Below are 57,671 nucleotides of genomic sequence, written 5' to 3'. Positions count from 1 at the left end.
GCTGTATTTGTCAGTTCAATAACAACATTATGAAGCTCAGATTCAACTAAAGAATCTTTCACTGTAAAGCTAACTGATACTGGCTCAACCGAGTCACCACTTGGTGAAAAGGTCACACTACCTAAAGCAGAGTCCATTAACTGAATTTGCCCATGAGCAGGCGAATTTTTAATTTGAAATACTAATGGCTCTGCGTCTTCATCCACACCTTCTAAATTAAAGTTAAGCGGTGTATTCCAATGAGTTTGCAGTGTCATATTATTTGCTGTTGGTGCTGTATTTTTTAGCTCTAACGTTAAGCTTGATAACGCTGAACGTGAACGATCTTTTACTGTGTAGTAACTAAGCTCGTCAATGCCTACAGCGCCCGATGGTATATAAGTTAATAGACCCGTCTGTCTGTCGGTAAACTCGACCCTACCCAGAGTTGGTCTCTTATTTAAAACTACATAATCAATATCATCTGATACAGGTAAATCTATTTGTATGCTTTTTAAAACATGATCAGAGTAGCTTACAGCTTCAGGCTTAGCTAAAGGCTCAGCAACTTGATTAGAAAACACCTCCAATGACTGACCTGCCAACAAGGTATAATCAACATTATTATACGTAGAAGTTGCTAACCAACTGTCATTATTCTTACGCTTAGCAGTGTATGAAACCACATTGCTATCTAGGTTATATTCACCAAACTGATCAGAACACGAATACTGCACAAACCCAGCTCTTACAGACACAATGTTATTTAAAGTGTTTTGGCACACTTCACTAATTAATGTTGTCTGCCCATTTAAAGCCACTTTATAAAGTGAGCCATTATAGGTAGAGGCAACTAAAGTTTCTTCTCCATTAATAACAGTGTTAACCAAACCGTTAAAGCTTTGCTCTAAAGCAACTTTAGAAATAGTGTTTTCAGAGTAGTCATAACTAATGAGGTAATCACTAACGAGACTAACCACATCTATATTTTCGTTATTAAGAAAGCTTCCAGTTACTATTGAACTCATGCCGCCCCAATAAAATCCTAAGCGAGGCGATGTTTTTAATAACTCTCCAGTTTGCCCATTTAATACTTTAAAAAAGGTACCTTCACTTCCGGTATGCTCAGCGCCATTACCTACTATTATTTCTAACTTGCCATCATTATTAATATCTAACGTTGTTAAGGTACTAATGTAGTCTCCGCCGCCAAGATATGTTTGAAATAGCTCTTCACCCGTTTCAGGTGAAAACACTTGTACATTCGCATCGTATATAGCAGAGCTGCCAGTAATAATATAATTCTTACCATCATCAAACAGCTGAGCAGTAGTGACTAAATTGTTATTATCCCAATCGTTACTAACGCTTATATTTGTAAGTATTTTTTCATTAGTTTGTGTATCTACTATGTGCAAAGCGTTACTGTCACGCTCGGAATAAAGTATATCTAAGCTTCCGTTATTATTAATATCAGCAAGTGCTAACGCTTTATTTGAGTAGTACTTAATGCCTTTAGCCCACTGCTGGGCTTTATCATCCGTGTTGTGAATATAAAAACCATCTTCACCTGACGAAGAATAACCTGAGCCCCAAGCAATATTTTGTTTGCCATCGCCGTTAAGGTCATCTACAACAATGCCCGACACACCATGCTCTGGATTATTAATACTCCAAAACTCAACGCCTGTTGTGAGTGAAAGCGCATATAAGCTCCCCCACTGACCATCGCCGTAAACTAAATCATCGGTACCATCATTATCGATGTCTGCAACTATTACTTTATCGATATCTAAGTCGCTTTGGGCTGTCCATAAAATACTTTCAGTGCTTGGGCTAAGCATTTCTATGCTGTACCAACTTTGCCCATTAATCACTTCATCTAAGCCGTCGTTATTAATATCAACAGTAATTAAATGCTCGCCATTAATACTTACACTAAGTTGTTTGTGCAGTACAAATTCTGAATTTTCAAACCTATAAACTGCACCATCACTAAATAAAACTTCTTTAGCATTAGCCTCAGTAAACGAGCCTGTCACAAAATTTTGTGGTACGTTTTCAAGTACCGCAATTTCAGATAAATCGAGCGAGTTAAGAACAAAAAGCTTACTACTTTGATAAACAAAAAGCTCATCTTGGCCATCGCTGTTTATATCAAACTTATCTGCTGCTCTTGGGTAATAAAATTCTTTGCTTAGCTCTATTTCTTGAGTGACTAAATTAACTTTATGTACTGCGTTATTGTCTAAAACATATAAGTAATATCTATCTGCCACTGTATCTTTAATTAGTGTGGTATCTTCAATATAGTCATCAAAGTCGTAGCGAGCTGTTACTTTATACGCACCTTTTACATACTCTATAATATTAAAATTGCTCTCTTGGGCAGATATTATGTGCTTGCTACCCACACCCGACAAAGGTGCAATGTACATGCCTTTGCGACCTGTTGAGTTACCTAATGAAAATTCACGAAATACGCTACTAAGCTCTATGCTTTGCTCGTCTGAGGCCGCTTGAGTAAGGCTATTATTTTTTATAATTGGCGTGAGTTGAGGCTTTTTAGATAAACTTTCAAAATGAGCTTTATCAAAATTTATTTTTTGATCGTTAATTAAAACAGCATCACCGTAAGTATTTTTTTGAGTGTTTTTTATAGGTTGTGCATGAGTATTGGCATTCACTGAATACGCGCTCATCATGAGCAACGTAAGGCAAGATAGTTTAATCAATTCCATAATCCTTTGTATTTCTTTATTTAATAACGCCACTACAACTGCAACGTTCCATTAACACGGCATTATATAGAGTAACAACCGGAAATAAAGAGGCGATTAACAAAGTTTTACAAAGACATAGAAGAAATAACGTAATAATATTTAGCTTGCAGCTAAGCTAATTTTCTAAAAAACTTAGCCGCATACTTACTAATTAAAATCGATTAATGAGTGCTTATAACATCTTCAGACAACAATTTCTCATCGTCTTTATAAACTTCAAGCCAACCTGGTGGTGATGTATCACAGCAAATAATGGTTACATGTAGTATGTAACTATAACGTCCATTTTTAAACGTATAATGGTGATTACCGCCAGTGCCACTAACCGTTACATCGCCGTTAGATAAAACCATATCAGGCTTGTCCTTTGGCCTTTTATCACTACTCCACACCGCATAACGGTAATTTCTATCACCTAAATCATCAATACGAATATGGTAATTAGCCGTTTTCCAATCGAGTACTGGTTTTTCAAAGGTATTAATACTTGCGTGCAAGGATTGCTTACCTTGTTCGATTAAGCTTTTAGCAAGTGTCTGCTCTTTAGTATTTTGTGTATTTACAGCAATAATTTTACCGTCGGTATCTACCCACATAACGCCGTTATTTAGCATAATGCCGCGCCAACCTATGCTATCCCAGTTGGTATTAATATTGGAGCTGCCAATAACAGCAACAAGTTCATCGTCAAACACTTCATCAAAGCGGTTAATAAATTCAGCTTCATTTTTAATGTCAGGTATCGGGTATCGTCGTTTCAGCGGGTAACGAACAAGTGCTGCAATTGCGGCTTTGTCATTAGCTTCAAATGCAGCAATAACAGGTGAAATGAACTCGTGATATTTTTGCTCAAGACCGAATGTGTTTGTGGTAAAAAGTAGAAATAGCCACGACATTATGTGAATAAAAAACTTCATTTATAGTCCTTTTTTGAAGCCCCCTAAAAACCAGAGCTAGATCCACGAAAAATAAAAGTATTAACTTATATTGTATTAACTTTTCCATGACTCAATTATTTTTTTCTGGCTCAACATACTGTAAACCCATTCCCTACCCTGTTTTTCTTTTTTAAATAAATTTAGCTCAACTAAACCATTTAAAACATTTGATGCAGTATTATAAGCGCATCCTAAATTTTCTTTTACATTCATTGCAGTAAATTGGTGTGCGACTCCACTTCTTGCGACTTGGAAAACAGTTTGTTGCTTATCGTTTAACTTTCTATATAAACCAGATTCCCAAAGCCATTTATTAAAAGTTTCTGCATCCTTAAGAGTATTTTTATAGGATTCTTTAAACTGACTTATTGCACGTATAACGACACTGCACTGGTAGTCTATAAAGTATGTTAGATCCATATTATCTGTTTCACTATAAAGGTAGCTTTTACCATATTTGATTGGAGCTGACTTTAAAAGTACGCTGATAGCTATATATCTAAATGCTGCAAAGTCATTTTTAAACATATACCAATAGAATAAAGCTCTGGCAACCCTCCCATTACCATCTCTGAATGGATGCTCATAACCAATAACAAAATGTAATGTGATAGCTTTTATTAATGGATGAAAATACTCTTTATTATCAACATCATGATGACATTCATTTACCCACTTTGATAATTCTTTAATACGTTTTGTTAAACCTTCTGCTGGTGGAGGGATATGGACTGTCACTCCTTCAGAATCAACAACTTCAACGTCATTCGTAACTCTAAATACACCGGGAGTGTAATTATCATTATCAATATTTTCGACACCTTCTTGGTGGATAGAAAGTATTAAATCAATCGATAAGTCTCTGTGTCTATTATCCCAAGCAAACTTCATCATCTTAAAGTTTCCAACAATCATTTTTTCGTCTGGAGATCTTGGCTTTCTTTTTCTTTTCAGCAAGTCCTTTGCTACTTTAGTTGTTGTCGCAGCTCCCTCAAGCTGGCTGCTACTTATAGCCTCATCCTCAACTAGATCATTTAGTAAATATTCTAAATGCTTTTCTTCACCAATCTTACTGCACATCCACTCTAAGGAAGCACTAGTTGTGTTTCTGTCTGTTTCTGAAAGTGCTTTTTGGATTGTAGGTGTTAAGTAAAACTTACAATTTTTTTTTGGAAAACCTACTGATATGATGTGTCTCAATTGCCTATCTCTGGCAAGCTTGACGATAGACCATGATATTTTTTGATCTAAGTTTTTTGGTAGACGATATTTAAAGTCATCAAAATGTAAATAACGACCTTTTGTATCTACGGGTGAAAATAGCTCTAAGTAATCTTCTAATTTATTAGGCTCTTTTTCTGCTATGAGTTGAAAAGGGTTTTTTATTAATTCTTGCGGTGGTTTATTTACCATTTTAATCTCAAAAAGTAGCAATATTGAAATAAGAATAAACTAATTCATTAACCTTGTCTCACTTTATGTATAAATTGAAATATAAAACACAAAAAAGCGAGCTTAATTAAGCTCGCTTTTGTTTTAACGGACAGCGGTTCTATTTACTCCGGATCATAACCCAAGTTAGGCGATAACCATCTTTCTGCCTCTGCGAGCGTCATATTAGTTCGCTTAGCATAGTCTTCTACCTGATCCTTTTGCACAGCTGCTACGGCGTAGTATTTAGCCTCAGGGTGTGAAAAGTACCAACCTGAAACAGCAGCACCTGGCCACATGGCATACGAGCTAGTTAGCTGCATACCAATGCGCTTTTCGGTATCGAGCAACTGCCAAATTTTCTTTTTCTCGGTGTGCTCTGGGCACGCTGGGTAACCTGGCGCAGGGCGAATACCTTGGTAGTTTTCGCGTATTAGCTCATCGTTTGCTAGGTTTTCGTCTGGTGCAAAACCCCAATACTCTTTACGTACTTTTTCGTGCAGGTATTCTGCAAACGCTTCGGCGAGCCTGTCGGCTACGGCTTTAACCATTATTTTGTTGTAATCGTCTTGCTGTGCGTCAAACGCATTTGCTAAATCGTCTTCTTCTAGGCCGCCCGTTACTGCAAACGCGCCAAAGTAATCAGGCGTGCCTTTTGGTGCTATGTAGTCGGCTAGGCAATAATTAGCAAAGTCGGTTTTTTCGGTTTGCTGGCGTAAATGGCACGAAGTAGTTAATACTTCTTTGCGTGTTTCGTCGGTGTATATTTCTATGTCATCACCCACGCGGTTAGCCGGGAATAAACCAATTACACCAAGTGGTTGCAAACTGCCTGCTTTTTCAAGGTCGTCTAACATATCGTTAGCGTCTTTAAATAAGCTTTGCGCTTGCTCGCCTACTACTTCATCGTCCATTATGCGCGGGTATTTACCGGCAATTGACCACGTCATAAAGTATGGCGTCCAATCTATGTATTTACGCAAAGTCGCGATTGATACATTTTTAAACTCGGTCACGCCCAGCTTTTTAGGCACTGGTGGTGTGTAGTTATCCCAATCAAGCTTTGCTGCGTTATCGCGTGCGCGCTGGATAGTAACAGGCTTAGAGCGTGGTTTTTTACGCGCTTGTTGCTCGCGTACTTTTACATATTCAGCTTTAGTTTTAGCTAAAAAGTCAGGTTTAATGTCTTTTGATAATAAGTTTGAAACCACACCAACTGCACGGCTTGCGTTATTTACATACACAACGCCTTTGTCATATTGCGGCTCAATTTTTACTGCGGTGTGCGCTTTAGAGGTAGTTGCACCACCAATGAGTAGCGGCAGTTCAAAACCACGGCGTTTCATTTCTTTTGCTACGTGTACCATTTCGTCAAGCGATGGGGTAATTAAGCCCGATAAACCAATAATATCGGCTTTTTCGTCGATGGCGGTTTGAAGTATTTTATCGGCAGGTACCATTACGCCTAAATCAATAACTTCGTAGTTATTACACTGTAGTACCACGCCTACAATATTTTTACCTATGTCGTGTACGTCGCCTTTTACGGTCGCCATCACTATTTTACCATTGGTTGAGCCTTCTTCTTTTTCGGCTTCAATAAATGGGTCTAGGTAGGCTACGGCTCGTTTCATTACGCGCGCCGATTTAACCACTTGTGGTAAAAACATTTTACCTGCGCCAAATAAATCACCTACCACGTTCATGCCATCCATTAACGGCCCTTCAATTACGTGAATAGGTTTATCGGCAGCAGCGCGGCACTCTTCGGTATCTTCATCTATAAAGGTAGTAATGCCTTTTACAAGCGCGTGCTCAAGGCGTTTTTCTACAGGCCATGTGCGCCATTCTAAATCTTCTACTCGCTCGGCTTGTGCCATACCAGAGTATTTTGGTGCAAGCTCTACTAAACGCTCGCCTGCACCTGGGTCTGTGTTAAGTATTACGTCTTCAACGGCTTTACGAAGCTCTTCTGGGATGTCGTCGTAAACGGCGAGTTGCCCTGCATTTACAATGCCCATATCCATACCCGCTTTTATGGCGTGGTATAAAAATACCGAGTGAATAGCTTCACGTACTGGGTTATTACCCCTAAATGAAAACGATACATTTGACACCCCGCCCGACACTTTGCAGTGCGGTAAGTTTTGTTTAATGCGGCGTGTGCCTTCAATAAATTCTACTGCGTAGTTGTCGTGCTCTTCTATACCGGTGGCTACGGCAAATATATTAGGGTCGAATATAATATCTTCTGGTGGAAAACCAATGTCTTCTACTAATATTTTGTAGCTGCGGGCACATATTTCATATTTGCGGTCTGCTGTATCAGCTTGCCCGTCAGTATCAAACGCCATTACAACGGCAGCTGCACCAAAACGTTTTATTATTTTAGCTTGGCGAATAAACGGCTCTTCGCCCTCTTTTAGCGATATAGAGTTAACAATGGCCTTACCTTGAATACACTTTAAGCCTGCTTCTATTACTTCCCATTTAGAGGAGTCGACCATAATGGGTACGCGTGAAATATCAGGCTCTGAGGCTATTAAGTTTAAAAACTTAACCATAGCGGCTTTTGAGTCCAACATGGCTTCGTCCATGTTTATATCAATAACCTGTGCGCCATTTTCTACTTGTTCGCGGGCCACTGTTAGCGCAGCTTCAAAGTCTTCTTCCATGATTAAACGTTTAAACATGGCAGAACCGGTTACATTGGTACGTTCGCCGACATTAGTAAATACTGCTATTTGTTGGGTCATGTTGGCTCCTTAATTTAAGTTACAGGCTTCAAGGCCTGATAAACGCATGCGTACTTCAAGCTCTGGCAGTTGGCGTGGTTTAACGCCTGCTAAACCTTTTGCAAAAGCACGAATATGCGCAGGCGTGGTGCCACAACATCCACCTACTATATTAATAAAGCCCGATTTACCCCAATCGATAATTTCGGCTGCCATTTCAGGCGCTTCTAAGTCGTATTCACCAAACTCATTAGGCAAGCCCGCATTAGGGTGTACCGATGTAAAGGTTTCGCACACGCGCGAAAGCTCTTCTACATATTGGCGCAGTAAATCAGGGCCAAGCGCGCAGTTTAAACCAATCGAAATAGGCTTAATATGGCGAATAGAGTTATAAAATGCTTCGGTTGTTTGCCCAGAAAGCGTACGGCCAGAAGCGTCGGTAATAGTGCCCGAGATCATAACTGGTAATGTGCGCCCTGCTTGCTCAAAGGCTTCTTCTACACCAAACGAGGCGGCTTTTGCATTAAGCGTGTCGAATATAGTTTCGATTAGTATTAAATCGGCGCCGCCTTCCATTAATGCAAGGGTAGACTCTACATACGCAGTAACTAGCTTATCAAAAGTAACGTTTCGGTAACCCGGATCGTTTACGTCTGGCGAAATTGAACACGTTTTAGATGTCGGCCCTAAAACACCGGCTACATAGCGCGGTTTTTCTGGCGTTTTAGCCGTAAATTCATCGCAAATTGCGCGTGCTAATTTAGCCGACTCTAGGTTTATTTCACGGCTTAGGTTTGCCATGTCGTAATCTTCCATCGAAATAGTGGTCGAGTTAAACGTGTTGGTTTCGATAATATCGGCGCCCGCTGATAAAAAACCACGATGAATATCAGTGATTAAGTCGGGCTTGGTTAGGCTTAATAAATCGTTATTACCTTTAATTAATACATGCCAGTCTTTAAAACGCTCTCCGCGATAGTCTTCTTCTTCTAGCTTATGATCTTGGATCATGGTGCCCATTGCGCCATCTAAAATTAAAATGCGTTCTTGTAATGCGGCACTTATTTCGGCTTGCTTATTATTTGTAGGCGCGTTATTCGGCATAGTTGTTAGTCCTCACGTCTTGGCTAACTAAATTAATATCATACGGTGTGGTTTGGTACACGTAGTAATTTAACCAGTTCGAAAAAAGTAAAAAAGCATGGCTTTGCCACGTTTTTGAAGGTTGTTTGGTTGCATCGTCATCCGGAAAGTAATTTTCGGGCTTTGGTGCATTAGGGCTTTTTTTACAATCGCGCTCGTATTCTGCTTTTAGCGAGTCGGCGTCGTACTCTGGGTGGCCGGTTATAAACACTTGGCTACCCGATTTATTTTTAAGTAAGTAAGCCCCTACTCGCTCAGAACCTGCCAGTACAACGAGTTCTTCACAGGCGTTTATTTTATTTATATCAATATGGCCGTAGCGTGAGTGAGGTACCAAAAAGGTATCGTCGAATCCGCGAGTCAGTGCACCGTGATCAAAATAACACTGGTGAGTAAATACGCCACACAGTTTATCGTCTTTTAAATCGCGTTTTAAATTGTAACGGTGATATAACGCTGCATGCGCTGCCCAACAAGAAAATAACGTAGAGGTAACGTGTTGCTCAGCCCAATCAATAATGACCTTTAGCTCATCCCAATACGCTACATCGTCGTATTCTAAATGGGCAAGTGGCGCACCGGTTACTATTAATGCATCGTAATTGTTGTCTTTAACCTCAGAAAAATAACGGTAGAAGGTATCAAGGTGCTCTTCTGAGTTGCTGCTACTGCGGTGAGTGTCGAGGCGCAGTAGTTCTACGTTTACTTGCAAAGGTGAGTTGGCAAGTAAGCGAATAAACTGAACTTCGGTTTCTACTTTATTAGGCATTAAGTTTAAAATAGCCAAACGCATTGGGCGTATTTCTTGCGTTTTTGCACGACTTTTTGGCATTACAAATACGTTTTCTTGACGTAAACGTGCAATTGCCGGCAACTCGTCTTTTACTGTAATTGGCATACTTTACTCCTGCTCATAAAAACCGAGGCTTAATTATGAACTGAAAGTAAAAAATATCAACCTCTAGATGTATAGATGTCCAAATGAAATTTATTCATGATTTTTTTAAGATTTACTAAAAGTTATAGATGAGAGGGAATGCATTTATATTGAAGTACTTTGTTTTAGTGAATTGAAATAGCGCTACTAAAATCAGTAGCGCTATTATAATTAAAAACGATAATTTACAGATAAATTAAGAGCGTAAATATCGCCTTCATTTGTATCAAAATATTGGTATTCAGCACTTACTTGCCAGCGTTGAGTTAGCCTAAAGTCAATGCCGGTTCCGTACGTTACGCCGCCTTCATCGTAGTTTTGCTCAGTTATTAGCGTAGAATTTGTATCTGTACCAGTTATTGATTCTGCAAGGTTTTTTAAGTCGCCTTCATTGTAACTTAATTTATTTCTACCATAGCCACCAAATAAAAACACATCAGCTCGAGATGAAATTGGATAATTAGCTTTTACAAATATACTTGTTTGCAAATCAAGGCTTGAATCGATTTCGCTCTTAATGAATTCTGAACTCAGCGAACCGTCCTGTGGGTTCTGAGTGTAAACAATTCCGTTTAGAGGCGTTGACTCATCATTTAACCCAAAACCTATACGCCCTTCTAATGCAAAGTAACGCGAAAACTGATATCCAAACCTGCCGTAAAGCGTTGTAAACTGTATGCTATCACTCTCGTATACATCAATTTGCGTAGACCCTATCCCTATTCCTTGGTAATAACCATTTACGTGGAGTATGTCTGCTTGGCTCGAAAATGAGTATAAACCTAAAAGTAATGCCCCTAACCTTGTAACTATTTTCATGTTCATTCCTTTAAACCTTTGTAATATTTAATAATGTGATGTTTAACAACAAACTAAGTGTGGCCTGCCTATATAACTTGCTTATACTTTACAGCTTGTAAATATACTGTACCACTTTTGTTAAAAATGAAATGTATTTGAACAATATAAAACAATAGATTACAGAATTTTACACAATAGAAATCCTGTAATAGTAGTGTTTTTAACGAGCAATCAAAACAAAGTACCGCTTAGGTAAGTGTATTGTTCTATACAGCATTCGTTGACTGTTTCACCCGTCAGCCACTACAATACAACATTGAAATTTTTATTATTATTTGAAGGCTTTCCTCCATGGTTTTACCTGATAAATTTATATTCTCGATGAGTCGAGTATCTAAGGTTGTGCCACCTAAGCGCACTATCTTAAAAGATATTTCGTTGCACTTTTTTCCTGGCGCTAAAATTGGTGTGCTTGGTTTAAACGGTTCTGGTAAATCTACGTTACTGCGTATTATGGCCGGTGTTGACCAAGATTTTGAAGGTGATGCACATCCTCAGCCTGGTACTAAAATTGGTTATTTACCGCAAGAACCTGTTTTAGACGAAAGTAAAACAGTACGTGAAACTGTTGAAGAAGCTGTTGGCGAAGTTAAACATGCACTTAAACGTCTTGACGAAGTGTATAACGAATACGCCATGGAAGACGCTGACTTTGACGCACTTGCAAAAGAGCAAGGCGAGCTTGAAGCTGTTATTCAGGCGCACGATGGTCATAACATCGACAACGTTTTAGAACGCGCAGCTGATGCACTTCGCCTGCCAGAGTGGGATGCTAAAATTGAGCACCTTTCAGGTGGTGAGCGTCGCCGTGTTGCTATATGTCGATTATTACTTGAAAAACCAGACATGCTTATTCTTGATGAGCCTACTAACCACTTGGATGCTGAGTCGGTTGCATGGTTAGAGCGCTTCTTGCACGATTACGAAGGCACTGTTGTGGCAGTAACGCATGACCGTTACTTCCTTGATAATGTAGCTGGTTGGATATTGGAGCTTGACCGTGGTGAAGGTATTCCATGGGAAGGTAACTACTCTTCTTGGCTTGAACAAAAAGATGCGCGCTTACAGCAAGAACAAAAATCTGAAAAAGCACGTCAAAAATCAATTGCGCAAGAACTTGAATGGGTTCGTTCAAACCCTAAAGGTCGTCAAGCTAAGTCAAAAGCACGTATGGCTCAGTTTACTGAAATGCAGCAGTCTGATTACCAAAAACGTAACGAAACTAACGAGATGTTTATTCCACCTGGCCCACGTTTAGGTGACCAAGTACTTGAAGTAACTAATCTTCGTAAGAGTTTTGGCGATCGCGTTTTAATTGATGACTTAAGCTTTAGCATGCCAAAAGGTGCCATTGTGGGCATTATTGGCGCGAATGGCGCAGGTAAATCAACGCTGTTTAAAATGATAAGCGGTGAGCAAACGCAAGACAGCGGTAACATCAGCGTTGGCGAAACAGTACACCTAGCTACTGTTGATCAGTTCCGCGACGGTATGGACGAAAGCAAAACTGTTTTCCAAGAAATATCAGACGGACAAGACGTACTGAAAATTGGTAACTTTGAGTTCCCAAGCCGAGCATATGTAAGTCGCTTTAACTTTAAAGGTAACGATCAGCAAAAGTTTGTTAAAGACCTATCAGGTGGTGAGCGTAACCGTTTACACCTTGCTAAGTTATTAAAAGCTGGCGGCAATGTGTTACTACTCGATGAGCCAACCAATGACTTGGACGTTGAAACACTACGTGCACTGGAGAACGCTATTTTAGAGTTCCCAGGTTGTGTAATGTGTATCTCGCATGACCGTTGGTTCCTTGACCGTATCGCTACACATATTTTAGATTACCGCGACGAAGGTCAAATTAACTTCTTTGATGGTAACTACACTGAATATGAAGAGTGGCTTAAAAAGACCCTAGGCGCTGAGGCAACTCAACCTAAACGTATTAAGTACAAAAAAATTGGCTAAAAATATTGGTTAATTTTATGTTTGTATAACTTAAGCCCTGCACTTTGCAGGGCTTTTTTATGTCACCAGCATTACAGGAGCACATCTTGCTAGCATGTAGAGAATTACCCGCTATGCTTAATTTATTATAAAAACAGTAAGGCTAAATTAGGTTATGCAAAATCGTCGACAGTTTTCTCGTGTGCTATTTTCAACTAACGCTCTGTTATGTTTTGATAGCCAACAGTATCCGTGTAAATTACTCGATCTATCGTTACATGGCGCGTTGGTTACTAATTGTGATGCATTTATTGGCAGCCACAATACGCAAGCAATACTGCGTTTTACATTACCTCAAAGCGATATAGAAATAAAAATGGAAGTAGTGATTTGCCATATTGAAGCCGATCATATTGGTTTAAAATGCCATCACATTGATATAGACAGTATTACTTATTTAAAGCGTTTAATAGAGCTAAACTTAGCCGATGATGAGCTACTGCATCGCGAATTAGCGTCACTTATTAATGACTCACAATAGACTCATTCTCTTAAGTTGATTACCATAGCGCAAACTTTATAAAGCTTGTAAATATGCGCTTAAATCCTCATTTGCCTTTGGTATACCATCCTAACTACTCGTTTAGCTTTGATCCTAAGCATCGCTTTGTAATGAGTAAATTTGCACATTTATATCAACATGTTGCAGAGCTTGGTTTAATCGGCAGTAACCTAGTTGAGCCAATATTAGGCACGCCAGAGCCGCTTGAGCTTGTGCATTGCGATAATTATATCCAAGATTTATGGCACAACCGCTTAGATGAAAAAGCCATGCGTCGCATTGGTCTACCTTGGTCAAAAGAGCTTATGGCACGTACATTTACAGCCCCTCAAGGAACGCTACAGACAGCCCGCTTAGCACTTAAACACGGTATAGCGTGTCATCTTGCTGGTGGTACACATCACGCACATAATGACTTTGGTTCAGGTTTTTGTATGGTTAACGATTTGGCCTTTACCACGCAAACTTTAATTAAATCGGGTGAGGTAACTAACGTACTTATTTTTGATTTAGACGTGCACCAAGGTGATGGCACAGCTGCAATGTTACAGCATCAACCCTATGCGTATACTTGCTCTATCCATTGTGAAAAAAACTTCCCCTTTAGAAAGTCCGCTAGCGATTTAGACATTGGCCTGGCAAATAATATGAAGGACGACGAATACCTTGCCATAGTTAACGAAACACTATGTTATTTACTTAAAGAGCTAAACCCAAGCTTAGTACTTTACGATGCTGGCGTTGATATTTGGCAAGGTGATGGCTTGGGTAAGTTAGATATTAGCTGGGATGGCATAGCTAAACGTGACCATTTAGTGCTAAAACGCTGCCTTGAACACAATACACCTGTAGCTACTGTGATAGGTGGAGGTTACGATAGAGATCACCTACGCCTCGCTAAACGCCACGCTATTGTTGTTGAACAAGCTGCTGGCTTTTAGTTTGAAATGAAAATGTTAAATTATCGTTCTTGTTTAATATGTAAAATAAAAAAGAGCATATTATGAAACAGCTATTTATTACCATCACGCTAATTTTATTAAGCTTTACAGCTTACGCACAAGATACAAGCTCAGAAGCAACATATCCTAAATTGCCAACATTAAATTTACAAATGGCTGATGGGTCGCCACTCAATACTCAAGATTTATTAGGTCAACCTTACGTATTACACTTTTGGGCAACATGGTGTCCGTACTGTAAAAAGCTGCAGCCAGCACTTCAAAAAATTGATGATATGGGATTAAAAGTTATTGCCGTGAGCTTTGAAGAAGATGACGATGCTACTCCCGCTAAAGCACTTAGCGAAAGAGGTTATACTTTTAAAACAGCTGTAAAAGCCGATGCAATAGCACAGCAATTAGGTATACGAGGCACACCTACTACATTATTTGTAAATAAAGAAGGCAATGTAATTTGGCTGACTAATACGTCAAACCCAGAAGATCCAAATCTTCATTTAAATGCACGAACATTGTTGCACTCCATAGACATGGCAACTGAGTAACTTATTGCGCTTTTAACTGATTAGGTGTTAAGCCTGTCCAGCGTTTAAAGGCGCGCCGAAAGTTAGGTATATCGTAAAAAGCTAAATGTTCAGCGACTTGTTCGTTATGTTTGGCGCACAGAGTAAGTAGGTAAATAGCTTTGTGCTTATTTTGCTCATCTATTAACGCTGAAAAGCGTACCCCATTGAGTTTGAGTCTGCGCTTAAATGTAGCTGAGCTCATAGCAAAGTGCTTTGCGGTGCACTCTAAATTAGCACTTGGGTGAGAGTATAAGTATCTGCAGACGGCTTCAATAAAAGTCATGCTAACTACGCTTTTATTATGTAGCTGCGACTGCGCTTGCATAAATCGTAATTGACTCGCATGCGGGTTTTTAGCCCTTAACATGGTTTTATTTAATACCCAGCGAGTACATGGCTTATCAAAACTTACCTTTAGCCCTAAATTTTGCTCATATTCTTGAATATGCCGAGGGCGTTTAAAAGCAAAGTCGAACTGACAATGCGGGTAACTTTCGCTCACTCGTTTAAGTAAACTATAAAATGCAGTGCTGTATATCTCTAGCACATAGTGGTAAAGGCTTTCATCAAACCCATGTGCTGGCTGAATATAAATATAAACATTATCGTTTTTAATATACGTTTGGCTAAACAGCAAAGGCGCTAATTGCATTCTTAAAAGTGATAATTGCTTTAATACTTGAGCTAAATTATCGCTATATTTTAATGCCTGAGCTTCGGCTCGAGTGTCGTTAATAAGTTGGCTACCGAGTAAAAAACCACTGTCAGTACTTTTCATCAACAACTTAAATTGAGCTAATAAACGCACCTGCTGAGACACACTAAATGTATGCTGAAAATTAAGTAAGTCTTGTTCAAAAATACCGGTACCGCGTAGCAGCTTATGTAAATTTATGTTTCGGCTTTGAGCAAGCTCTACAGCTGACGTAATAAGCCCTTGAGCGCTTAAATATTTGTCGTCTTGGCTAACAAACATGTGCACGGTGCGCTACTTTTAGTTGATGCTTTTTTTGTTGTAATTGACTATGCAGTTGGCTTGTTAGTTTACCTGTACTGCTATGCGTATTACCTTGTATTAAGGCGGTAGTGACATATTGAAACTTTGCTTTTTTAGATGCTTCAACTTTAAATGCACAATGCTTTAGAGCTCCTTTAATTTGTGCCATCAACTCTTTAGCTTGCTGCTCTGTGGTGGCTGGCATCAATACCATAAAGCAATCTCCTGCGTAGCGGCACACTACATCACTTAGTCGGCAATTCATTAACAATAGCTCGCTAATTTCACGCAGTAACCGGTCGCCCTCACTAAAGCCAAACTCACTATTAAAATGCGAAAAATCACGAATATCAATAGCCCCAAGCCAGAGTGGTTGTTTGCTCGTAAGTTGCTCTTTAATTGCAGAATCTAGGTACTGCGCCTTATAAAGACCTGTAACTGAGCACACCTTATCGTGCTCACGTAAATGCGCTTCACGGCGGCGTAGCTGACGATTTAATACGTACTGCTCTTGATGCCAATAATACAAACCCACACTCGTTAACAACATACCTAAAGGTGCTGGCAGAGATTCAATCCAACTGAGCCATTGATGGGCGGGATGCATTAGCCATTCATCAAGTAAATCGAGGGTTGCCGAGAACATAAATAACCCAACACCTATCACTAAGTAAGTGGTTACTTTACCCGGTGGTCTTGAAATTAATAACGCGGCAATCCATACGAGAGTCATTAATACAATACCGCCCTCCCCCATAATATCGAGCCACTGAATACTGGCGTAAGTTTTTAATACACCTAAATAACTACTTAAAAACACAGCGCTAAAAAACATCGCAATAATAGCGTTTATTAATAATCGGTGGCTGATAAAGGGGTTAAATCGCATGTGCGGTATCTCGTTTATAAATGAGTTTTAAAGTTAGTTCATACAAGTTTTTGTTAGCAGGGTCATATTAGCTCAGCTATATGACAACTAAATGATACCTACTTTAAAAACAGCCCTGCACGGTACATAACACCTGACTTTACGAGGAGTGATAAAAGCTCAATACGCTCTAGATATTGCTCAAACACCTCTAAATACATGTATTTAAACTAAACACTGTCACATTTACGTAATCAAATATCTTTAGCTTGCTCGCCATATCAAGAAACAACCCAGCAATAACCAAGAGCAAATACAATGAAAGACTTTAAAATAAAAGCACTGGTAGCCGCATTAGCCTTATGTAATTTAACGGCTTATGCAGAAGATGATGCAAAAGAAACCACAAAAAAAGATATCGAAGTTTCTGACAAAATTGTTGTATACGGTGAAATTGGCTACAGAAACCGCTCAGACGAACTCGCACCAACCTTAGAATATTCACAAGAGTACTTTCAACGTTTTGAACCATTGACCGCAGGCGATGCATTAAAACGAGTACCCAGTGTTACATTTTTATCGGATGTGCTTGAATCGGATGGTGCACGTATGCGGGGGTTAAGCCCTGCTTATACAAAGGTGCTTATAAACGGTGAAGAAGTACCTGGCGCTGGTGCCGACCGTTCATTTTTTGTTGACCGAATTCCGGCTGAGTTAATTGAACGCGTTGAAATTATTCGCTCATCAAGTGCTAACCGCTCAGCCGATGCTATTGCGGGCACATTAAATATTGTATTGCGCGATGGTTACAGTTTAGATGGCGGTTACTTGCGTGCTGGTGGCTTGCTTTATGACGATGGTGAATTTAAAGAAAGCTTGGCTGCTGTGTACGGTACTGAATTTGCTGGTGGGCGCTTATTACTTGGTGCAAATTTACAAGGCAGATATAACCCAAAACAAAAAACTAGTTTGCGCTACGGCGATAGCCCTGAAAACAATATAAATTTTCAAACAGAAGAGTTTGATAACCGCGAAGACCAATCAGACACTCGCGATGGCGACGACACATCACTTAACTCCAGCTACGAAATTGTTTTTGACGACGATAGTCAGTTTAATATTAGCGCTATGTGGGTTGATACAGAGCGTACTGAGGATGAACGTTCATTTGAATACAACGACCCAACTGCAACCAATAACGATATTGTAAATGGCGGTAACTTAGAAACAGATAATGCCAATGTTAAATATATTGACCAAACTAATTACAACATCAATACCGCTTATGAATTTCCACTACTAAGCGGCACTAGTAAGTTTAAATTTGGCTTTGCTCGGTTTGAAGAGTCTGTTTATGAGCAAGAAGTAGAACTAGATACGTCTGAGCTGCCTATGGTATTTGAAGAAGAGCAAACTAAAAGTGAAATAGATGATAAAGAATGGACTCTACAGTGGCAACACAGCCAACCTTGGGGTGACAGCAAAGAAATTCAGCTTGGTGCATTTTTACAAAATAAAAAACGCGACAGTGAAATTTTAGAATCGCAAAACGAATTAGAACTTGCACTTACCAGTTGGGATCAATACGCAGCATCACCTTTAACGCTTGCTGCATTTAATAGCGAGTACGAAGCGGTTACTGGTGGTGTAAATACTTTAGAAGAAGATCGCTTTGACTTATTTGCCCTTGTTAAGCACAAAGATGATTTATTTGCTTGGGAGCTGGGCGTTCGCTGGGAGTCTACCGATTCTAAAATTAATGATAAAACAATTGGCGTGACCGAAAATAATAGTTACGACTTTATCCTCCCCTCGGCACACTTTCGTTATAACGTTAGCGAAAATGGGCGTATAAGTGCATCGATTGCGCGTAGTTTACGCCGCCCTGAGTTTGATTTTTTAACGCCGGCACTTATCGAAAAAGAGCTTGGCGATAACGACCAACTAGGGAACCCTGAATTAAAACCAGAATCAGCTTGGGGTATGGACTTAGGCTACGAGTATCGCTTAGGAAAAAGTGGCGTTGTAGGTATTAATTTATTTTATCGCAAAGTAAATGACCTAATAGAAATAGCAAATACAGGACAAGAAGGCTCTGAGGGCGAAGGTACATTTGTACTGCAACCACGCAACACCAGCGATGGTAATGTTAAAGGAGTTGAGCTTGATTTATCTACTCCACTTGGCGCATTTAGCATGCCTAATACGGGTGTATTTTTAAACTACTCATGGCTTGATAGTGAAGTAACCGATTTTTTTGGAACTCGCAAATTTAACGACCAATCAGACTACGTTTATAACATTGGGTTTATTCAAGACTTACCCGAACTCAAAGCTGCATTTGGCGTAACTTACCGTAAGCAAGGTGATGCCTATGGACGTATTGTAGGTGAAGAAATAACTACATCTTACAGTGCCGACTTTGAAGTGTTTTTAGAAAAACGTTGGGAAGATGTAACGCTACGCTTGGTGGGTTCAAACCTACTTGATGCAAGTAAAGACGAAACCTTTAATAAATTTGATACCGTTGAAGATCAGTTTAGTAGAAGCTTTGATGAGTACGAAATTGAATCTGAAGAAGCGGGACCGGTTTATCAACTTATGCTGCGTTACGCGTTTTAAATAAGTTTATAAGGTAGTGCTAATCACTTTATTTAGCGCTACCAAACATGAGAGAACTATAATGATAAAAAAAACATTACTGCTAATAACACTTGGCTTATGCAGTATACAAAGCGTATTGGCAAACGTAACGTACACCGATGTATTATACGAGCAACAAAAAATTGCCAACTTGACGGTGCTGCCTAAGAGCTTAAATTTTACGGTTATTGGTGATTGGGGACATAACGGGCACTTTTATCAAAAAGACGTAGCACACCAGTTAGAAATAGCGATGTTTCAAACGGATGGTGATTTTACTATTTCAACTGGCGATAACTTTTATCCCAATGGCGTGGCAAGTGTTAACGACCCGCTTTGGCAAAGTGCCTATGAAGATATTTACCATGGTCCACATACATTCGAGCCTTGGTATGTAGTACTGGGTAATCATGATTATTTAGGTAATGCGCAAGCACAACTTGATTACAGTAAAAAAAGTCAGCGCTGGAATTTACCTGCACGCTATTACAGCAAAACCTTTACTTTAAAAGGTGGCGAGCAGATATTAATGGTGTTTTTAGACACTAATACTTTAAATCCTGAATACAAAACACGCGAAAAATACAAAGCAACTCAAGGGCAAAACAGCCAAGCGCAATTAACATGGTTAGATAGCCAACTCTCAAATAGCCAAGCACGATGGAAAATAGTGGTTGGTCATCACCCACTTTATAGCAGTGGAAAACGTTACGGACTTACTGAAGGTTTACGTAATTTACTCGAGCCCATATTTGAGCAAAATGGTGTGCAAGCATACATAGCAGGACACGAACATGACCTGCAACATAACCAAATAGATGGCAGTAAACTCGACCACTTTGTATCTGGTGGTGGTAGCGAAGCGCGTTACGTAAAACAACGTGAATTTACGCGTTTTGCAGAAGCTACTCCAGGATTTTTGAGCTTTTCGATTAACAATGAAGCACTAAAAGCAACGGCTATTAACTATAAAGGCGAAGTGCGTTACAGCACACAAAAGCGCTTTGACCAATAAAGGGTTACAACATGAACTTTAAATTAAAAACATCTATTAGCTTAATTGTAAGTAGCTTAGTGCTTAGTACATTAAGTGCGTGTAGCAATAGTAATATGGCTACAAATACGGCAGTAAAAAACACATCCGATAAAATAGTCATTAATAGTACTGAATTTGGTCCAACAGATAACATGCAAGGCTCACAAGCGGCATGGTTAAATAATAACAATTGGTTGCTAGCAAGCGAAAGCAAAGGCTTAGTGTTAGTTGAAAGTGAAACGCAACAAAGCCGCATTATAAAAAAAGGTAACTTTGAAGCGCTTGCTGTCACTAAGCTAACAGCACACTCATTTTTGGTTGCAACTATTGATAACAATCAAGATAACGTTGTTATATTTAAGCTTGAGCACACTCAAAGTGGCTGGGATACAATTGAACTAACCCGCATTAACCCACCACAAGCACAACCCGATACGGTGTGTTTATTTGCTAATAAAGCGAGTGAATCAATATCGGCATTTGTACCTGATGTACGCGGGCTAATTACCGAAACTATTATTTTTGATACAGCGAATAATAAAGCGGTTAACGTAAATGTACGTGAATTTTCTGGCGTTAGTGAGGCGTCGGGTTGTGCTGTAAGTACAACAACAAATACCTTATATGTAAGTGAAAGCGAAGTAGGCATTTGGGCAATAAACGCGAACGCGGAATCGCAAGCAGATAAAAAACCGATTGCTTTAGTCGCCCCCTTTGGAAAGTTAGACAGTGAACTAGGAGCTATTTCAGCTTCGCAAGATGGTATTATCTGGTTTACTAGTACCAAAAACAATACTGTGTATGCTTATGATCCAATTAGTAAAATGCTTAATAACTGGATGTTAAATGGTGACTTGAGCTTGGAATCGGTAGCGGTAAATTACACAAGTAACAACGCGGCAACGGCAGTGCTGTATAACGACGAAACAGGCGCTTATATTAAAAGTACACTACCTGTAGCACCTATCATAAAATCATTAAAAACCAGCCCCCAATCAATTACTCAAATAAAGGCAAGTGCACAAACTGCCCCCGTACAAGCGTTTGGTGATGCAGCAGACGATCCGGCAATTTGGGTTAACCCTAAAGATGCAGCAAACAGCTTAATTTTAGGCACCGATAAACGCCGTGGACTAATGGTATACAGCCTAAATGGCAAGCTTGAACAGTCACTTGAAGTTGGCCGTTTAAATAACGTAGACCTGCGACAAAATAGCACGATTAAAAACAGTACCAATACATTAATAACTGCCAGTAACCGAACGCTTAACGGTATTAGTGTATTTTCAGTACAAGCTAATAATAGTGTGAAGTACATTGCTGATATTCCTACCAATCTTGATGAAATTTATGGCTTATGTATGTACTCGTCAAATACGGGGAACTATGTATTTGTAAATGATAAATCGGGGCTATATCAGCAATATAAAATCAGTGAGAATAACGAAAAAATAACAGGCAAACTTGTTCGCGAGTTTAACCTACCAAGCCAACCAGAAGGCTGTAGTGCAGATGATGAACTAGGACAATTATTTGTAGGCGAAGAAGATGCCGGTATTTGGTTTATAGGTGCAGAGCCAACGGCAGGCAGTACACCGGTTATGCTGCAAGGTATAAATGAGCAACTTGTTGATGATGTTGAAGGTATGGAAATTTACCACAGCGACAAAACACGTTATTTAGTTGTTTCGAGCCAAGGTGATAACAGCTACGTACTGTATAAAATAAAGAATGGTACTGCGGGTATTAAAACACCTAGCTTAGAGTTTGCAGGTAAGTTTAATGTAATAAGTGATTTGGTTAATGGTATTGATGGCTCATCAGAAACCGACGGGTTAACAGTAACATCTAAGTCTCTTCCGGGTTATCCTGAAGGTATTTTAGTTGTACAAGATGGTTATAACCGTATGCCACAGCAGCCTCAAAACTTTAAAATAATAGATTGGCGAGAAGTAAAAAAAGCAATTAAGTAGTGCTTATTTAGTCGCCATTATTTTAATGTCGCATTGAGATTACCTTGAAATTGTATAAAAGGCTCATTTGAGCCTTTTATACAATTCTTTGCAGTTAAGTATTAAGTGTAATTAACTCAATGTAATATATATTTTTATACTACAATTTAAGCTCATAAATTAATTGAGATTATAATGCGCCTACTACTTACTTTATTACTAGTTACTTTAAGTGGCTTTGCTGTAGCAGAAGAAGAAAAAACAGAACTACCACCGGTAGACCCCACTTACAATGCTGAGCATCCTATGGCTTTGGTTAATCAAGGCTCATCTATAATTGTGATTAACTTACCTAGTTATAATTCTCCAGATGATGTGCAAGTTGTTTATAAAATAGGAAACCCCGATGTCGCACTCTTAAACTTTGTTAGAAATGCTGAGCTAATCACGGTTAAGCCACAAGCGTTTAATATTCAACATTTAATGCGTGGTGAAGAAATTAAGATTATTGCCGACATTTACGAGGGTGATTATCAACAAGGTGGTAGTTTAATTTACTCAAAAAAAGAGCTTGAACTGAGTAAGCAACTGTATGCCAGAGAGCTAAAAGATTTAAGTGAATCATCGCAATGGCAAGATTACGACATGATTAATCTAGGCGGTACTGAGCGTATTTATATTCATAAAATTCAACAAGCGCCGAGCTATAACCATCTTATTTTTGTTGATTTAGTTAATGCATGTATGCAAAAGCTTCGTACCTCAAAACGTGTCCCAGCTGAAAATGAGCTTACCTATAAATTTATTAACTGCGGCACGCTTAAACCACTTTATTACAATGCTGATCATTTTAGAAAGTAAAAGGGTGAGAATACTGATGTTCAATTATTTTAATATTTAGGTATAAAAAAAGGCCCTTTCGAGCCTTTGGATTAACTTTGGAATAGTTAAAAATTTTTAAATTAGGTAAGCGTTAATAGCTGTGGAACAACGCTATGATAGTCAACAGCCATAGCAATACTTAACGCTGTAATATTAATAATTGAAAATGCGAACACTTTACGTGCCCAGCTACTCATATCAATATTACGACGATAACCACGTAGCGCCATTAGCAACCACCAAAAGCTGGTAATACAAGCAACAGCCATAAAAGCAGCACCTGTGTAGCCAGTAATTGGCAGTAACATCACAACTAATGCGTATACAGCAATGTAAAGTACGATATGGCGTTTTGCTTTGTCGATACCTTGCGCTACTGGTAATACAGGAATACCTGCAGCTTGATAATCTTTAAAGCGAAAAATAGCAATAGCGTAAGAGTGCGGCATTTGCCACAAACTAAACATAACTAGCAGTATTAATGCGCCCATATCGAACTGCCCTGTTACGGCGCAGTAACCAACTACTGGCGGTACAGCGCCAGAGAGACTACCTACAAAAGTGCCATATACTGAGTTGCGTTTCATGTAGAGGCTATAAACCCCTACATAAATTACGTAGCCAAAGGCTGCAAAAAATACCGCGGCTTGAGTGGTGTAGGCGATAAGTAAACCAAAGCCCACAACACCCAATAAAATACCGTGACTAAGTGCAGCAAAGGCCGACATTTCGCCCGTTACTGTAACCCGCGTACGAGTACGCGCCATGGCCACATCTATGTCTCTATCTATAACATTATTGATAGCGCAACCTGATGCAACCACTAGCGACAAACCAATTAATGTGGCAATCATTAACCATGGGTCTATATCACCGCGCGAGGCAAGTAAAAACCCGCCCGCTACGCTGATCAAATTGCCCATAATAATACCCGGCTTTGTCACTGATAAATAACGACGAAACATCTTCAACTCCTAGTACATCATCATTGCGTTAGATTCATAAATGATCCAAACAGATAACCCAACAACCATTACGATGATCAGAGCACTGAATAGGAATGAAAAAGTACTTGCACGGCCATCTTCGGTGGTAAAATTAAGGTGTAAAAAGTATTTTAAATGCACCCAAATTTGTACGATTGCTAAAGTAACAATGCTCCAAAGCGTTGTTGCTTTTGAGAAGTCACCTTCCATTACCATGTAAAACGGTATAGCAGTTAAAATTACCGATAGCACAAAGCCAATTAAGTAAGTTTTAACACTGCCATGAGATTCATCATGATGATCACTTTGCGTTTGCTTTAACGCATGCGTTTCGCTGTGGCTCATTACATTGCTCCCATTAAATAAACAACGGTAAATACACAAATCCAGACAATGTCTAAGAAGTGCCAAAATAGGCTTAAGCAGCTTAAACGCGTTACGGTTGCTTTACCTAAGCCGCGTTTAGCAACTTCAATCATCATTATGGTCATCCAAATTAGACCCGCTGTTACATGTAAACCATGTAAGCCAACTAATGAGAAAAACGATGTTAAAAAGGCACTTTGTTGTGGACCATTGCCATGCACAATTAGGTGATGAAATTCGTATACTTCCATACCAATAAACACAGCACCTAAACAAAACGTAACAAATAACCAAGTCAGTGTTAGTGCCTTTTTTTGCCCTTGAGCGGCAATCATGGCAAAACCAAAAGTAATACTACTAATCAGTAGTGCTGCAGTTTCTACTGCTACAAAGTCGAGTTCAAAAATATCTTTACCCGATACGCCACCGGCTGTGTTCATAAATAACACAGCGTAAGTGGCAAAAAACGAGGCAAACAGTAGGCAATCGGTCATTAGGTATAACCAAAAACCAAATACGGTATCACCCGAAGTATCGTGGTGATCATGCGCGTGGGCATGATCATCGTGTGATACAGAGTCTAAATTTGCAGAAAGTGTACTCACGCTTTTAACTCCTTAACGCCACTTGAATTATATGCAGCTTCAATGCGTGCAATTTCATCAGGTTGTATATAGTAATCTACATCGCTGGTGTAACAACGTTTGATAAATATGGCAATTCCGCCTACTAGTCCAACAACAGCTAACCACCAAATATGCCAAATCATTGCAAAACAAAATACTGTTAAACTTGCTGCCATTAACACGCCAGCTGATGTGTTTTTAGGCATATGAATAGGGCTGTAGTTTGCTTTATCTTGATATGCTTGACCTTTTTCTTTCATATCGGTCCATGCATCAATATCATCAATATGTGGAATTGTTGCAAAGTTATAAATTTGCGGAGGTGAACTTGTAGCCCACTCAAGTGTGTGGCCGTTCCACGGATCGCCTGTTGTATCGTCAAGCGCTTCACGGTCTCTAAAGCTCACATATAATTGAATTACTTGGCTGATAATACCAAACATAATAATTACAGCACCGCCTGCGGCAATGTATAACCACATGTTCCAATCTGGGTTGTTAGTGTGGTTTAAGCGACGTGTCATACCTAAGAAACCAAGTACGTACAGCGGCATAAATGCTACGAAGAAACCAATAATCCAACACCAAAATGATGCTTTGCCCCATTTTTCATTAAGTTTAAAGCCCATTGCTTTAGGGAACCAAAATACAAAACCGGCCAGGTAACCAAACACAGCACCACCAATAATTGTGTTATGGAAATGTGCAATTAAGAATAAGCTGTTATGCAGTACATAATCGGCGCCAGGAATGGCAAGTAATACACCGGTCATACCGCCTACGGTAAAGGTAACCATAAAGCCAAGAGTCCAAAGTACCGGTACACTTATACGTAATCGACCTCGGTAAATAGTAAATAACCAGTTAAACAACTTAACCCCAGTTGGTACGGCAATAACCATAGTCATTACCCCAAAGAACGCGTTAACGTTAGCACTTGAGCCCATAGTAAAGAAGTGATGTAACCAAACAATAAAGCCTAAAATTGAGATTGCACCGCTGGCATAAACCATCGATTTGTAACCAAACAAACGTTTACCGGCAAAGGTCGAAATAATTTCAGAAAAAATACCAAACGCTGGTAATACTAATATGTATACCTCAGGGTGACCCCATGCCCAAAACAGGTTGATGTACATCATGGCGTTACCGCCCAATTCATTGGTAAAGAAGTGGAAGTCTAGATAACGGTCAAGCGTTAGCATTGCAAGTACAGCAGTTAAAATTGGGAATGATGCTGCAATTAAGATGTTTGCCCATGTACATGCCCATGTAAAAATTGGCATTTTCATTAGGGTCATACCTGGTGCACGCATTTTAAACACGGTTGCTAAAAAGTTTACGGCTGTTAGAAGTGTACCGAGCCCGGATATTTGCAAGGCCCAAATATAATAATCGACCCCCACCCCAGGGCTAAAGGTCAGCTCCGAAAGCGGCGGATATGCCACCCAACCTGTTTTTGCAAATTCACCAAATACAAGTGATAAGTTAATTAAAATTGCACCACTGGCTGTAAACCAAAAACTTAAATTATTTAAAAATGGAAAAGCAACATCGCGAGCACCAATTTGAAGTGGTAATACAATGTTCATTAGACCAATCATAAATGGCATTGCCATAAATATGATCATGATTACGCCGTGGGCAGTAAATATTTGGTCGTAGTGTTCTGGTGGTAAATAACCTGGCGCACCACTGGTAGCAAGTGCCAACTGCGCACGCATCATTATTGCATCAGAAAAACCACGAAACAGCATTATTAGTGCTAAAAGAATATACATTACGCCTAAGCGTTTGTGATCAACAGACGTGATCCAGTCGCGCCAAAGCACGCCCCATTTTTTATACTTTGTAATAAGCCCGGCAATAATAAGCCCAGCTATCGCAATAACCGACATCGTGAACACAAGAATTGGCTCATGAAACGGAATTGCGTCGAGTGAAAGATTACCTAATAACGACATTATTATTCCTCGCCTTGGCTGTGAGATGAAGGCATTGAGTGCTCACTCATTTCATGATGCTTTTTACTCATTTGCCCATGTTCGCCCAATGCATGGTGTTTTTTGTTCATATCGCCATGCGCCTGCATATACTTCATAACAATGGTATGAAATAAGCCGTCATCAACTTTTCCGTAATATGCTACTGGGTTATTTTCACTTGCTTTTGCAAGCTCAACATAATTTGCATGAGTCAGGTTATTAGCGCTTGAATTCGCTTTCACATCACTCACCCACTTATCAAAGTCTGCTTGAGTAGGTGTAGCAATGGCATTAAATTTCATGCCAGTGAAACCTGCGCCGCTGTAATTTGCTGAAAAGCCTTTAAACGTACCTGGCTCATTTGCAATTAAGTGAAGCTTGGTTTCCATCCCAGCCATTGAGTATATTTGACTACCCAATTGCGGAATAAAAAATGAATTCATTGTGCTCTCTGAGGTGATTTTATATTCAACAGGTACATTTGCTGGGAACACTAATTCATTAACCGTAGCAATACCTTGCTCAGGATATATAAATAGCCACTTCCAGTTTAGTGAAACCACTTCAACAGTAAGATGTTCACCTTTACCTTCAATGGGTTTATAGGGGTCTAAGTCTTGGGTAGACTGCCAGGTAATAACACCTAAAATGATTACAATAACAATAGGAACAGCCCAAACAACGGCTTCAATTTTATTTGAATGAGCCCATTTTGGAGCATAAATTTCTTGGTTTTGAGTGTCTCTATATTTCCAAGCGAAATACAAAGTCATCACAATAACGGGAACGACTACAAGCAACATAAGCACGGTTGCGATGATGATTAAATTTTTCTCATCAATGCCTATTTGCCCTTTTGGATCGAGTATCCCGCCTTTACAGCCTGACAACGCCAGCACTGTACTAGCTAAAGCAATATTACAAAGGTTACGAATTAACAAGGGAGTATCCTACAAACCTAGAGTTTCAATTTGCTGCTTAAAATAAAAACCAAAGCAACGATTTTTCAATAAAAACCCAAGTTAACTAGAATTAAATTATAAAAATAAGGGGGCTATTCAAAAAAACCTAAAGCTCATGCCATTAATGACCTAGCAACAAACCCAGCTTTCTAAACGCATTTATATAACGTAATAAAAGTTAACTTGGGTGAGTGGTGGTTGGCTGAAATGTGTTTAAAAAAACACGGAGCTACTTTGTTTTAGCTAACCTTAATTATTTACAGCAAGAACAAATAATTAAAACCAGCAACAAGATGCAGCGTTACAGGCAACCTGTAAAGCTAGGTGGAGCACGACAACCATGTGAAGAGATCACAGGCTGAAGAACTTTAGCCTCGCTAAAAGCAAAGGCTGCTTTACGGAGGATTATGCCAGCACGACGCGCTGGACAAATATGGAACAATAACCAACAAAGGCCAATAAGTAACTGACTTGATATGATCGGATGAGCTAAAAATTGCGCAAGATTAAGTAACAGTGGCTCTACAATAAACCCATCACTTAATAGCGCTTCAAGCTTGAAGGCATCCTCTAGTGCACCGCTTAGCAACATTACAGTATTAAACACTAATAAAGTTATAGCTACACACACGCCCTTGCCTGCTTTATTCAAGCGTTCACACGTCTGCGGCTCGCCAGAGGCAAGTTCCGTAGCTGTATGATGCAAAGAAAGTGTGTTCAAAGACATTAACCTACTAAAATGACTATAACAAAATTAGAGTAATACAGTTTGCAATGGAAAAATTTAAAAAACATTGCTGTTGTAAACCCTAAAACCAGGTGCTAAATACAATCAAATCCAGCTAGCACATATTTACCTAGCGAAAATTGATCCGTATCAACCAAACTTTCAAAACTTACTGAAAGTTCGAACGTGAGTATAACAAAGAGAATTTTCTGTTCAACTAAAAATCAATTAATTTGAGTTAAGCTTTCGAAGCTATTTTGTTAATAAAAAATAACACGATAAAAAACATTCGGTTAGCTAAAATAAAAAACGATTTAAAAAGAAATATTTAATAGGATTATAGGTTTTTAGGAGGGAGTAATAATTGTGTGGCACAAATAAAAACAGCCCAAATTCAGTCACCACCGAACTTGAGCCGCCTTTCACACTGACAACATCTTCACACACAATATAAAGATTCTTGGTTTACACTACGTGGCAATTGTAGGGAATAAAAACAACTCAAGCTAAGTCACCACCGAACTTGAGCTGCCTTTCACACTGACAACATCTTCACACACAATATAAAGATTTTTGGTTTACATTACGTGGCAATTGTAGGGAATAAAAACAACTCAAACTCGTTCTTTATGGAAGTGAATCCACCGAACTTGAGTTGCCTTTCACACTGACAACATCTTCACACACAATATAAAGATTTTTGGTTTACACTGCGTGGCAATTGTAGGGAATAAAAACAACTCAAACTCAGTCACCACCGAACTTGAGTTGCCTTTCACACTGACAACATCTTCACACACAATATAAAGATTCTTGGCTTACACTGCGTGGCAATTGTAGGGAATAAAAACAACTCAAACTCAGTCACCACCAAACTTGAGTTGCCTTTCACACTGACAACATCTTCACACACAATATAAAGATTCTTTTAAGCGAGGCTAACTTATGCCTCAAGCTTATGACGAGAGCCTTGCTCTTTGTCTATGGTTAAACTTTAGAGTGTTAGCTCCAATTTGACAAACGAGAAAAATAAACCTAATAGGTGAAAAAAACTAAACTATATACCTTTGTCTAATACATTTAGATTGGATTGCTTTGGAAGCTATGATGCGAAGGCGTTTTACAGGCACAAAAAAAGCGCTATAAAGCGCTTTTTAATATTTAAGACAGGCTTAAATAATTTGGTTTTCTTTCCAGGCTTGCTCTTTTGCTAAACGGTTTTTGCGTTTATCACATGGATCATCGCAATCACAGGCTTTATCAATACCAACCGAACCTAAACCACCACAGCTGCTTGCCATAGATTTTTTTTGCACGATCATACCAACGGCCATAGCCGAAACTATCAAAATTAGTAAGCCAAAAGTAAGAAGAAAAAGTGACATTGCTTAGCCCCTATTGATCAGCAATAAATTAAACTCAAATATTTTTGAGCGACTGCTATTATATACCCAAATAACACGGAAATAAACAAGTCAGCACCATACTATAAATAAGGCTTAAATGCTGGGCTTGAGTAGGTAACTAAACCCTCTTTTGATTTACCTATTAAATAAACCGGTAAATCATGTTGTTCAGCATAAGCTTGCGCTTTTTGCATCCCCATTACAGTAAGTGCCGTCGCTAAACCATCTGCCGTCATAGCGCTTGGATGAAGCACAGTTACCGACACTAAGTCGTGCTTAATAGGCATACCTGTTGCTGGATCAATTAAGTGGGTATAGATCTCGCCATCCATTTTATAAAAAATACGGTAATCACCCGATGTCGCTATACCACTTGTACCTGGCGATAAAACACGGTGTACCTTACGCTCTCCAGGTTGCGCATCTGGTTGCTCAATCGCGATTTTCCAATCCTGATTATTTGGCTTTTCACCAGCTATACGTAGCTCACCACCAATCTCAACCATGTAATTAGTAATGTCGTGGTTTTCTAATAACTGGGCAACTTTATCAATACCATAGCCCTTAGCTGTTGCCGAAAAAGAAAGCTCCAGTCCATTAACTGTTTTAGCCAACCCTTGCTCATTTAAGATAAGTTTATCAATGCCTATTTTTTCAACCATACTTGCAAGCTCTTCATCACTTGGGCGATTAGTTGGTTTTTTATCAGGCCCAAAGCCCCATAAATCAATTAAAGGCCCCATTGTTACGTCGAGTGTTTTAGTCGATTCACCCAAGCGAATAGACTCGCTTATAACAGCCCTAAAATCTTCGCTAATTGGCATGACTTGATTTGCAGGTAATCTGTTAAATGTATTTATTTCAGAGTCTTCTATGTAAGTAGACATAGATTGGTTCACATCTTTTAAAACAGCGTCTATTTGCAGCTGTAGTTGTGAAGCCGATAGCTGGGCTTGCTCATCATAATATTTAATATGATAAGTGGTACCCATAGTCTTACCTTCTAAAAAGGTTTCTTTTAACTCTGGCTTTTCACCACACCCAGACAATAATACAGTCAGTGTAATTAGTAAAAAGGCCATTATGCCCTGTGAAGTACTTACTCGATTCATAACAGCTCTACTTAATAGATTGATAAAATTAAAGAATAAAAAAAGCCTCGTAACACAAGTGCTACGAGGCTGGTATTTTAACCAAAACTAAACTGTTTTGGTATTAGTGTTAGCCACCGAAGTCATCTAGTAAGATATTTTCGTCTTCAACACCTAAATCTTTAAGCATAGTAATAACTGCCGCATTCATCATTGGAGGACCACACATGTAGTACTCACAATCTTCAGGCGCTTCGTGATCTTTAAGATAGTTCTCAAATAACACGTTATGGATAAAGCCAGTATAGCCTTCCCAGTTATCTTCAGGCTGTGGATCTGAAAGTGCTGTATGCCATACGAAGTTAGGATTTTCAGCGGCTAGGCCGTCAAAATCTTCTACGTAGAACATTTCACGCTCAGAACGTGCACCATACCAAAAACTCATCTTACGTTTAGAGTTCAAACGTTTAAGTTGGTCAAAGATATGAGAACGCATTGGCGCCATACCAGCACCACCACCAACAAATACCATTTCTGCGTCAGTGTCTTTAGCAAAGAACTCACCAAATGGGCCCGAAATAGTTACCTTGTCGCCTTCTTTAAGTGACCAAATGTACGAAGACATTTTACCACATGGCAAGCTAAGGTTTCTTGGAGGTGGAGCAGCAATACGCACGTTAAGCATAATGATGCCTTCTTCTTCTGGGTAGTTAGCCATTGAGTAAGCACGAATTGTTTCTTCGTCTACTTTTGACTCCAGATCGAAGAAACCAAAATGGTTCCAGTCGCCACGATACTCTTCAGGAACATCGAAATCTGCATATTTAACATGGTGAGGTGGGGCTTCGATTTGGATGTAACCACCCGCACGAAACGGCACTGACTCGCCATCTGGAATTTGCAGCTTAAGTTCTTTGATGAACGTTGCTTTGTTATCATTAGAGATAACTTCACAATCCCACTTCTTAACACCAAAAATTGACTCTTCAAGTTCAATTTCCATGTCATTTTTAACATTTACCTGACACGCTAAACGACAGCCTTCACGGGCTTCACCTTTAGATATGTGATCAAGCTCAGTTGGCAGAATATCACCACCACCTTCTTTAATGTGTACACGACACTGACCACAAGAGCCACCGCCACCACAAGCAGATGATACAAATATACCTGACTCAGATAGTGCGCCTAAGAGCTTACTACCTGCTGATGTTTTAATGGCTTTATCTGGGTCGCCATTAATGCCGATGATAATATCGCCACTTGCAACTAACTGAGATTTAGCACCAATGATGACTAAAACCAGTAGTACAACGATAGCGATAAAAACACCAACGCCTAAGAAAATCTGATAATCCATGATTTATCCTCGCTACCTTTACAGTGAAATACCAGAGAATGACATAAAGCCAAGTCCCATTAAACCAACAGTGATGAAGGTAATACCTAAACCACGTAAGCCGTCAGGTACGTCTGAGTATTTCAGTTTCTCACGGATACCTGCAAGTAATGTAATTGCAAGTGCCCAACCAACACCAGCGCCAATACCATAAACAACAGACTCGCCGAAGTTATAGTTACGCTCAACCATGAATGATACCGCACCAAATATTGCACAGTTAACTGTGATAAGTGGTAAGAAGATACCTAACGCGTTGTATAGTGCAGGGAAAAACTTATCTAATGCCATTTCAAGAATTTGCACAAGTGCTGCAATAACACCAATGAAAGTTAAGAAACGTAAAAAGCTAAGATCTGCATCTGGGTAACCTAACCAAGTTAGTGAACCAGGTGCAAGTACCGCATGATAAACCAAGTTGTTTACAGGCACAGAAATACCCAATACAACTATAACCGCTATGCCTAGGCCAATTGATGTAGTTACTTTTTTGGATACCGCTAAAAAAGTACACATGCCTAAGAAGAATGACAACGCTAAGTTCTCAATAAAAACGGCTTTTACAAATAAACTAATATAATGTTCCACTATTTGCCCCTTACGCTTTAGCTTCTACTTGGTCTTTCTTATAAGTACGCAGTACCCATATGAATAAACCAATGATGAAGAATGCACTCGGTGGTAAGATCAATAGACCCATAGGCTGATACCAACCGCCATCTTGTACTAATGGGATAATATCAACACCGAATAGTGAACCCTTACCAAATAGCTCACGAATGAAACCAACAGTAAGTAGTACTACAGAGTAACCTAAGCCGTTACCAATACCGTCAAGGAATGACATAAGTGGTGGCGACTTCATCGCGTATGCTTCAGCACGACCCATTACGATACAGTTAGTAATGATTAGACCAACGAATACAGAAAGCTCTTTTGCAGTAGCATAAGAAAATGCCTGTAATACTTGGTCAACAACGATTACCAATGATGCGATAATTGTCATTTGTACGATGATACGTACAGATGATGGGATCTGGTTACGAATAAGCGAGATAAAGAAGCTCGAAAACGCAGTTACAAGTGTCAATGCGATTGACATAATTAACGCATTTTTTAAGCTAGACGTTACCGCTAGCGCAGAACAAATACCAAGTACTTGTAGTGCGATTGGGTTGTTAGCTAAAACCGGACCGAATAGGACCGCCTTCATTTCTTTAGTATCAGCCATTATTTCAATGCTCCTTTACGTACTTTCGCAAGGAAAGGGCCAAAGCCATTTTCGCCAGTCCAAAAGTCAACTGCATGATCAACACCGTTAGACGTTAATGTAGCACCTGAAAGACCATCGATCTTATGCTCATCATTGCCCGCAGTACCTTTAACAATTTGAATTGGAAGTTCTTTACCTTCCCATGTAGCAGTCCACTGTGGATTTTGGATTTCGCCACCAAGACCTGGGGTTTCATTATGCTTGTAAAAGATAATGCCCTTAACTGTTTCACCATCGCTTTCAAGCGAGATAAAACCGTACATCAAGCCCCATAAGCCGTAGCCTTGGATAGGAAGAATGATTGCATCAACTGAGCCATCTTCTTTTTTAGAGATATACACCGGTGACTCTTTAGTCACACGTTGAATACCAGCAATATCTTTAACGCCTTTCTCTTGAAGAGAAACACTTAGCGCTGCATCATATTTGCTTTTTTCAAAGTCAAAGATTGTTGGGTCTGTATCTACAAACTCACCTGTAGTCATGTTTACAACGCGCGCTTCGATTTTTGCATCAAATGTTTCAAGAACATTTTCAACTTTGTCGATGCCCGCAGCAGCTAAGATATTGCTTTGAATATCTTTGTTTTTATTAGCTTGCTGTAAAGGACGAAGCTGTACAGAAGCAAACGATACAATGATTGCACACACTAAACATAGTGCTACAACAACTGATAACGTTTTGCCGATTGATTCGTTATTACTAGACATTACGTGCCAACCTCCGCTTAATATTAGCTTGCACTACAAAGTGATCGAACAGTGGAGCGAACAAGTTAGCAAATAAGATTGCTAGCATCATGCCTTCTGGGAAAGCAGGATTCACAACACGTATCATAACCACCATAAAGCCAATTAGTAGACCATATGCTAATTTACCTTTGTCAGTAAATGCAGCTGATACAGGGTCAGTAGCCATAAAGAACATACCAAACGCAAAGCCACCAAGTACGAAATGCCAATACCAAGGCATTGCAAATACAGGGTTAGTTTCTGAGCCAACAGCATTTAATAAAAATGCAGTTGCTACCATACCTAGGAATACACCTAGTACGATGCGCCAAGAAGCGATACGAACGTAAATTAAGAACAAACCACCTACTAATAATGCAAGTGTAGATGTTTCACCTACAGAACCTTGAATGAAACCATAAAACGCATTCCACCATAATTCCATGTTTGCAAAGTCAAGTGTGCCAGCAAATGCTTGGCCTAGCATAGTTGCACCAGAGAAGGAATCTACTGCTGTCCATACTGTGTCACCTGAGATTTGAGCTGGGTATGCAAAGAATAAAAATGCACGACCGGCTAAAGCAGGGTTTAAGAAGTTACGGCCAGTACCACCAAAGATTTCTTTAGCGATTACTACACCAAACGTAATACCTAACGCAACTTGCCATAAAGGAATAGTTGCTGGCAAAATAAGTGCGAATAATACAGAAGTAACGAAGAAACCTTCGTTAATTTCATGCTTACGCACTGAAGCAAATATAACTTCCCAGAAACCACCTACTGCAAATGTTACAGCGTAGATAGGTAAGAAGAAACATGCTCCATAGAACATCTTAGCGCCCCAGCCTGCATCAGCGGTTAACTCGCCACCGAATAACTGGAACAAACCAACTTGCCACGTGTTTGCTAGTTCAAAACCTTGTGCTAAAGCACCAGCGGCCTGATGACCGATATTGAACATACCAAAAAACATAGCTGGGAACGTCGCCATCCACACTAAAATCATCATACGTTTTAGGTCGATGTTATCGCGTACGTGTGTCGCGCCTTTATTTACGTAGCCTGGTGTATAAAAAATAGTTGCAGCTGCTTCATACAGTGCATAAAACTTTTCATATTTACCACCGGCTTCAAAATTCGGCTCGATATCTTCTAGATATTTTTTTAAACCCATCTCTCTAGCCTTCCTTCTCGATCGTAGTTAAGCAATCGCGTAGGATAGAACCATACTCGTATTTGCCTGGACAAACGAAGGTACATAACGCTAAATCTTCTTCATCAAGTTCAAGCGCGCCCAATGAAATTGCACTGTCTAAATCACGTGCAATTAAGTCACGTAATAATAGAGTAGGCAAAATATCTAACGGCATTACGCGCTCGTAGCTACCAATTGGTACCATGGCACGTTTTGAACCACCTGTTGACGTTGTCATTTTAAATAAACGACTTGGTGCAAGGTGAGAAAGGAATGTACGCGTTACAGAGAATTTATCACTACCTGGTGCAATCCAGCCAAACAATTCTTTTTCGCGACCTTCAAGTAAAACAGATACTTGAACGTGGTAACGACCTAAGAATGCATGAACACCGTTTGAAATAGAACCCGATAGAACAGAACCTGAAATAACGCGGTTATCTCCGTCTTCTAACTCACCAGCCACTAAATCATCCAATGAAGCACCTAATTGTGTTTTCACTAAACGTGGGTTTTTAACGCGAGGACCTGCAAGCGAAATAACACGATTTGTGTAAATTTCACCAGTAAGGAATAAGTGACCATACGCAATAACGTCTTGGTAACCAATATGCCAAACTTGTTTGCTAACAGAAACTGCATCAAGATGATGGATATGAGTGCCAACGAGGCCAGCCGGATGCACACCACCAAACTCATGTACTTCTACTTGAGCTATAGATGAGCTAGGAACTTGGCTGCCTGCTTTTTTACACACAAATACTTTGCCATCGGTCAAACGCGAAACAACTGCAAGACCCGCTTCAAATGCTTGCGCATTTTCTGCAATAATTACTGCAGGATCTGCAGCTAATGGGTTTGTGTCGATTGCGGTCACAAAAATAGAACTAGGATTTGCATCCACAGCCGCTACTTTGCTGAATGGGCGAACACGAAGTGCTGTCCATTGACCAGACTGGATAAGTACTTCTTTGGCTTTTTCGCGCTCTAAGCTCGGAAGCTCGTCTGCTTTGAAAGAGTCAAAGGTGATTTGCTCACTGCCTGCTACTTCAATAACAACAGATTGCAGCACACGTTTAGCACCACGATTTATTTCTTTTACTGTACCAGAAGCTGGAGCAGTAAATAGGACGCCTGGGTTCTTTTTATCTTCAAAAAGTACCTGGCCTTTTTTGACTTGGTCATCCACACGAACATGCATGGTTGGACGCATACCGATAAACTCTTCGCCAAGCACAGCTACACGTTTGACAGCAGAACCGTCATGTATAACTTGCTGTGGCGCGCCCTCTAAGGGTAAATCCAGACCTTTTTTTATGTTGATCATACGCACTTGCATTACATTAAAGGAAAGAAACTGAAAAATCGTATCAACCACGTCGCCATTTGAGTTATTCCAAGTTATATCAAGGTACAAAAGAGCAGCTTGCTAGAGATATCAAACAAGCAACGTAGTAAAACTCATCACATATTGTCGAGATTTTAACATCATTTTAGATGACTATGCGAGTGTATTTATGAAAATTATACGACAGAAACACTTATTTAGTTTTGTTAAGTGAATTAAATAAAAATCAAGCTAGACCAAAGTGGTAGCCTAAGCAATTATCATTCCTGATTTCATCGTAAATTCAACAAATCGCATAATACAAAAAAAGCCCCGATAGCGGCTTTTTATAACTAGGGCCTGTTGACCTTTCAGGATTAAAATTTGTTCAATCTAGGGGCTATTTAATCGCGGCGTGAGGTTTGTAACCTAGTGGGCTAAGTAAAAACCGAGCAACAAAGAGTAAATAGCCCCTAGGCAGAACCCTTTGGGCAGCGCATGTTTGGCATTTATTCCACGTTATCGCCCATTTATGGGGAATAACCACACTACATAGGCTCTGCCTTGCCTAAATACCAAACAGACTGCTGCAAATTTAACCTCGAAAGATAAACAGGCCCTAAGTTCTGTTAGTCAATCATATTGGCAATTGGCTTAACTGAATCTACATCTTGATCGTAGTCAACACTATCTATACCAAAACCAAATAAGCGTAAAAACTCATTATGGTAACCAACATAATCTGTTAGCTCATCAATGCTGCTCGTATCTACTTTATCCCAAACAGCTTGCACGCGTGCTTGCACGTCGTCTTCTAGCTCTTTATAGTTTTGGAATAAATGTCCACCGTCGTCAAAGCGAGGAGATTCACCATACAAGTTTTCACTAAATAATGCGTGAATTTGCTCAATAGTGCCTTCGTATGTGCCATCTGCTTTCATAACTTTAAATAAAGCAGAGATATATAACGGCATAATAGGAATAGCAGAACTTGCTTGCGTTACCACAGCATTAAGTGATGAAACATATGCCTCACCATTTAAATCTTTTGTTGATTCTTTAATAGCAGCGGTTGCACGGTCTAAATCTTCTTTAGCCTTACCAATAGTAGCGTGTCCGTATATTGGCCATGTTAGCTCTTTACCAATATAAGTGTACGCAGTCGTTTTAAAGTTATCGGCTAATACATCCGCTTCTTTTAATGCGTCAATCCACATTTCCCAATCTTCACCGCCCATTACTTTAATGGTGTTGTCGATATCGTCTTGGTTTGCAGCTTCAACAGTAATTTCATCAATTTCACGCTTTGATGTATTTAAGTTTTTAGTAGTAACGGCACTGCCAATTGGTTTAAGCGTAGATGAGTAAACTTCGCCCGTATTTGGGTCTGTACGACGAGGAGACGCTAAGCTGTAAATAATACAATCTACTTTGCCCAAATCTGCTTTAATAGTGTCGATTGCTTTTTGTTTAATTTCGTTAGAAAACGCATCGCCATTAATATTTTTAGACCAAAGGCCTGCTTCGTCTGCTGCATCTTGAAAAGCAGCGGTATTGTACCAACCAGCAGAGCCTGTTTTGCGTTCTGTACCTTCTTTTTCAAAGAAAATACCTAATGTTTTAGCACCACCACCAAACGCTGCTGTAATGCGCGAAGCCAAGCCGTAGCCTGTTGATGCGCCAATAACTAATACATTTTTTGGTGCATTTTTTAATGCGCCTTGTTGTTTTACATAGTTAATTTGTTCTTGAACATGCTCTGCACAACCAGCTGGATGTGCGTTTGTGCAGATAAATCCACGAATTTTAGGCTTAATGACCATTGATCATCCTATATCTTTTACAATAAAAATTAGCGCTAGTTTAAAGGCTAATACTAAAAACACTGATCTGATCAGTTAACCACAAGTGTAACAATCAAATCGCTATTAATTATTTAAGCTAATTTAGAGCCGCCCATACAATTAGGTGAATCAGGTGCCTCGCCGCCCTGCTCTGTATACTCATCGGGTGTATATGTATGAATTGCGAGTGCATGAATATGATTTGCTAATTCATCTTTTAGAATTTCATTAATTTCACGATGGCGCTGCAATAAACGTTTACCTGTAAAACCTTCGCTAACCACTATTACTTTAAAGTGTGATTCAGTGCCCGCACTGTGCATATGGCTTTCGTTAATTACGTTTAAATGTTTACACGCAATAGCGTTGCTTATTTTTTCTTGGATCTGTTGCTGCATTGACATAAAAGACCGTTTTAATTAGCTAATTTATACACTTACTATAACAATTTAACGCAGCGCTTGGCTAACTAAATTGCTTTTGTTTAATGTGCTTAATAAATCGGTAAGTTAAACTTATTCGGGGATGTGCAAGCGTTGTTTGCTTAGGTATTGCATGTTGATAATCTCGCTGGCTATGTCCATTCATTATTAAACAGCTGCCACTTTGTAATTTTAAGTCGGTTACTTTATTGCTCGCCTTGTGCTTTAACTTTAGAATCCGATCAGCTCCTAGAGAGACACACACAATTGTTGGTTTATCACCAAGCTCTATTTCATCATCACTGTGCCAGCCCATCGTATCATTACCATCTCGGTAGTAATTAACGAGTAATGAGTTTAGAGGCTGATTTAAGTGCGCCTCTAAACGCCTTCTCATATTAAGTAACAATTCATCCCATGGCTCTACTATTTGCTTACTACTTGAATAGCCGTATTCAATATTTAAATCGCTCATGAAGCATTGTAGCCGTGGAATAGGCCCCGTTTTACCATAAACAGTTACATCGGGTTGCTGCCAACGTAGGTTTTTTTGCAAATAATAAAATAGATCGAGGCTTTTTTGTGCACTAAGTGCCCTACTTTGATAAGAAAAGCCATTTGGTAACTGTTGGGGGTTGGCGTTTTGCCGTTGCATGTTAGAATTTACCTACATTAGATTACTGATCAACGAACCATTATGACGACGCAAGCCCAGCTAGGCGATAAAACCTTTACTCTTGAACGCTTTCCTTTGGATCAAAAAAACCGCAGCTTACAAGCGTGGGATTCGGCAGATGAGTACCTTATCAATTATGTTAACGAACATCACCCTGATTGTCGCTCATTGCTTATTTTAAACGATAGCTTTGGTGCACTTGCTTGTTATTTTAATAAGTTAACGGTTTGTTCAGTTAACGATTCTTATATTAGCCACCAAGCTGCGGCTTATAACTTACAAGAAAACAAACTGCCTACAGCAGATTTTACACAATTAGATAGTTTGTCTGCATTACCGCAGGATGTTGATTTAGTACTTATTAAAATCCCTCGTAATGTAGGTTTTTTACAGTTTCAGTTAAGTGAACTCAGTGAAGTCCTTGCACCTGGTACACCAGTAATTGCCGCAGGTAAAACAAAAGAAATTCATAACTCAACAATAAAATCATTTGAGCAGTTTATTGGTGAAACAAAAACTAGCCTAGCAGTTAAAAAATCCCGTCTTATATTAAGTACAGCTAAAGGCGGATATAAAGCAGCAGATTTCCCTGTAACGTGGGAGCTTGAAGGTACTGAGTTTAATATAACAAACCATGCAAATGTGTTTTCGCGTGATTCGTTAGATATTGGTGCACGCTTCTTTTTTAACTACTTACCAGAAACACCAAAAGCTAAAAGCATTATTGATTTAGGCTGTGGTAACGGAGTTGTTGGATTAATGACGCTTGCTCGTTGCCCTAATGCATCAGTTACTTTTGTTGATGAGTCTTACATGGCAGTAGAGTCGGCTCGGTTAAATGTAGAAATTAACCTAGGCGATAAGTTTGATAACTGCGAGTTCATCGAAAACGACTGTTTAACAGGCTTTGAAAGAGACAGTGTAGATATGGTGCTTTGTAACCCTCCATTTCACCAAGCTCAGGCCGTTACCGACCATATTGCTTGGCAAATGTTTAAACAAGCAAAAGATACTTTAAAAGAAGGCGGCGAGCTGCGTATTATTGGTAATCGTCATTTAGATTATCATGATAAATTAAACCGTATGTTCGGCAACTGTAAGTTGCTAGGTTCAAACAAAAAGTTTGTCGTTTTAAGTGCAACAAAAAATAGTGGAATGCTATAAATGAAATTAACAAACATTATAATTGGGTGTTGTGTATTACTGATACTTGGTGGCTGCGCGAATCAGCCTAGCCAAGTAATACTTAACCCTGTTTATAAAAATGGTCAAATTAGCACTATAAATAGTAGCTTAAGTACTAGTGTAATTGATTTACGTGGCGATACATCAACACTTAAACTTATTGAGTCAGACAAAACTAAAACCTTTGCAAGCCAAGGCATTACCAGCTCTATTAAAAGTGTGTTAGACAGCGCCCTTAGCCGCAATGGAGCCAGTATTTCTAACTTAGCAACTGTTCGCTTTGAAGTAGATATTCATGCATTGCAAGCTGTTGTAACCGAAAAGCTAGTGAGCCATACCAGCGAAGCCCACATAGAACTTGGCGTGCGTGTTATTCGCGCCTCAAGTAACTTTAGTAAAGTGTATAGAGGCAGTGCTGATTTAGAAGGCCCATTTAGTCATGAGCGAGCAAAAATAGAAGGTCAGCTCAATAAGTTGACTGAGCAAGTTATTACCCGCATTGTATCTGACCCTGAATTAATAGAATTTTTAGAAGGTTAACTATGAAACGACTTTTTTTAATCTGCTTAGGCCTATTCTTTAGTGTAAGTAGCTTAGCAGCCCAAGAAGGCCGCTTTGTGCAAAAGGACAACATTTTTCCACGCGTAGAAATTGTAACGTCAATGGGTAGCATCGTGGTTGAGCTGGATCGCTCTAAAGCGCCCATCACAGTCAATAATTTTTTAACTTACGTGTCAGACAAAAGTTATCAAGGCAGCGTTTTTCACCGTATTGAGCGCGATGTAGAAAATGATCGCGACTTTGTTATTCAAGGTGGCGGTTACGATAAAGACTATGATGGCCTACATGAAAATGACCCTATTTTTAATGAAAGCGGTAACGGTTTAAAAAACGATATGTATAGCATTGCTATGGCCTATCAAGATAGACAACCGCACTCAGGAACTCGCCAATTCTTTTTTAATATGGATAATAACGATCACTTAAATCCAGGGAAAGATTGGGGCTTTGCAGTATTTGGTAGCGTAATGGATGGTTACGACACGCTTGATAAAATTATGACTGTTGAAACCGGTTTTAATGAAAAAATTGGCTACGATTTCGTACCTAAAAAACCTGTTGTCATCTTAAATATTAAAGTGCTTGAACAAGTCCCACTATAATTTTTTAAGAGCAGCTTAGCTGCTCTGCATCAAAGCCAATGAAGGCCCTATGAGCAAATCTCTCTCTATTAGCGAATATTTTTCTTACTTTAAAGACAAACGCTTAATCCACATTTTCATATTTGGTATGAGTAGCGGTTTTCCGTGGGTTTTAATTGGCTCTGTTATGTCTGCTTGGCTAAAAGATGAAGGGCTAAGTCGCAGTATGATAGGCCTATTTGGCATTGTATTTGGCGCTTACAGCATAAACTTTTTGTGGTCGCCACTCATTGACCGTACAAAACTTCCTATTTTATATAAATGGCTAGGCCAACGTCGCAGTTGGATACTATTTTGCCAAAGTTTTATTTTTATTGGCACCTTGCTATTAGCAGGGCTTGATTTAAAAGCTAATTTGGCAATTGTTGCTGCGATTTGTTTATTAATCGCCATTGCTTCAGCTACTCAAGACATTGCTATTGATGCCTTTAGAATAGACACCCTAAGCGAAAGCGAATCACACAAAGCAACCGCTGCAGCCGCAATGGCAACTTCGGGTTGGTGGACAGGTTATGCACTTTTAGGCGCCATTCCATTTTACATGGCCGATATACCCTCGCTCGACTGGCCACAAATTTATTACTTTTTAGCTGCCGTAATGCTGCTGTTAATGAGTGGAGCACTGTTTGCAAAAGAGCCCGAAACTAACCGCGAAGCAGTACATGCTGAACTTGAGCGTGTGTACCTTGAAAAACTGTCCTCTACAAAACAAACTCCTTTAACAAAAACTGTTGCGTGGCTTGCGGTAACCGTTATTGATCCCTTTAGAGCTTTTTTTACTAAAAATGGCGTTAAAACAGCACTAGCATTACTTGCGTTTATTTTCTTATTTAAAATAGGCGAAGCGTTTTTAGGGCGCATGTCGATTGTGTTTTATAAAGAAATTGGTTTTAGTAATAGCGATATAGCTACATTTTCGAAGGTAGGTACAGCGGTACTTACAATCATATTTACCTTTGTTGGCAGTTTATTTAATCAAAAATATGGCATTGTTAAGGGTTTATTTGTAAGTGGTATTGCAATGGCTGCTTCAAACTTAGCCTTCTCGTGGATTGCTTTAGTTGGCCCTGACCTAAGGCTGTATGCCTTTGCTATTGTTATTGATGGCTTTACGCAAGCGTGGTCGTTGGTCGCTATGGTGGCCTTTATATCGATGTTATGCGATAGAGCATTTAGTGCAACGCACTATGCATTACTGGCGTCATTAGGGAATTTAGGACGAACATTGCTTTCAAGCTACAGTGGTGTAGTAATTGATGATTGGTTAATGGGAAATTGGTCGCTGTTCTTTATTTTAACAGCCTTAATGGTTTTACCTTCGTTGATATTTTTATATCTGATTAGGTATAAGTTGTATGAGCTTGAGAAGAATTACCACAAAAACATTTAATGCATCCCTGCATTAACATATTGCTTAGCACTATCAAGTGCCCCTTAAAGTGTACTAAGCAATTATTGAGTTAATCTACTTTTAGCAAGCTAAGTGCTTCATGTGGATCAACTTCTAGAGCTGTACAATAGCGAACAAACTCAATGACATCTAAACGGCGTTCTTGATTTTCAATCTTGCCGATAAATGAATGAGGCGTTCCAAGCACTTGTGCTAGGCTTCGCATTGTATGACCCTTTTCATGGCGCTTAGTTTTAAGCCACTTTGTTAGCTTTGCATTTTCTTCAGAAGAAACTGTTTTGCCCATCATTTTACATCTCCTACTAGATGATTTGACGTACCCATTAAAGCAGTAGTTTCCATCAATAGCCGTAGGCAGGTAAGCAGTCATACTTTCAATAGCAAGCTATTGCTTAATAAAGCATGTGTTGCTACCCACTCCACCAACACAGCTAAAAACTACGCTAATAATATGGTAAAGATTTGTTTTTATTGAGAATGAAATTTTGCCCGTCTCATTCTTGGATACATTATATACTATTAACACTTTGGTTAAATAATTAATTACATACTCGGTACAAAATCAACCTGAACGAACATTTATAAACACTGAATATTTGACCTAAGTTATCAGAAAATATTAAAAAAATAATATTACCTTCATAAAACAGCTTAAAAATATTTATAACATATTTGTTCCTTTTTAATGTTACACGTTTATTATTAAGCAATAATTTGCACTAAAAAGGCCAAGTAATGTTCAGACTTCTTTTTTTATTACCTATCGTGTTGTGTTTAGGTTGGTACTTTTTTTTGCGCCACAACGGCGTACCAATTAAACAAGGTAAAAAAGGCTTTATGTATATTTTAGCGTTTTCAGCCTTTGTACTCGGCTTTTTTGTATTGATAATGCAAATTACCGAATACGCACCAACTGATTTATAGGCATTAAAAAAGCCGCAAAAGCGGCTTTATTCTATTTAGCGTTTGGCTGTTAAACGCTAAAGCTTGCACCACAACCACAGGTTGTTGTTGCATTTGGATTAGATACAAAAAAGCGTGCGCCTTCTAATCCTTCAGTGTAATCAACCTCACCATCAACCAAATATTGAATGCTCATTGGATCAATAACGAGTGTTACACCATTTTTTACAATTTCTAAATCGCCAGGATTCGCTTTTTCATCAAAAGTAAAACCATATTGAAAACCAGAACAACCACCGCCTGTTACATAAACACGCAGTTTTAAGTCTGGGTTTTCTTCTTCGTCGATTAACTGTTTAACACGAACAGCAGCCGCATCGCTGAACTTAATTGGTAATTCTTCAGACATTTTAAAACCCTCAATATCGCAATGGCGTGATTATCTAATACCCGAGTGTTTTAATCAAGTATAGTAAAACAACTCTTTCCTCTAAGTTATATCTATAAATTAGTAAAAAAGTGGCCAAACATTAACTAGCTAAAATAATACTTAAGCAAACTAAAAGCGACCTTTATACGCTATAAACTCATTAAATATTTTAGTTATAGGCAATAGGTCTTAATCTTCACTGCAAATTGTTAATATAAGTTACGAAAATTTCAAAATCACAAGGACTTAGCTAAACTCTTTTGCTAAAATGCTGCTGAAAAATACAGCGAGGAATTATGCATGTGGCTTGAGCAACTCAGGCGTCGGCTGGCAAAACCTAAAACATCTGTACAATTATGCTTATTAGGCGTAGTTGCCGGATTAATTGCTGCATTTTTTATTATTTTATTTCGCTTAACCATTCTGTTTTTCCAAAGCTTATTTTTAGAAACACCTGACGACTTTACTACCCTACCAACACTTGAACGTGTACTAATGCCTTTAGTTGCTGCATTACTAATAGCCACGTTTGCTGCCTTTACTGGGTTTAAACATTACCGCTTGGGTATCCCCTTTGTTATACACAGAATTAAACGTCACTACGGGCAAATGCCTTTATACAATACGGTTAATCAATTTGTTGGTGGCGCACTTGCTCTCATTAGCGGTTTTTCAGTTGGCCGAGAAGGGCCTTCCGTGCATATGGGCGCAACGGGGGCGAGTATTTTGGCAGATAAGCTGCATTTACCGCATAATGCCATGCGTACTCTAAGTGGTTGTGGAGTAGCGGCAGGTATAGCCGCGTCGTTTAATACTCCACTTGCAGCCGTTATTTTTGTAATGGAAGTGGTACTTCGTGAATATAAAGTACATATATTTGTACCTATCATGCTTGCCGCTGTTACTGGCGCACTGGCCACACAGTTTGTTTTTGGTGAAGGCTCAGAGCTTGCGCTCATTACCATAGCGCCATTGAGTGGTTGGCATTACCCTTATTTAATATTATGCGGCATGGCGCTGGGTGCAATTGCATTTAGCTTTAATCAAAACTTAATGCTAATTATTAAAACATTTAAACCTTTAAGTATGTTCCCTCGTTTATTAATTGCAGGGTGCATTGCCAGCTTAATAGCTTACGCAGTGCCTCATGCTATGGGCTCTGGTATGAGCGCAATAACTATCGCGGTTGAATCTCCTGATGACGTAAAGCTACTCACAACTATTTTAATCGCTAAACTACTTGCTACATTGTTTGCTATCGGTTTGGGTATTCCGGGCGGTTTAATTGGTCCGGTAATTGGACTTGGCGTATTAATTGGTACATTAATGGCTTTTTTTGCTCAGTTTATTAGTCCTGGCACTGATATAGCGGGTACTTATGGAGTTTTAGGTATGGCCGGATTAATGGCCGCCACATTGCATGCACCACTAGCTGCTTTAACAACGGTCATGGAGCTTACATCGTCACCTGAAATAATTGTTCCAGCTATGCTTGTGATCACCACGGCCTATGTAACAGCATTACAGTTTTTTGGAAATCGCTCCATATTTTTGCAGCAACTAGATTTTCAGGGATTACCGTACCATGTATCTCCCGCTACCGAAGCATTACAAAAAGTGGGGATAATGGATGATATGGATGAAGACTTTAAATTGCTTTATTCAGACGACAAAGTGCAAATAAAAAGCACATTAGATGCCATGGATAGCCAAACTCCGTTAATTGTTTTTGACGAAGAAAATGGCTATCGTCTCGCTGAATACGATTTAACGCTAATGTCTAATGAAACAATAAATATAAATTATATTAGCTTGCAGGGCATCAGTAGTCAGGCCACCCTAGCCGATGCTTTCGATATCCTAAAAGATAAAAGAAGTGGCGCGCTTTACGTTTATAACCTTTTAGATAATCAACAAATTATGGGGCTATTACGCTGGGATCAAATTCATCATATTTTAACCATTCGTAACAGCTTACTTTAAACAATAAGGACTATTATGAGCGCATTATTGATTTATAAAACACTCCACATATTTTTTATGATTGCGTGGTTTGCCGGTATTTTTTACTTGCCTCGATTATTTGTATATCACGCTATGAGCGAGGAAAGATCATGCAACTCTATGTTAAAAGTTATGGAGCGCAGACTACTTTATTTCGTTACCCCATTTGCTGTATTAACCGCTGTATTTGGTGTATTGACCATTGTTGAATATGGTCGTGATTGGTTTAGATACAGTATGTGGCTGCACTATAAACTAGTACTGGTGATCATATTATATATATACCACGGCTACTGTTTTAAGTTATTAAATGACTTTAAGCATGACCGCAACACTAAGACAGACCGCTTTTACCGTATTTTTAATGAGCTCCCAGTTATTGCGTTGCTCATCATAGTGGCCCTTGCGGTAATAAAACCTAATTTATAAGCTTTGCGGCGCATGTTAAACTTCGCTGCAATTTACAATACTTGCTTTAACACGCGCGATTGCGTGCTCCATTTATGGATTATCGCGCCCATTTGATTGATTAGGAATAACCCCATGTTAAGTTTCCAAGGTGAGCATATACTGTCTGTAAATCAGCTAGACAGAGACTGCATTGAACGTATTTTTGCAGTAGCAAAAAAAATGGAGCCTTATGCTAAAAAGCAAAAGCAAACTACGGTGCTAGAAGGCGCTATTTTAGCTAATTTGTTTTTTGAACCAAGCACTCGTACACGAGTTAGCTTTGGCACCGCCTTTAACTTACTTGGCGGTGGTGTACGTGAAACTACAGGTATGCAAAGTTCAGCCCTTGCTAAGGGTGAGTCTCTTTACGATACCGCCCGCGTTATTTCAGCTTATGCTGACGCTGTTGCCATGCGCCATCCTGATGCAGGCTCAGTAAGTGAATTTGCTGATGGCTGTACTGTGCCGGTTATTAATGGCGGCGACGGCCCAAATGAGCACCCTACTCAAGCATTGCTTGACTTATTAACCATTGAGCGCGAATTACATCGTTTTGGTCAAAATATTGATGGTATGCATATAGCGCTTGTGGGCGATTTAAAGTATGGCCGCACAGTGCATTCTTTATCTAAACTATTGTGCCATTATAAAAACGTAAAGTTTTCGATGGTCGCGCCTGATGGCTTACAAATGCCAACAAGCATTTTAGATGCAGTAGAAAATGCTGGCCATAAAATTGAGCTAGTAAATAAGATGGAAGGCAATTTAGCAGCCGATATTGTTTACCAAACACGTATTCAAGAAGAGCGTTTTCCATCGCAAGAAGAAGCAAATAAATACCGTGGCGGCTTTAGGATTAGCCAATCTATTTACAGCGCTCACTGTAAGCCTAACTCTGTATTAATGCATCCTCTTCCACGTGACAGTCGCTTAGAAGCCAACGAGCTTGATAACGACTTAAACAGTAACGACAATTTAGCAATATTTCGCCAGGTACAAAACGGCGTATTAATTCGTATGGCACTGTTTGCTTTAACACTCGGCGTAGAAAACAAAGTCGATAAGTATGAAGTAGACGTACCTTGGTTTAGCCGCAAACGCGACAGCTAACCCCCTTTTAAGTGACAATTTATAGGATTTTTCATGACAATTAGCCAAGACTTATTTGAACGCGCCCAAGCTTCTATTCCTGGTGGCGTAAACTCACCAGTTCGTGCTTTTAATGGTGTAGGCGGTACGCCACTATTCATTACAAAAGCAGAAGGCGCGTTTACATTTGATGCCGACGGTAATCGTTACATTGATTATGTTGGCTCTTGGGGGCCTATGATCATGGGCCATAATCACCCTGCAATTAAACAAGCTGTACACGAAGCTGTAGAAAATGGCCTTAGCTATGGCGCACCAACTGAAGCCGAAATATTAATGGCTGAAAAAGTAAAAGAGCTAGTTCCATCAATCGAAAAAGTACGCATGGTTAGCTCAGGCACTGAAGCGACAATGAGTGCAATTCGTTTAGCACGTGGCTTTACCGGTCGCGATAAAATATTAAAATTTGAAGGTTGTTACCACGGTCACGCTGACTCGTTATTAGTTAAGGCAGGCTCTGGTGCACTAACAATGGGTGTACCTAATTCTCCAGGTATTCCTGAAGACTTTGCTAAGCATACACTTACAGTTTCGTTTAATAACCTAGATGAAGTAAAAGCTATTTTTGCAAAATACGCAGATGAAATTGCCTGTATTATTGTAGAGCCAGTAGCCGGTAACATGAACTGTATTCCACCAGTGCCTGGCTTTTTAGAAGGTTTGCGTGATGTGTGTGACGAATATAAATCAGTACTTATTTTTGATGAAGTAATGACAGGCTTTCGTGTTGCACTTGGCGGTGCACAAGCTTATTACAACATTAAACCAGATCTTACGTGTTTAGGTAAAGTAATTGGCGGCGGCATGCCAGTTGGCGCGTTTGGTGGTAAAACTGAAATAATGGATTACATTGCGCCTGTAGGACCAGTTTACCAAGCTGGTACTCTTTCTGGTAACCCTATTGCAATGGCTGCAGGTTTAAAATCACTTGAGCTATTAAGTGAGCCTGGCCTTCACGATAAGTTAGAAGCTATTTCAAAAGCAATTTGTGAAGGCTTTGAAGCTGGTGCTAAAAAAGCCGGTGTTGCGCTAACAACTAACTATGCGGGCGGCATGTATGGATTCTTTTTTACTGATGCTGAAAAAGTAACGACATACAAGCAAGCAACTGAGTGTGACCTAGAGCGCTTCAAACGTTTTTTCCACCTTATGCTTGAAGAAGGCGTGTACCTTGCTCCATCAGCATTTGAGGCTGGTTTTGTATGTGCTGCGCATACTGAACAAGAAGTAAAAGACACAATAGCGGCAGCAGAACGCTCGTTTGCTAAACTTTAAGTTAAAATTACTTTTTATATTTTATAAGCGCTTGTTTTTACAGTATGTAATTAAGACTAAAGATTGAAAAAAGCCCGAAAGGGCTTTTTTTATTTGTAAAGTACTATAAATGAATGATAATTAAGCATAACAAGGTCTATTCACCTTTACTCTATTACAAAAAATACAAGAGAGCCTTATGTCAGGATTACGCCAATTTTCTTTTCCCGCTATCCAGCTAATGGCAAATTTAAAATACAAAACTAAAATCAGCTTAATGTTTGGAATTTTACTCGTTCCTCTATCACTTAGTTTGTTTTTTTTAGTCTCGTTATTAAGTGAAAGTATCGTTGTTTCAAAAATGCAGCAGCAAGGCTTAAAAGGCTACAGAGCTATACTTTCAAATCAAATGCAGGGAGATACGAATCAAAATATAAAAATAGCTCGCTCACTCGGCTTTGACATAAAAGACACACAAGCCAATGAAGTACTCGAATTTGTTTCTATTCAGTCAAACCTAGCATTAGATAGCCAGTTAGCCAGTGCTTATGTAAACCGCTCTTTAGTCACGCCGATTCCTGCACTTATAATGCAAATAAACTCAACAGCGCAAAGCGCAAACACTGTTTTGGCAAGTAATCGTTTTACGCCCGATACCTTTATAGCGCTTTCAAATTTTAGTAAATCACTTCCTTTGTACGAAAAACAACTAGATAAAATACTCAATGTAGCCACCAATGCAGATAAATCAGTAAATAAAGCGCTCATGCCTCCTTTAACTAATTTACACGGTGCTGTGGGTGCATTTAAAAAAGCGATAGATGAAAAACTACTTGAGCCAGACGATATTCTATTAACTCAAGCAGAGTTCAATAAGCTAACAAACAACGTTCACAGTAGTATTAATCAACTTGTTAGTAAGAGCATTCCAACACTTGAGAGCCTTATAGAGGCAAAACTACAAACTCAACAGTGGACACGAAATCTTGTTTTAGCTGCTTCATTGATTAGTTTGTTATTTGCATTTTATTTAATGATTGGTTTTTATTTTGCGGTTGTTGATACCATTAATCGCTTTGCTGATGCGGCGAATAGAGCCGCGAATGGCGACTTAAATGCAACGATTGATTCAAGCACCAATGATGAAATGGGTATTATTGCATCGCGCTACAACGCATTACTTAATGCATTTTCACACTTATTATTTGATGTTAAAGCAAGTACAGAAGAGCTATGCGGCGCAACTAAATCGCTATCGCATGCGAGTAGCCAAACAAGCAATGATGTTTCAAAACAGCAAACTCGAGTAAATGCCATTTATAATGCACTAAGCGAAATGGCTCAAAACGCACTTGCAGTTGAAGAGTCAGCCCATCAAGCAACGCTTACCGCGCAAGATGCTGCTGCACATGTAAAACAAGGTTCAGACAATACAATGGAGCTTGCTAAATATATGCAAGATCTACAAATTGAATTTGCAGAGAGCCAACAAGCACTCGATAAACTAGCACAAGATAGCCAAGAAATTAGTAAAGTAAGTAAAGGGATCAGTGAAATAGCCGATCAAACAAACTTGCTTGCACTTAATGCCGCTATTGAAGCCGCGCGAGCCGGCGAGCATGGCCGTGGATTTGCCGTTGTAGCTGATGAGGTAAGAACACTTGCTCAGCGTACACAAACACAAACCCAAGAAATACATCAAATTATTAGCTCTTTACAACAAGCATCTGACGACACTCAGCAAAAAATGCGCTCAAGTGTTGAAAAAATGGAGCAATCAGTAAAAGCAGCCAATCAAACCAATGAAGTATTGCAAAGTGCAGAGCAAAGTATGGGCGATATTAAACATCAAGGTGAAGTAATTGCAGAGCGTGTTAAACAGCAATCAAATGCAACAACACAAGCATTAAATGATTCGCAAGAAGTGAGTAATTTAGCAGATCAAACGCTAACATCGGCTCAATCAACGCTACAAGATGCACAGCAATTAAGTCGCTTATCTAATGATTTAACCAAATCAATGCAGTTTTTTAAATCTTAATACCAATTCGCTTAATTAAGTGATCTATTTTGAGGGAAGAAAATCGTGTCGATAACAAGGCAAAAATTTCGTTATTTAGTTGTTCTATATCAGAAATTTTTAACGTAGTTAACGTCAGATTTAACCCCTCAAATTGATTAAGTATTATTACGGATTGGTATAATTACGTTAACTACAACTTACAACAAAGCCGCTAAATAAGCGGCTTTGTTGTTTAAAGTAATCTTAAATTAACGTATGCATTGCGGCCTAGGCTCGAACTCACTCGCCCTAAGCGGTAGCTGAATCACCTTGCCACATCCTGGTGGTGCCTGCTTACCCGTTTGCTCATTTACAAATGCCCAGCGTATTGATGGTGGACGCGTATCAGCTATTGCTTGTGGGTTAAGTGGTTTTAAGTAACGAATATATGCTTCTAATGCGCCTACGCTACCTGTTAAACCAGTGCTTTTGTTGTCATCTCGACCAAGCCACGCAACAGTCACTGTATTTTGATCAAAGCCTGCAAACCAACTATCACGTAAATCGTTGCTGGTCCCTGTTTTACCAGCGAGCTGGATTGACGGAAAGTGTAAATTTAAGCGTTTAGCAGTGCCATCTTTCGTTACGCGTTTCATTGCGTATTTGGTCATATACATTGCAGATTTATCAAAACGAGGCTCTGCATTTACTTTATGCTTATAAAGTACTTTACCAACAGAGTCAGTTAATGCCGAAATTGCAGTGAGCTTTTTATATTCGCCATCTGCAGCAATTGTTGTATAAAGCTGAGCCACTTCAAAACTCGACATTTCAACAGCCCCTAAAAGCAGCGATGGGTATTCGTCTATCGCCCCTGTTGCGCCTAAACCTTTCAATGTATTTACTACTTTATCAACACCTACATCGAGGCCTAAATTAACCGCTGGGATATTTATACTGTTACTAAATGCTTTATAAAGTGGAATTGCACCACGGTATTGGTGGTCAAAATTTTCTGGTTGCCACACTTTACCTTGCTCATTTGTGACCTGTACTGGCGAGTCATCAAGCAAAGTAGCTAAATTATAATGTGGCAATTGCAGTGCGGTTAAATACACGGCAGGTTTTACAAGCGAGCCTATATTACGTTTTGTGTCTAAAACACGGTTAAATCCTGAATATCGAACATCGCGACCAGCAATAAGTGCAGAAACACCGCCTTTTTCTACATTAACAGAGATCATGGCTGCTTCTAGTTTTTCAGTTCTAGGGCGATTTTCCAAGTACGGTAAACTCTTTTCAACCGACTCTTCCATTGCTGTTTGCTTTTGCAAGTCAAAATAAGTAAATACTCTTACGCCTGCATCAAGTGTTTGCTGATCAGGTAATAATTCATTTAACTCTCTGTTTACTAGCTCTAAATAGCCTGGGTATGATTTTTGTAAACTGGCTTTCATTGGCGCAATATCAATTGGGCGATTAAGCGATGCACGGTACTCTTTTGTGCTAAGTAACTTATTTTCGACCATTAGACGCAGCACTAAGTCCCTGCGCTCCATTGTGCGCTCTTTATAACGACGTGGGTTGTAATAAGATGGGCCTTTAACCATTGCCACCAGCAGAGCAATTTGATCGTACTCAAGCTCGTCTACAGGCTTTGAAAAGTAAAAGTCAGAAGCAAGCCCCATACCATGGATACCTTGGTTGTATGACTGCCCTAGGTATACCTCATTTAAGTAAGCTTCTAATATCTGATCTTTTGAATAGCGATAATCTAAAATAAGGGCAATAAAGGCCTCATTTATTTTTCGTACTAAAGAACGCTCACGCGTGAGGTAAATATTTTTAGCTAATTGCTGAGTAAGCGTACTGCCACCTTGAACGGTGCGTCCCGCTTTAATATTTGAATAAAGCGCACGTAAAATAGAAAACACCGACACACCATGGTGATCATAAAAATCACGGTCTTCAACTACCAGTAGCGTATCTTTAAGCATGGCTGGGAACTTATCTAGCGGTACAAATTCTCTATCTTGTTTAGAGTCGTTGCCAATTCGCGCTATTTGCACAGGTTCTAGGCGAGCAGAGTTTAAACGCCTGCCGAACTTATCTTTAATAGTCGCAACTTTTTGCCCTGCAAAACGAAGTTCAATAATATGTGATTCTTCAAGGCCATCATAAAATTCAAAATCACGGCGATAAATCTTGATGCTATCTGCTGTTTTAACAAACTGCCCTGTTCTGCTTAATCTATTAACAGATGAATAATGTAGACGCTCTAACTCAAACACAACTTCTTGGCTTGATAAAAATTGCCCCGGATAGAACTCCATAGAACGAGCATACACTTGCGCTGGAAGTTGCCATTTATTACCTTCAAATATACGTGTAGTTTTTGAATCTAAATAAATGAAATACATTGCCATTGCAATAAAAACAGCCAAGCTGAATTTCCAAAACACTGACCATGTTTTTCTCATAAAAGAGCGTTTAACAGTGGGATTCACTGTTTTTTTACTGCCCTTTGATGTGCTTTTTTTTGTCGTGCTTGACGATTTACTAGCACGTTTAGCTGCAGGTTTGCTGGTAGGTGTTTTTTTATTGTCGGCCATTTAAGTGTAATTTATTCCAAGGGTTATTCACGAGTGTGAGCTTAGCATATTGGGCATATCCTAACATCCGAAAAGTTAACCCCCCCTGAAACAAAAAAAGCCCTACCGAAGTAGGGCTTTATGTAAACACACTATTATTTAAATAAACTATTAGCTATTTCGAACAGAAACAAACTCTGGGTAGGCTTCAATACCACAATCGTGTTGATCCATACCGTTTAGTTCTTCCTCTTCAGTTACTCGTATACCCATTGTTTTGTTAAGCACAGTCCAAACAATAAATGATGCTACAAATACAAAGGCAAGAATACACACTAAACCAATTAACTGATTAACAAAGCTTGCATCACCATTGGTTAGCGGTACTAACATAATACCTAATGCACCACACACACCGTGTACAGAGATAGCACCTACTGGATCGTCAATCTTAACTTTATCAAGTGCTATAATGCTAAACACAACTAATGAGCCACCAAGTAAACCTAGTAAACATGCCATTAATGGAGAAGGTGAAAGTGGGTCAGCAGTAATTACAACTAAACCTGCTAATGCACCGTTTAATACCATGGTTAAATCTGATTTGCCCCAAAGTATCTTACATACAAACAGTGCAGCAATAGCACCCATTGCAGCAGCTGCATTAGTATTAAGTAATATTTGACCTACCGCAGTTGCGTTTTCTTTATCCGAAAGTAGTAATTGAGAACCACCGTTAAAGCCAAACCAACCCATCCATAAAATAAATGTACCTAGTGTAGCAAGTGGTAAGTTTGAACCTGGAATTGGGTATATTTCACCGTTTTTACCATATTTTCCTTTACGAGCACCTAGGATTAGTACACCCGCTAGTGCAGCAGCTGCACCTGCGCCATGTACAATTGCAGAACCTGCAAAATCTACAAAGCCCATTTCAGATAAGAAACCACCACCCCATGTCCAGTAACCTTCAATAGGGTAAATAAAACCAGTTAGTACTACAGCAAAGCCAAGGAAAGCCCATAGCTTCATACGCTCAGCAACTGCACCCGATACAATCGACATAGCCGTTGCAACAAATACTACTTGGAAGAAAAAATCAGATTCTAAAGAATGGTCAGCATCAGCAGCTTGTGTGCCAATTAAAGCGCCTATTGAAGGAATAAAACCACCTTCGGCATTGTCTACATACATAATGTTGTAGCCAACTAATAAAAACATCGTACATGCAATTGAATACAGCGCGACATTTTTAGTTAAAATTTCAGCTGTGTTTTTAGAGCGAACTAAGCCCGCTTCTAACATGGCAAAACCTGCTGCCATCCACATTACTAATATACCTGATATTAAAAAATAGAAGGTATCGAGTGAAAACTTTAGTTCTATTATTGTATTTTCCATGAGACCCCCTTAAATTGCTTCTTCGTCAAGTTCGCCAGTACGGATACGAACAATTTGATCTAAGTCGTACACGAAAATTTTCCCGTCACCGATTTTACCTGTTGATGCAATTTTAGTAATTGCTTCAACAACGCGTTGACAATTTTCAGTACGAGTTGCAATTTCAAGTTTGATCTTAGGAATAAAATCTACTTGGTATTCTGCACCACGATATAACTCAGTATGACCTCGTTGACGTCCAAAACCTTTAACATCAACTACTGTCATCCCCTCAATTCCTAAATCAGCGAGTGCTTCACGCACGTCGTCTAATTTAAATGGTTTTATGATTGCACTAATCATTTTCATAGCGGCCCCCTCGGACTCTTTATTGTTATCCTGTTGGGTTAAACAATCCAACCTTTGTGCCACTATTTTTATATTTTTTAAAACAATAAGTTAGTGAAAAACAGAAACTAAATAACAAAAAAAACGCACCAATTAGGTGCGTTAATTTAACAAGTTATCTACATTGGTGCGTGCAATATATTAATTGCATGCTTAGCTTTATATAACAGAGCTATACCACGCAGTTTCTTCCTTGGTTTTTAGCTTCGTATAATGCTTTGTCAGCAACACGCATTGCCTGCGTCAAGCTAGTGTCTTGAAAGTCTGCCAAGCCTATACTTGTAGTAATTTTAATTGATTTATCGCTGATAGAAAAATCGTAACTAGCCAGCTTTTTTCTAAATGCTTCAAAGTATTCACGACCACGTTCAAGCTCTATCTCAGGTAATATTATGGCAAACTCTTCTCCACCAACCCGTGCAACTGTAAACTTTGAAAACGTAGTGCGGATTAATGAACCAACCTGCTTTAAAGCCTGATCGCCACCCTCATGGCCTAATGTATCGTTAATATTTTTGAAAAAATCGATATCTAACAATGCGAGAGTATTTTTCTGGTTTTTACTTTTAAGGAGCTTTTCTGCATATTGATAAAAATAGCGTCGATTATGAAGCCCTGTTAAATGATCCCTATGCGCGCTTTCTTTAATATCTGAAATTAACGATAGTTGCTCCATTGTTTGAAGTACTCGACAATGAAACTCCTCATTCATAAATGGCTTTGTTAAAAAGTCATTGGCGCCATATTTAATAAATCGCGCTGATAGGCCATGTTTCCCCGCGCCCGACAAGCCAATAATTGCTAAGTCGTCTCGGCCTCTAAAGTTACGTACCGCTTTAACAAGTTCAAAGCCATCCATAGAAGGCATAGCGTAGTCGGTCATAAGTAGCTTTATATCAGGATTAGCTTTTAATATTTCGAGTGCTTGTTGTCCATCGTGGGCATCTGTCACATCAAACAATTGCTTTTCAAGCATTTGCTTCATTAACGAGCGGCTCAGTAATGAATCATCTGCTACTAATGCTTTACAACCTTGGTTTCTTAGCAATTGCGCAACGAGTTTAACG

At 39.3% G+C, this 57,671-nt stretch carries 50 protein-coding genes (2 of these 50 cut by a window edge); 18 read left to right on the top strand and 32 right to left on the bottom strand.

Annotation, left to right across the window (positions count from 1 at the left end; genetic code table 11):
- The 7 genes from H5126_RS00760 to H5126_RS00730 all read right to left on the bottom strand — a co-directional run.
- Positions 1–2,714 carry the 5' portion of a VCBS repeat-containing protein gene (locus H5126_RS00760; protein WP_182720687.1) on the bottom strand. 385 nt of this gene lie to the left of the window's left edge, so only the first 2,714 of its 3,099 coding nucleotides appear in the window; it begins with the start codon at positions 2,712–2,714; the stop codon falls past the left edge of the window.
- Between the two features lie 209 nt (positions 2,715–2,923).
- Positions 2,924–3,679, bottom strand: coding sequence for a hypothetical protein (locus H5126_RS00755; protein ID WP_182720688.1), 756 nt, complete (start codon positions 3,677–3,679; stop codon positions 2,924–2,926).
- A gap of 75 nt (positions 3,680–3,754) precedes the next feature.
- Positions 3,755–5,113 carry a Fic family protein gene (locus tag H5126_RS00750; protein WP_182720689.1) on the bottom strand — a complete coding sequence of 453 codons (1,359 nt, stop codon included), beginning with the start codon at positions 5,111–5,113 and terminating at the stop codon, positions 3,755–3,757.
- A gap of 143 nt (positions 5,114–5,256) precedes the next feature.
- The gene (gene metH / locus H5126_RS00745; RefSeq protein ID WP_182720690.1) at positions 5,257–7,887 is read right to left on the bottom strand and encodes a methionine synthase; all 2,631 of its coding nucleotides are present in this window, start codon (positions 7,885–7,887) and stop codon (positions 5,257–5,259) included.
- 9 nt (positions 7,888–7,896) lie between these two features.
- A complete protein-coding gene (locus H5126_RS00740; RefSeq protein ID WP_182720691.1) occupies positions 7,897–8,970 on the bottom strand; it encodes a homocysteine S-methyltransferase family protein in 1,074 nt (357 codons plus the stop codon).
- On the bottom strand, positions 8,960–9,907 hold the full coding sequence (gene metA / locus H5126_RS00735) for a homoserine O-succinyltransferase (protein WP_002958117.1): 948 nt from the start codon (positions 9,905–9,907) through the stop codon (positions 8,960–8,962). Before metA ends, H5126_RS00740 begins: the two co-directional genes overlap by 11 nt.
- Positions 9,908–10,117: 210 nt before the next feature.
- Positions 10,118–10,765 (bottom strand): porin family protein, encoded by a 648-nt coding sequence (locus H5126_RS00730; RefSeq protein WP_024596549.1) that lies wholly within the window; start codon positions 10,763–10,765, stop codon positions 10,118–10,120.
- 333 nt (positions 10,766–11,098) lie between these two features.
- On the opposite strand from H5126_RS00730, the gene ettA reads away from it, so the two are divergent.
- The 4 genes from ettA (at position 11,099) to H5126_RS00710 (ending at position 14,820) form a co-directional block, all read left to right on the top strand.
- Positions 11,099–12,772, top strand: a complete 1,674-nt coding sequence (gene ettA / locus H5126_RS00725; protein WP_024596550.1) for an energy-dependent translational throttle protein EttA — start codon at positions 11,099–11,101, stop codon at positions 12,770–12,772.
- A gap of 154 nt (positions 12,773–12,926) precedes the next feature.
- Positions 12,927–13,292 (top strand): PilZ domain-containing protein, encoded by a 366-nt coding sequence (locus H5126_RS00720; protein ID WP_002958114.1) that lies wholly within the window; start codon positions 12,927–12,929, stop codon positions 13,290–13,292.
- 53 nt (positions 13,293–13,345) lie between these two features.
- Positions 13,346–14,254 (top strand): histone deacetylase, encoded by a 909-nt coding sequence (locus H5126_RS00715; RefSeq protein WP_182694163.1) that lies wholly within the window; start codon positions 13,346–13,348, stop codon positions 14,252–14,254.
- A gap of 62 nt (positions 14,255–14,316) precedes the next feature.
- Positions 14,317–14,820: a TlpA disulfide reductase family protein gene (locus tag H5126_RS00710; protein WP_024596552.1), complete on the top strand. Its 504-nt coding sequence runs from the start codon at positions 14,317–14,319 to the stop codon at positions 14,818–14,820.
- 1 nt (position 14,821) lies between these two features.
- Here the strand turns inward: H5126_RS00710 and H5126_RS00705 are convergent, their stop codons facing one another.
- Both H5126_RS00705 and H5126_RS00700 read right to left on the bottom strand, forming a co-directional pair.
- Complete coding sequence (locus tag H5126_RS00705; RefSeq protein WP_024596553.1) at positions 14,822–15,823, bottom strand: AraC family transcriptional regulator; 1,002 nt, start codon at positions 15,821–15,823, stop codon at positions 14,822–14,824.
- Positions 15,807–16,727: a GGDEF domain-containing protein gene (locus H5126_RS00700; protein WP_024596554.1), complete on the bottom strand. Its 921-nt coding sequence runs from the start codon at positions 16,725–16,727 to the stop codon at positions 15,807–15,809. Before H5126_RS00700 ends, H5126_RS00705 begins: the two co-directional genes overlap by 17 nt.
- A 297-nt stretch (positions 16,728–17,024) precedes the next feature.
- Between H5126_RS00700 and H5126_RS00695 the strand changes: the two genes are divergently transcribed.
- The 4 genes from H5126_RS00695 (at position 17,025) to H5126_RS00680 (ending at position 23,198) form a co-directional block, all read left to right on the top strand.
- Complete coding sequence (locus H5126_RS00695; RefSeq protein WP_182720692.1) at positions 17,025–19,328, top strand: TonB-dependent siderophore receptor; 2,304 nt, start codon at positions 17,025–17,027, stop codon at positions 19,326–19,328.
- A 61-nt stretch (positions 19,329–19,389) separates the two neighbouring features.
- Positions 19,390–20,364 carry a metallophosphoesterase gene (locus H5126_RS00690; protein ID WP_165723817.1) on the top strand — a complete coding sequence of 325 codons (975 nt, stop codon included), beginning with the start codon at positions 19,390–19,392 and terminating at the stop codon, positions 20,362–20,364.
- A gap of 11 nt (positions 20,365–20,375) precedes the next feature.
- The gene (locus H5126_RS00685; RefSeq protein WP_182720693.1) at positions 20,376–22,358 is read left to right on the top strand and encodes a phytase; all 1,983 of its coding nucleotides are present in this window, start codon (positions 20,376–20,378) and stop codon (positions 22,356–22,358) included.
- Between the two features lie 174 nt (positions 22,359–22,532).
- Positions 22,533–23,198, top strand: a complete 666-nt coding sequence (locus H5126_RS00680) for a hypothetical protein (RefSeq protein WP_182720694.1) — start codon at positions 22,533–22,535, stop codon at positions 23,196–23,198.
- Between the two features lie 101 nt (positions 23,199–23,299).
- Here the strand turns inward: H5126_RS00680 and cyoE are convergent, their stop codons facing one another.
- The 17 genes from cyoE to H5126_RS00595 form a co-directional block, all read right to left on the bottom strand.
- Positions 23,300–24,184, bottom strand: a complete 885-nt coding sequence (gene cyoE, locus H5126_RS00675) for a heme o synthase (RefSeq protein WP_182720695.1) — start codon at positions 24,182–24,184, stop codon at positions 23,300–23,302.
- 9 nt (positions 24,185–24,193) lie between these two features.
- The gene (cyoD, locus tag H5126_RS00670; RefSeq protein ID WP_002958101.1) at positions 24,194–24,550 is read right to left on the bottom strand and encodes a cytochrome o ubiquinol oxidase subunit IV; all 357 of its coding nucleotides are present in this window, start codon (positions 24,548–24,550) and stop codon (positions 24,194–24,196) included.
- Positions 24,550–25,176: a cytochrome o ubiquinol oxidase subunit III gene (gene cyoC, locus H5126_RS00665; RefSeq protein ID WP_002958100.1), complete on the bottom strand. Its 627-nt coding sequence runs from the start codon at positions 25,174–25,176 to the stop codon at positions 24,550–24,552. Before cyoC ends, cyoD begins: the two co-directional genes overlap by 1 nt.
- Complete coding sequence (cyoB, locus tag H5126_RS00660) at positions 25,173–27,161, bottom strand: cytochrome o ubiquinol oxidase subunit I (RefSeq protein ID WP_024596558.1); 1,989 nt, start codon at positions 27,159–27,161, stop codon at positions 25,173–25,175. The genes cyoC and cyoB overlap by 4 nt, the downstream gene beginning before the upstream one ends.
- A 2-nt stretch (positions 27,162–27,163) precedes the next feature.
- Entirely contained in the window at positions 27,164–28,123 is a 960-nt protein-coding gene (gene cyoA, locus H5126_RS00655; protein WP_165723814.1) for a ubiquinol oxidase subunit II, read from the bottom strand.
- Positions 28,124–28,445: 322 nt separating this feature from the next.
- Entirely contained in the window at positions 28,446–28,865 is a 420-nt protein-coding gene (locus H5126_RS00650; protein WP_002958097.1) for a hypothetical protein, read from the bottom strand.
- A 1,178-nt stretch (positions 28,866–30,043) separates the two neighbouring features.
- Entirely contained in the window at positions 30,044–30,256 is a 213-nt protein-coding gene (gene nqrM, locus H5126_RS00645) for a (Na+)-NQR maturation NqrM (RefSeq protein WP_007376137.1), read from the bottom strand.
- 101 nt (positions 30,257–30,357) lie between these two features.
- Complete coding sequence (locus H5126_RS00640) at positions 30,358–31,389, bottom strand: FAD:protein FMN transferase (RefSeq protein WP_182721331.1); 1,032 nt, start codon at positions 31,387–31,389, stop codon at positions 30,358–30,360.
- Positions 31,390–31,498: 109 nt separating this feature from the next.
- Entirely contained in the window at positions 31,499–32,728 is a 1,230-nt protein-coding gene (nqrF, locus tag H5126_RS00635) for an NADH:ubiquinone reductase (Na(+)-transporting) subunit F (protein WP_002958895.1), read from the bottom strand.
- Between the two features lie 18 nt (positions 32,729–32,746).
- Positions 32,747–33,355, bottom strand: a complete 609-nt coding sequence (gene nqrE / locus H5126_RS00630; protein ID WP_002958896.1) for an NADH:ubiquinone reductase (Na(+)-transporting) subunit E — start codon at positions 33,353–33,355, stop codon at positions 32,747–32,749.
- A gap of 10 nt (positions 33,356–33,365) precedes the next feature.
- Entirely contained in the window at positions 33,366–33,998 is a 633-nt protein-coding gene (locus H5126_RS00625) for an NADH:ubiquinone reductase (Na(+)-transporting) subunit D (protein WP_002958897.1), read from the bottom strand.
- Positions 33,998–34,750 (bottom strand): Na(+)-translocating NADH-quinone reductase subunit C, encoded by a 753-nt coding sequence (locus H5126_RS00620; RefSeq protein ID WP_002958898.1) that lies wholly within the window; start codon positions 34,748–34,750, stop codon positions 33,998–34,000. The genes H5126_RS00625 and H5126_RS00620 overlap by 1 nt, the downstream gene beginning before the upstream one ends.
- Positions 34,743–35,945 carry an NADH:ubiquinone reductase (Na(+)-transporting) subunit B gene (locus H5126_RS00615; RefSeq protein WP_002958899.1) on the bottom strand — a complete coding sequence of 401 codons (1,203 nt, stop codon included), beginning with the start codon at positions 35,943–35,945 and terminating at the stop codon, positions 34,743–34,745. The genes H5126_RS00620 and H5126_RS00615 overlap by 8 nt, the downstream gene beginning before the upstream one ends.
- Positions 35,946–35,949: 4 nt before the next feature.
- The gene (locus tag H5126_RS00610) at positions 35,950–37,293 is read right to left on the bottom strand and encodes a Na(+)-translocating NADH-quinone reductase subunit A (protein ID WP_024596562.1); all 1,344 of its coding nucleotides are present in this window, start codon (positions 37,291–37,293) and stop codon (positions 35,950–35,952) included.
- 629 nt (positions 37,294–37,922) lie between these two features.
- A complete protein-coding gene (fabV, locus tag H5126_RS00605) occupies positions 37,923–39,116 on the bottom strand; it encodes an enoyl-ACP reductase FabV (protein WP_024596563.1) in 1,194 nt (397 codons plus the stop codon).
- 113 nt (positions 39,117–39,229) lie between these two features.
- On the bottom strand, positions 39,230–39,541 hold the full coding sequence (locus tag H5126_RS00600; protein ID WP_024596564.1) for a BolA family transcriptional regulator: 312 nt from the start codon (positions 39,539–39,541) through the stop codon (positions 39,230–39,232).
- 61 nt (positions 39,542–39,602) lie between these two features.
- Positions 39,603–40,214, bottom strand: coding sequence for an alpha-ketoglutarate-dependent dioxygenase AlkB (locus tag H5126_RS00595; RefSeq protein WP_039486798.1), 612 nt, complete (start codon positions 40,212–40,214; stop codon positions 39,603–39,605).
- Between the two features lie 42 nt (positions 40,215–40,256).
- Between H5126_RS00595 and H5126_RS00590 the strand changes: the two genes are divergently transcribed.
- Genes H5126_RS00590 through H5126_RS00575 form a run of 4 tightly spaced genes read left to right on the top strand, consistent with a single transcriptional unit; the run spans position 40,257 to position 44,012 of the window.
- Positions 40,257–41,399 carry a methyltransferase gene (locus tag H5126_RS00590; protein ID WP_024604970.1) on the top strand — a complete coding sequence of 381 codons (1,143 nt, stop codon included), beginning with the start codon at positions 40,257–40,259 and terminating at the stop codon, positions 41,397–41,399.
- On the top strand, positions 41,400–41,960 hold the full coding sequence (locus tag H5126_RS00585) for a YajG family lipoprotein (RefSeq protein WP_154903662.1): 561 nt from the start codon (positions 41,400–41,402) through the stop codon (positions 41,958–41,960).
- Positions 41,961–41,962: 2 nt separating this feature from the next.
- Positions 41,963–42,583: a peptidylprolyl isomerase gene (locus H5126_RS00580; RefSeq protein ID WP_002958906.1), complete on the top strand. Its 621-nt coding sequence runs from the start codon at positions 41,963–41,965 to the stop codon at positions 42,581–42,583.
- 49 nt (positions 42,584–42,632) lie between these two features.
- Positions 42,633–44,012 (top strand): AmpG family muropeptide MFS transporter, encoded by a 1,380-nt coding sequence (locus tag H5126_RS00575; RefSeq protein ID WP_182712249.1) that lies wholly within the window; start codon positions 42,633–42,635, stop codon positions 44,010–44,012.
- A gap of 70 nt (positions 44,013–44,082) precedes the next feature.
- On the opposite strand, the gene H5126_RS00570 is transcribed toward H5126_RS00575, so the two are convergent.
- Positions 44,083–44,322, bottom strand: a complete 240-nt coding sequence (locus H5126_RS00570; protein WP_002958908.1) for a helix-turn-helix domain-containing protein — start codon at positions 44,320–44,322, stop codon at positions 44,083–44,085.
- A 446-nt stretch (positions 44,323–44,768) separates the two neighbouring features.
- Here H5126_RS00570 and H5126_RS00565 point away from each other — a divergent pair, with 446 nt between their 5' ends.
- Complete coding sequence (locus H5126_RS00565; RefSeq protein ID WP_024596569.1) at positions 44,769–44,957, top strand: hypothetical protein; 189 nt, start codon at positions 44,769–44,771, stop codon at positions 44,955–44,957.
- Positions 44,958–45,006: 49 nt separating this feature from the next.
- Here the strand turns inward: H5126_RS00565 and erpA are convergent, their stop codons facing one another.
- Positions 45,007–45,345: an iron-sulfur cluster insertion protein ErpA gene (gene erpA / locus H5126_RS00560; RefSeq protein ID WP_002958911.1), complete on the bottom strand. Its 339-nt coding sequence runs from the start codon at positions 45,343–45,345 to the stop codon at positions 45,007–45,009.
- 321 nt (positions 45,346–45,666) lie between these two features.
- On the opposite strand from erpA, the gene H5126_RS00555 reads away from it, so the two are divergent.
- The 5 genes from H5126_RS00555 to H5126_RS00535 all read left to right on the top strand — a co-directional run bounded on the left by H5126_RS00555 (position 45,667) and on the right by H5126_RS00535 (position 52,264).
- Positions 45,667–47,349, top strand: a complete 1,683-nt coding sequence (locus H5126_RS00555; RefSeq protein ID WP_002958912.1) for a chloride channel protein — start codon at positions 45,667–45,669, stop codon at positions 47,347–47,349.
- A 15-nt stretch (positions 47,350–47,364) separates the two neighbouring features.
- Entirely contained in the window at positions 47,365–47,799 is a 435-nt protein-coding gene (locus tag H5126_RS00550; RefSeq protein WP_002958913.1) for a CopD family protein, read from the top strand.
- A 114-nt stretch (positions 47,800–47,913) separates the two neighbouring features.
- Positions 47,914–48,930, top strand: coding sequence for an aspartate carbamoyltransferase (locus H5126_RS00545; protein ID WP_002958914.1), 1,017 nt, complete (start codon positions 47,914–47,916; stop codon positions 48,928–48,930).
- A gap of 33 nt (positions 48,931–48,963) precedes the next feature.
- Positions 48,964–50,244: a glutamate-1-semialdehyde 2,1-aminomutase gene (hemL, locus tag H5126_RS00540; RefSeq protein WP_024596268.1), complete on the top strand. Its 1,281-nt coding sequence runs from the start codon at positions 48,964–48,966 to the stop codon at positions 50,242–50,244.
- Positions 50,245–50,422: 178 nt separating this feature from the next.
- Positions 50,423–52,264, top strand: coding sequence for a methyl-accepting chemotaxis protein (locus H5126_RS00535; protein WP_182721284.1), 1,842 nt, complete (start codon positions 50,423–50,425; stop codon positions 52,262–52,264).
- Positions 52,265–52,494: 230 nt separating this feature from the next.
- On the opposite strand, the gene mrcB is transcribed toward H5126_RS00535, so the two are convergent.
- The 4 genes from mrcB to H5126_RS00515 all read right to left on the bottom strand — a co-directional run.
- Positions 52,495–54,837 (bottom strand): penicillin-binding protein 1B, encoded by a 2,343-nt coding sequence (mrcB, locus tag H5126_RS00530; protein WP_182721285.1) that lies wholly within the window; start codon positions 54,835–54,837, stop codon positions 52,495–52,497.
- A gap of 150 nt (positions 54,838–54,987) precedes the next feature.
- On the bottom strand, positions 54,988–56,217 hold the full coding sequence (locus tag H5126_RS00525) for an ammonium transporter (RefSeq protein WP_024596272.1): 1,230 nt from the start codon (positions 56,215–56,217) through the stop codon (positions 54,988–54,990).
- A 9-nt stretch (positions 56,218–56,226) separates the two neighbouring features.
- A complete protein-coding gene (locus tag H5126_RS00520; RefSeq protein WP_004587162.1) occupies positions 56,227–56,565 on the bottom strand; it encodes a P-II family nitrogen regulator in 339 nt (112 codons plus the stop codon).
- Between the two features lie 211 nt (positions 56,566–56,776).
- A protein-coding gene (locus tag H5126_RS00515) for a diguanylate cyclase domain-containing protein (protein ID WP_002958922.1) crosses the window boundary here: on the bottom strand, positions 56,777–57,671 show its 3' portion. Its footprint extends 329 nt past the window's final position; 895 of the gene's 1,224 nt are visible here — the last part of the coding sequence; its start codon lies off the right edge, out of view; its stop codon occupies positions 56,777–56,779.

The organism is Pseudoalteromonas sp. SG45-3 (assembly GCF_014164075.1).
Lineage (GTDB): Bacteria > Pseudomonadota > Gammaproteobacteria > Enterobacterales > Alteromonadaceae > Pseudoalteromonas > Pseudoalteromonas distincta.
Note: the sequence above shows the minus strand (reverse complement) of the source record. Positions and strands in the feature narration are given on the sequence as shown.

Excerpts from the sequence above, each read along its gene's own strand:
- H5126_RS00595 (WP_039486798.1), bottom strand. The coding sequence starts at position 40,214 with ATGCAACGGCAAAACGCCAACCCCCAACAGTTACCAAATGGCTTTTCT.
- H5126_RS00695 (WP_182720692.1), top strand. The coding sequence starts at position 17,025 with ATGAAAGACTTTAAAATAAAAGCACTGGTAGCCGCATTAGCCTTATGT.
- H5126_RS00575 (WP_182712249.1), top strand. The coding sequence starts at position 42,633 with ATGAGCAAATCTCTCTCTATTAGCGAATATTTTTCTTACTTTAAAGAC.
- H5126_RS00610 (WP_024596562.1), bottom strand. The coding sequence starts at position 37,293 with ATGATCAACATAAAAAAAGGTCTGGATTTACCCTTAGAGGGCGCGCCA.
- hemL (WP_024596268.1), top strand. The coding sequence starts at position 48,964 with ATGACAATTAGCCAAGACTTATTTGAACGCGCCCAAGCTTCTATTCCT.
- H5126_RS00615 (WP_002958899.1), bottom strand. The coding sequence starts at position 35,945 with ATGGGTTTAAAAAAATATCTAGAAGATATCGAGCCGAATTTTGAAGCC.
- metH (WP_182720690.1), bottom strand. The coding sequence starts at position 7,887 with ATGACCCAACAAATAGCAGTATTTACTAATGTCGGCGAACGTACCAAT.
- H5126_RS00625 (WP_002958897.1), bottom strand. The coding sequence starts at position 33,998 with ATGGCTGATACTAAAGAAATGAAGGCGGTCCTATTCGGTCCGGTTTTA.
- fabV (WP_024596563.1), bottom strand. The coding sequence starts at position 39,116 with ATGGTCATTAAGCCTAAAATTCGTGGATTTATCTGCACAAACGCACAT.
- H5126_RS00720 (WP_002958114.1), top strand. The coding sequence starts at position 12,927 with ATGCAAAATCGTCGACAGTTTTCTCGTGTGCTATTTTCAACTAACGCT.
- H5126_RS00525 (WP_024596272.1), bottom strand. The coding sequence starts at position 56,217 with ATGGAAAATACAATAATAGAACTAAAGTTTTCACTCGATACCTTCTAT.
- H5126_RS00570 (WP_002958908.1), bottom strand. The coding sequence starts at position 44,322 with ATGATGGGCAAAACAGTTTCTTCTGAAGAAAATGCAAAGCTAACAAAG.
- H5126_RS00700 (WP_024596554.1), bottom strand. The coding sequence starts at position 16,727 with ATGCGATTTAACCCCTTTATCAGCCACCGATTATTAATAAACGCTATT.
- cyoB (WP_024596558.1), bottom strand. The coding sequence starts at position 27,161 with ATGTCGTTATTAGGTAATCTTTCACTCGACGCAATTCCGTTTCATGAG.
- H5126_RS00565 (WP_024596569.1), top strand. The coding sequence starts at position 44,769 with ATGTTCAGACTTCTTTTTTTATTACCTATCGTGTTGTGTTTAGGTTGG.
- H5126_RS00550 (WP_002958913.1), top strand. The coding sequence starts at position 47,365 with ATGAGCGCATTATTGATTTATAAAACACTCCACATATTTTTTATGATT.
- H5126_RS00640 (WP_182721331.1), bottom strand. The coding sequence starts at position 31,389 with ATGAATCGAGTAAGTACTTCACAGGGCATAATGGCCTTTTTACTAATT.
- metA (WP_002958117.1), bottom strand. The coding sequence starts at position 9,907 with ATGCCAATTACAGTAAAAGACGAGTTGCCGGCAATTGCACGTTTACGT.
- H5126_RS00585 (WP_154903662.1), top strand. The coding sequence starts at position 41,400 with ATGAAATTAACAAACATTATAATTGGGTGTTGTGTATTACTGATACTT.
- mrcB (WP_182721285.1), bottom strand. The coding sequence starts at position 54,837 with ATGGCCGACAATAAAAAAACACCTACCAGCAAACCTGCAGCTAAACGT.
- H5126_RS00710 (WP_024596552.1), top strand. The coding sequence starts at position 14,317 with ATGAAACAGCTATTTATTACCATCACGCTAATTTTATTAAGCTTTACA.
- H5126_RS00715 (WP_182694163.1), top strand. The coding sequence starts at position 13,346 with ATGCGCTTAAATCCTCATTTGCCTTTGGTATACCATCCTAACTACTCG.
- H5126_RS00545 (WP_002958914.1), top strand. The coding sequence starts at position 47,914 with ATGTTAAGTTTCCAAGGTGAGCATATACTGTCTGTAAATCAGCTAGAC.
- cyoD (WP_002958101.1), bottom strand. The coding sequence starts at position 24,550 with ATGAGCCACAGCGAAACGCATGCGTTAAAGCAAACGCAAAGTGATCAT.
- H5126_RS00600 (WP_024596564.1), bottom strand. The coding sequence starts at position 39,541 with ATGTCAATGCAGCAACAGATCCAAGAAAAAATAAGCAACGCTATTGCG.
- erpA (WP_002958911.1), bottom strand. The coding sequence starts at position 45,345 with ATGTCTGAAGAATTACCAATTAAGTTCAGCGATGCGGCTGCTGTTCGT.
- H5126_RS00535 (WP_182721284.1), top strand. The coding sequence starts at position 50,423 with ATGTCAGGATTACGCCAATTTTCTTTTCCCGCTATCCAGCTAATGGCA.
- H5126_RS00740 (WP_182720691.1), bottom strand. The coding sequence starts at position 8,970 with ATGCCGAATAACGCGCCTACAAATAATAAGCAAGCCGAAATAAGTGCC.
- H5126_RS00555 (WP_002958912.1), top strand. The coding sequence starts at position 45,667 with ATGTGGCTTGAGCAACTCAGGCGTCGGCTGGCAAAACCTAAAACATCT.
- H5126_RS00730 (WP_024596549.1), bottom strand. The coding sequence starts at position 10,765 with ATGAAAATAGTTACAAGGTTAGGGGCATTACTTTTAGGTTTATACTCA.
- H5126_RS00755 (WP_182720688.1), bottom strand. The coding sequence starts at position 3,679 with ATGAAGTTTTTTATTCACATAATGTCGTGGCTATTTCTACTTTTTACC.
- H5126_RS00680 (WP_182720694.1), top strand. The coding sequence starts at position 22,533 with ATGCGCCTACTACTTACTTTATTACTAGTTACTTTAAGTGGCTTTGCT.
- H5126_RS00590 (WP_024604970.1), top strand. The coding sequence starts at position 40,257 with ATGACGACGCAAGCCCAGCTAGGCGATAAAACCTTTACTCTTGAACGC.
- H5126_RS00750 (WP_182720689.1), bottom strand. The coding sequence starts at position 5,113 with ATGGTAAATAAACCACCGCAAGAATTAATAAAAAACCCTTTTCAACTC.
- H5126_RS00520 (WP_004587162.1), bottom strand. The coding sequence starts at position 56,565 with ATGAAAATGATTAGTGCAATCATAAAACCATTTAAATTAGACGACGTG.
- nqrF (WP_002958895.1), bottom strand. The coding sequence starts at position 32,728 with ATGGATTATCAGATTTTCTTAGGCGTTGGTGTTTTTATCGCTATCGTT.
- H5126_RS00690 (WP_165723817.1), top strand. The coding sequence starts at position 19,390 with ATGATAAAAAAAACATTACTGCTAATAACACTTGGCTTATGCAGTATA.
- H5126_RS00580 (WP_002958906.1), top strand. The coding sequence starts at position 41,963 with ATGAAACGACTTTTTTTAATCTGCTTAGGCCTATTCTTTAGTGTAAGT.
- H5126_RS00620 (WP_002958898.1), bottom strand. The coding sequence starts at position 34,750 with ATGTCTAGTAATAACGAATCAATCGGCAAAACGTTATCAGTTGTTGTA.
- H5126_RS00685 (WP_182720693.1), top strand. The coding sequence starts at position 20,376 with ATGAACTTTAAATTAAAAACATCTATTAGCTTAATTGTAAGTAGCTTA.
- cyoE (WP_182720695.1), bottom strand. The coding sequence starts at position 24,184 with ATGTTTCGTCGTTATTTATCAGTGACAAAGCCGGGTATTATTATGGGC.
- nqrM (WP_007376137.1), bottom strand. The coding sequence starts at position 30,256 with ATGTCACTTTTTCTTCTTACTTTTGGCTTACTAATTTTGATAGTTTCG.
- ettA (WP_024596550.1), top strand. The coding sequence starts at position 11,099 with ATGGTTTTACCTGATAAATTTATATTCTCGATGAGTCGAGTATCTAAG.